The 57,671-nt window shown below is 66.1% G+C and carries 52 protein-coding genes (1 of these 52 running past the window's edge); 38 read left to right on the top strand and 14 right to left on the bottom strand.

The window, feature by feature from the left end; genetic code table 11:
- The 9 genes from gcvP to KF785_11595 all read left to right on the top strand — a co-directional run.
- Positions 1-1,595 carry the 3' portion of an aminomethyl-transferring glycine dehydrogenase gene (gcvP, locus tag KF785_11635; GenBank protein ID MBX3147407.1) on the top strand. Its footprint begins 1,261 nt before the window's first position, so 1,595 of the gene's 2,856 nt are visible here — the last part of the coding sequence; its start codon lies off the left edge, out of view; its stop codon occupies positions 1,593-1,595.
- Entirely contained in the window at positions 1,565-2,395 is an 831-nt protein-coding gene (locus tag KF785_11630; GenBank protein ID MBX3147406.1) for a hypothetical protein, read from the top strand. The genes gcvP and KF785_11630 overlap by 31 nt, the downstream gene beginning before the upstream one ends.
- 24 nt (positions 2,396-2,419) lie before the next feature.
- A complete protein-coding gene (locus KF785_11625) occupies positions 2,420-4,054 on the top strand; it encodes a peptide ABC transporter substrate-binding protein (protein MBX3147405.1) in 1,635 nt (544 codons plus the stop codon).
- A gap of 5 nt (positions 4,055-4,059) precedes the next feature.
- On the top strand, positions 4,060-5,034 hold the full coding sequence (locus KF785_11620; protein MBX3147404.1) for an ABC transporter permease: 975 nt from the start codon (positions 4,060-4,062) through the stop codon (positions 5,032-5,034).
- Positions 5,031-5,873: an ABC transporter permease gene (locus KF785_11615; protein ID MBX3147403.1), complete on the top strand. Its 843-nt coding sequence runs from the start codon at positions 5,031-5,033 to the stop codon at positions 5,871-5,873. Before KF785_11620 ends, KF785_11615 begins: the two co-directional genes overlap by 4 nt.
- Positions 5,870-6,847, top strand: coding sequence for an ABC transporter ATP-binding protein (locus KF785_11610; GenBank protein ID MBX3147402.1), 978 nt, complete (start codon positions 5,870-5,872; stop codon positions 6,845-6,847). Before KF785_11615 ends, KF785_11610 begins: the two co-directional genes overlap by 4 nt.
- Complete coding sequence (locus KF785_11605; protein ID MBX3147401.1) at positions 6,817-7,821, top strand: ATP-binding cassette domain-containing protein; 1,005 nt, start codon at positions 6,817-6,819, stop codon at positions 7,819-7,821. The genes KF785_11610 and KF785_11605 overlap by 31 nt, the downstream gene beginning before the upstream one ends.
- Before the next feature lie 69 nt (positions 7,822-7,890).
- Positions 7,891-8,745, top strand: a complete 855-nt coding sequence (locus KF785_11600) for a PhzF family phenazine biosynthesis protein (GenBank protein ID MBX3147400.1) — start codon at positions 7,891-7,893, stop codon at positions 8,743-8,745.
- A 43-nt stretch (positions 8,746-8,788) separates the two neighbouring features.
- Positions 8,789-9,202, top strand: a complete 414-nt coding sequence (locus KF785_11595; GenBank protein ID MBX3147399.1) for a hypothetical protein — start codon at positions 8,789-8,791, stop codon at positions 9,200-9,202.
- Between the two features lie 72 nt (positions 9,203-9,274).
- On the opposite strand, the gene KF785_11590 is transcribed toward KF785_11595, so the two are convergent.
- Positions 9,275-10,828: a peptide MFS transporter gene (locus KF785_11590; protein ID MBX3147398.1), complete on the bottom strand. Its 1,554-nt coding sequence runs from the start codon at positions 10,826-10,828 to the stop codon at positions 9,275-9,277.
- Positions 10,825-11,403, bottom strand: coding sequence for a hypothetical protein (locus KF785_11585; GenBank protein MBX3147397.1), 579 nt, complete (start codon positions 11,401-11,403; stop codon positions 10,825-10,827). The genes KF785_11590 and KF785_11585 overlap by 4 nt, the downstream gene beginning before the upstream one ends.
- Before the next feature lie 42 nt (positions 11,404-11,445).
- On the opposite strand from KF785_11585, the gene KF785_11580 reads away from it, so the two are divergent.
- From KF785_11580 to KF785_11565, 4 genes are read left to right on the top strand one after another with little or no spacing between them, the layout of a single operon-like run.
- The gene (locus KF785_11580; GenBank protein MBX3147396.1) at positions 11,446-11,931 is read left to right on the top strand and encodes a hypothetical protein; all 486 of its coding nucleotides are present in this window, start codon (positions 11,446-11,448) and stop codon (positions 11,929-11,931) included.
- Positions 11,928-13,007, top strand: a complete 1,080-nt coding sequence (locus KF785_11575) for a glycosyltransferase (GenBank protein ID MBX3147395.1) — start codon at positions 11,928-11,930, stop codon at positions 13,005-13,007. Before KF785_11580 ends, KF785_11575 begins: the two co-directional genes overlap by 4 nt.
- 6 nt (positions 13,008-13,013) lie before the next feature.
- A complete protein-coding gene (locus KF785_11570; protein ID MBX3147394.1) occupies positions 13,014-13,799 on the top strand; it encodes a glycosyltransferase family 2 protein in 786 nt (261 codons plus the stop codon).
- Entirely contained in the window at positions 13,796-14,536 is a 741-nt protein-coding gene (locus tag KF785_11565) for a DUF3108 domain-containing protein (protein MBX3147393.1), read from the top strand. The genes KF785_11570 and KF785_11565 overlap by 4 nt, the downstream gene beginning before the upstream one ends.
- Before the next feature lie 85 nt (positions 14,537-14,621).
- On the opposite strand, the gene KF785_11560 is transcribed toward KF785_11565, so the two are convergent.
- The gene (locus tag KF785_11560; GenBank protein ID MBX3147392.1) at positions 14,622-14,846 is read right to left on the bottom strand and encodes a hypothetical protein; all 225 of its coding nucleotides are present in this window, start codon (positions 14,844-14,846) and stop codon (positions 14,622-14,624) included.
- Between the two features lie 80 nt (positions 14,847-14,926).
- On the opposite strand from KF785_11560, the gene thiO reads away from it, so the two are divergent.
- Both thiO and KF785_11550 read left to right on the top strand, forming a co-directional pair.
- Complete coding sequence (gene thiO / locus KF785_11555; GenBank protein MBX3147391.1) at positions 14,927-16,033, top strand: glycine oxidase ThiO; 1,107 nt, start codon at positions 14,927-14,929, stop codon at positions 16,031-16,033.
- A 5-nt stretch (positions 16,034-16,038) separates the two neighbouring features.
- Positions 16,039-16,875 carry a DUF1684 domain-containing protein gene (locus KF785_11550; protein ID MBX3147390.1) on the top strand — a complete coding sequence of 279 codons (837 nt, stop codon included), beginning with the start codon at positions 16,039-16,041 and terminating at the stop codon, positions 16,873-16,875.
- An 18-nt stretch (positions 16,876-16,893) separates the two neighbouring features.
- On the opposite strand, the gene KF785_11545 is transcribed toward KF785_11550, so the two are convergent.
- From KF785_11545 to KF785_11535, 3 genes are all read right to left on the bottom strand, one after another.
- Positions 16,894-17,577: a hypothetical protein gene (locus KF785_11545; GenBank protein MBX3147389.1), complete on the bottom strand. Its 684-nt coding sequence runs from the start codon at positions 17,575-17,577 to the stop codon at positions 16,894-16,896.
- 64 nt (positions 17,578-17,641) lie between these two features.
- Positions 17,642-19,219 (bottom strand): hypothetical protein, encoded by a 1,578-nt coding sequence (locus tag KF785_11540; GenBank protein ID MBX3147388.1) that lies wholly within the window; start codon positions 19,217-19,219, stop codon positions 17,642-17,644.
- A 7-nt stretch (positions 19,220-19,226) separates the two neighbouring features.
- Complete coding sequence (locus KF785_11535; GenBank protein ID MBX3147387.1) at positions 19,227-19,784, bottom strand: hypothetical protein; 558 nt, start codon at positions 19,782-19,784, stop codon at positions 19,227-19,229.
- 126 nt (positions 19,785-19,910) lie between these two features.
- On the opposite strand from KF785_11535, the gene lipA reads away from it, so the two are divergent.
- From lipA to KF785_11495, 8 genes are all read left to right on the top strand, one after another.
- Positions 19,911-20,906 (top strand): lipoyl synthase, encoded by a 996-nt coding sequence (gene lipA, locus KF785_11530; protein MBX3147386.1) that lies wholly within the window; start codon positions 19,911-19,913, stop codon positions 20,904-20,906.
- Positions 20,903-21,949 carry a pyruvate dehydrogenase (acetyl-transferring) E1 component subunit alpha gene (gene pdhA, locus KF785_11525; GenBank protein MBX3147385.1) on the top strand — a complete coding sequence of 349 codons (1,047 nt, stop codon included), beginning with the start codon at positions 20,903-20,905 and terminating at the stop codon, positions 21,947-21,949. Before lipA ends, pdhA begins: the two co-directional genes overlap by 4 nt.
- Positions 21,949-22,926: a pyruvate dehydrogenase complex E1 component subunit beta gene (locus KF785_11520; protein MBX3147384.1), complete on the top strand. Its 978-nt coding sequence runs from the start codon at positions 21,949-21,951 to the stop codon at positions 22,924-22,926. The genes pdhA and KF785_11520 overlap by 1 nt, the downstream gene beginning before the upstream one ends.
- Entirely contained in the window at positions 22,926-24,248 is a 1,323-nt protein-coding gene (locus KF785_11515; GenBank protein ID MBX3147383.1) for a pyruvate dehydrogenase complex dihydrolipoamide acetyltransferase, read from the top strand. Before KF785_11520 ends, KF785_11515 begins: the two co-directional genes overlap by 1 nt.
- Before the next feature lie 58 nt (positions 24,249-24,306).
- Positions 24,307-25,701, top strand: a complete 1,395-nt coding sequence (gene lpdA / locus KF785_11510; protein MBX3147382.1) for a dihydrolipoyl dehydrogenase — start codon at positions 24,307-24,309, stop codon at positions 25,699-25,701.
- A 3-nt stretch (positions 25,702-25,704) separates the two neighbouring features.
- Positions 25,705-26,211, top strand: a complete 507-nt coding sequence (locus KF785_11505; GenBank protein ID MBX3147381.1) for a hypothetical protein — start codon at positions 25,705-25,707, stop codon at positions 26,209-26,211.
- Positions 26,208-26,912, top strand: a complete 705-nt coding sequence (gene lipB, locus KF785_11500; protein ID MBX3147380.1) for a lipoyl(octanoyl) transferase LipB — start codon at positions 26,208-26,210, stop codon at positions 26,910-26,912. Before KF785_11505 ends, lipB begins: the two co-directional genes overlap by 4 nt.
- Before the next feature lie 105 nt (positions 26,913-27,017).
- Positions 27,018-27,554: a hypothetical protein gene (locus KF785_11495; protein ID MBX3147379.1), complete on the top strand. Its 537-nt coding sequence runs from the start codon at positions 27,018-27,020 to the stop codon at positions 27,552-27,554.
- 43 nt (positions 27,555-27,597) lie between these two features.
- Here the strand turns inward: KF785_11495 and KF785_11490 are convergent, their stop codons facing one another.
- On the bottom strand, positions 27,598-29,007 hold the full coding sequence (locus tag KF785_11490) for a dipeptidase (GenBank protein ID MBX3147378.1): 1,410 nt from the start codon (positions 29,005-29,007) through the stop codon (positions 27,598-27,600).
- 137 nt (positions 29,008-29,144) lie between these two features.
- On the opposite strand from KF785_11490, the gene KF785_11485 reads away from it, so the two are divergent.
- The 3 genes from KF785_11485 to KF785_11475 are packed head-to-tail and all read left to right on the top strand — an operon-like array spanning position 29,145 to position 34,806.
- Positions 29,145-29,654: a MaoC family dehydratase gene (locus KF785_11485; GenBank protein ID MBX3147377.1), complete on the top strand. Its 510-nt coding sequence runs from the start codon at positions 29,145-29,147 to the stop codon at positions 29,652-29,654.
- A gap of 1 nt (position 29,655) precedes the next feature.
- Positions 29,656-31,260: an acyl--CoA ligase gene (locus tag KF785_11480; protein ID MBX3147376.1), complete on the top strand. Its 1,605-nt coding sequence runs from the start codon at positions 29,656-29,658 to the stop codon at positions 31,258-31,260.
- 9 nt (positions 31,261-31,269) lie between these two features.
- Positions 31,270-34,806 (top strand): indolepyruvate ferredoxin oxidoreductase family protein, encoded by a 3,537-nt coding sequence (locus KF785_11475; GenBank protein MBX3147375.1) that lies wholly within the window; start codon positions 31,270-31,272, stop codon positions 34,804-34,806.
- Here KF785_11475 and KF785_11470 read toward each other — a convergent pair.
- The 3 genes from KF785_11470 to KF785_11460 form a co-directional block, all read right to left on the bottom strand.
- Entirely contained in the window at positions 34,754-35,884 is a 1,131-nt protein-coding gene (locus KF785_11470) for an aminopeptidase (GenBank protein MBX3147374.1), read from the bottom strand. The genes KF785_11475 and KF785_11470 overlap by 53 nt on opposite strands.
- A 17-nt stretch (positions 35,885-35,901) precedes the next feature.
- Positions 35,902-36,780 carry a hypothetical protein gene (locus tag KF785_11465; GenBank protein ID MBX3147373.1) on the bottom strand — a complete coding sequence of 293 codons (879 nt, stop codon included), beginning with the start codon at positions 36,778-36,780 and terminating at the stop codon, positions 35,902-35,904.
- Positions 36,781-36,846: 66 nt separating this feature from the next.
- Complete coding sequence (locus tag KF785_11460; protein ID MBX3147372.1) at positions 36,847-38,586, bottom strand: hypothetical protein; 1,740 nt, start codon at positions 38,584-38,586, stop codon at positions 36,847-36,849.
- 236 nt (positions 38,587-38,822) lie between these two features.
- Between KF785_11460 and dnaE the strand changes: the two genes are divergently transcribed.
- From dnaE to KF785_11435, 5 genes are all read left to right on the top strand, one after another.
- Positions 38,823-42,305 (top strand): DNA polymerase III subunit alpha, encoded by a 3,483-nt coding sequence (dnaE, locus tag KF785_11455; protein MBX3147371.1) that lies wholly within the window; start codon positions 38,823-38,825, stop codon positions 42,303-42,305.
- A gap of 2 nt (positions 42,306-42,307) precedes the next feature.
- Positions 42,308-43,267: an acetyl-CoA carboxylase carboxyltransferase subunit alpha gene (locus KF785_11450; GenBank protein MBX3147370.1), complete on the top strand. Its 960-nt coding sequence runs from the start codon at positions 42,308-42,310 to the stop codon at positions 43,265-43,267.
- The gene (locus KF785_11445; protein MBX3147369.1) at positions 43,267-44,337 is read left to right on the top strand and encodes a hypothetical protein; all 1,071 of its coding nucleotides are present in this window, start codon (positions 43,267-43,269) and stop codon (positions 44,335-44,337) included. Before KF785_11450 ends, KF785_11445 begins: the two co-directional genes overlap by 1 nt.
- On the top strand, positions 44,338-45,861 hold the full coding sequence (gene metG / locus KF785_11440; GenBank protein MBX3147368.1) for a methionine--tRNA ligase: 1,524 nt from the start codon (positions 44,338-44,340) through the stop codon (positions 45,859-45,861).
- A gap of 387 nt (positions 45,862-46,248) precedes the next feature.
- A complete protein-coding gene (locus tag KF785_11435) occupies positions 46,249-47,004 on the top strand; it encodes a M23 family metallopeptidase (protein MBX3147367.1) in 756 nt (251 codons plus the stop codon).
- A 7-nt stretch (positions 47,005-47,011) separates the two neighbouring features.
- Here KF785_11435 and KF785_11430 read toward each other — a convergent pair whose 3' ends face one another.
- The 3 genes from KF785_11430 to KF785_11420 are packed head-to-tail and all read right to left on the bottom strand — an operon-like array spanning position 47,012 to position 49,214.
- Positions 47,012-47,578 carry a LemA family protein gene (locus KF785_11430; GenBank protein MBX3147366.1) on the bottom strand — a complete coding sequence of 189 codons (567 nt, stop codon included), beginning with the start codon at positions 47,576-47,578 and terminating at the stop codon, positions 47,012-47,014.
- Complete coding sequence (locus KF785_11425; protein MBX3147365.1) at positions 47,578-48,300, bottom strand: hypothetical protein; 723 nt, start codon at positions 48,298-48,300, stop codon at positions 47,578-47,580. Before KF785_11425 ends, KF785_11430 begins: the two co-directional genes overlap by 1 nt.
- Positions 48,300-49,214, bottom strand: coding sequence for a TPM domain-containing protein (locus KF785_11420; GenBank protein MBX3147364.1), 915 nt, complete (start codon positions 49,212-49,214; stop codon positions 48,300-48,302). The genes KF785_11425 and KF785_11420 overlap by 1 nt, the downstream gene beginning before the upstream one ends.
- Before the next feature lie 38 nt (positions 49,215-49,252).
- Here KF785_11420 and KF785_11415 point away from each other — a divergent pair, with 38 nt between their 5' ends.
- Genes KF785_11415 through KF785_11405 form a run of 3 tightly spaced genes read left to right on the top strand, consistent with a single transcriptional unit; the run spans position 49,253 to position 51,416 of the window.
- Positions 49,253-49,897: a hypothetical protein gene (locus KF785_11415; GenBank protein ID MBX3147363.1), complete on the top strand. Its 645-nt coding sequence runs from the start codon at positions 49,253-49,255 to the stop codon at positions 49,895-49,897.
- A gap of 2 nt (positions 49,898-49,899) precedes the next feature.
- On the top strand, positions 49,900-50,514 hold the full coding sequence (locus KF785_11410; protein ID MBX3147362.1) for a DsbA family protein: 615 nt from the start codon (positions 49,900-49,902) through the stop codon (positions 50,512-50,514).
- Entirely contained in the window at positions 50,511-51,416 is a 906-nt protein-coding gene (locus KF785_11405) for a LysR family transcriptional regulator (GenBank protein MBX3147361.1), read from the top strand. Before KF785_11410 ends, KF785_11405 begins: the two co-directional genes overlap by 4 nt.
- Before the next feature lie 4 nt (positions 51,417-51,420).
- Here the strand turns inward: KF785_11405 and fdhD are convergent, their stop codons facing one another.
- Positions 51,421-52,275, bottom strand: coding sequence for a formate dehydrogenase accessory sulfurtransferase FdhD (gene fdhD / locus KF785_11400; GenBank protein MBX3147360.1), 855 nt, complete (start codon positions 52,273-52,275; stop codon positions 51,421-51,423).
- A gap of 146 nt (positions 52,276-52,421) precedes the next feature.
- Between fdhD and KF785_11395 the strand changes: the two genes are divergently transcribed.
- The 4 genes from KF785_11395 to KF785_11380 are packed head-to-tail and all read left to right on the top strand — an operon-like array spanning position 52,422 to position 57,568.
- Positions 52,422-52,910, top strand: a complete 489-nt coding sequence (locus KF785_11395; GenBank protein ID MBX3147359.1) for a formate dehydrogenase subunit gamma — start codon at positions 52,422-52,424, stop codon at positions 52,908-52,910.
- A complete protein-coding gene (locus KF785_11390) occupies positions 52,907-54,466 on the top strand; it encodes an NADH-quinone oxidoreductase subunit NuoF (GenBank protein MBX3147358.1) in 1,560 nt (519 codons plus the stop codon). Before KF785_11395 ends, KF785_11390 begins: the two co-directional genes overlap by 4 nt.
- Positions 54,467-54,479: 13 nt before the next feature.
- Complete coding sequence (gene fdhF, locus KF785_11385) at positions 54,480-57,323, top strand: formate dehydrogenase subunit alpha (GenBank protein ID MBX3147357.1); 2,844 nt, start codon at positions 54,480-54,482, stop codon at positions 57,321-57,323.
- Positions 57,320-57,568, top strand: a complete 249-nt coding sequence (locus tag KF785_11380; GenBank protein MBX3147356.1) for a formate dehydrogenase subunit delta — start codon at positions 57,320-57,322, stop codon at positions 57,566-57,568. Before fdhF ends, KF785_11380 begins: the two co-directional genes overlap by 4 nt.
- Positions 57,569-57,671 lie beyond the last annotated feature (103 nt).

Raw genomic sequence — 57,671 nt, 5'->3', positions numbered from 1 at the left:
ACGAGACCACCACGGTCGCCGATCTGAACGACATCCTTGCCTGCTTCGCAGCGGACGCGGCACCGATCACAGAGACCGCCGAAGCGATCGACGATGCGATTCCCTCGGCGCTGGTGCGGACCTCAGCGTTCCTGACCCATCCGATTTTCCATCGCTACCGGTCGGAAACCGACATGCTCCGGTACATCCGGAAGCTCGAAGCCCGCGACCTCTCGCTCACGGCCGCGATGATTCCGCTCGGCTCCTGCACCATGAAGCTCAACGCGACGGCCGAGATGGTCGGGGTATCGTGGCCGGCATTCGGGGGCATCCACCCCTTTGCGCCGCGGGAGCAGGCCGCCGGCTACCAGCAGCTCTTCAGCGAGCTCGAAGCATGGCTCTCGTCCATCACCGGATTCGCCCGGGTGTCGCTGCAGCCGAACGCCGGCTCGCAGGGCGAGTTTGCCGGACTCATGGTGATCCGCGCCTACCACAAGGCCCGCGGCGACAAGCACCGGACGGTCTGCCTGATTCCGCAGTCGGCCCACGGCACCAATCCGGCCAGCGCCGTGATGGCCGGGTTCGATGTCGTGGTCACCAAGACCGATGCGCAGGGCAACATCGACATCGAGGACCTGCGCAAGCAGGCCTTGGCCCACGCCGACCGGCTCGGCGCGCTGATGGTGACCTATCCGTCGACGCACGGCGTCTTCGAGAGCGGCATTCGTGAGATCTGTCAGATCATTCATGATCATGGCGGCCAGGTCTACATGGACGGCGCCAACATGAACGCCCAGGTCGGCCTGACCTCGCCAGGGGTCATCGGCGCCGACGTCTGCCATCTGAACCTCCACAAGACGTTCTGCATTCCGCACGGCGGCGGCGGCCCGGGCATGGGACCGATCGGTGTGGCAGCGCACCTGGCGCCGTACCTGCCGACCCACCCGGTCATTCCGGTCGGCGGCCCCGAAAGCTGCGGAACCATCTCGGCGGCTCCCTGGGGCAGCCCGTCGATCCTGCCGATCAGCTGGGTCTACATCCGGATGATGGGCCCCGACGGCCTGACCCAGGCGACGAAGTACGCTATCCTCAACGCCAATTACCTGGCCAAGCGCCTGGCCGAGCACTACAAGGTGCTCTACACCGGCCGCGACGGGTTGGTGGCGCACGAGTGCATCGTCGACTTCCGCCCCTTCAAGGGGTCGGCCGGTCTCGAGGTCGAAGATGTCGCCAAGCGGCTGATCGACTACGGGTTCCATCCGCCGACGGTGTCGTTCCCGGTGGCGGGCACTCTGATGATCGAGCCGACCGAGAGCGAGTCCAAGGAAGAGATCGATCGCTTCTGTGACGCGCTGGCATCGATCCGCGAAGAGATTCGCGAAATCGAGTCCGGAGCAGCCGAGCGGGGCAACAACCTGCTCTTCCACGCACCGCACACCCTGCAGCTGGTGGCGGGCGACGAGTGGAACCGTCCCTACTCGCGCGAGCGCGCCGGCTTCCCGTCGGCAGCTGTGCGTGGTCACAAAATCTGGCCGACGGTGTCGCGTATCGATGGCGCCTACGGCGATCGGAACCTGGTCTGCGCTTGCCCGCCGATCGAGGAGTACATATCGTAAGCCACGCATCACCCTCGCCCGAGGCCACGATCGGCTCGGGCGAGTTCTGGATCGACACCCAGCCCAGACCGGGCTGGCAGAACATGGCCGTCGACCACGCCATGTTCGACTGGGCCGAGACCACGGGCCGCCAGCTCTGGCGGCTCTACCGCTGGGAACCCCACTGCCTCTCGTTCGGCCGCCACGAACCCGCTGCCCGCCGCTATGACCGCGCCCGGATCGACGCGCTGGGCCTCGATTGCGTCCGCCGACCGACCGGTGGTCGGGGCGTCTGGCACGCGCGGGAGCTGACCTACGCGGTAGCGGCCCCGGTCGCGACGTATGGCTCGCTGCAAACGGCCTATCGCGCCATCCATGCGGTGCTGGCGCGCGCCGTGGCCACGCTAGGTGCAGCTGCCGACCTGGCGGACGATCGGAGCGTCCCCGGGCTCGGCAGCGGCCCTTGCTTTGCCGCCCCCGTCGGGGGCGAGATCGTCATCGGTGGCAAGAAGGTCCTGGGCAGTGCCCAGCGGCGGGGCGACACCGCGCTGCTCCAGCACGGCTCCCTCCTCCTGGCAGACGATCAATCGCTGGTTCGGTCGGTCCACCACGCGGCACCGCCGACCGAACCGCCCGAGGCGCCCCTCAGCGCCGTGCTGGGCCACACCGTGACGTTCGACACGGCCGCCGCCGCCGTCACGGCTGCCCTGGCTGGAGCGGGCCTCCAGCCGGTCGCGCCCGACCGGCCCGACGAGGTTCTGCAACGCGCGGCGCTACATTACGATAGGTATCGATCCGATACTTGGACTTGGGAGCGGTAGCCACCTGGTCTCGAGGGATACGTAATGCCTGCTCGTTCAACACTGGCAGGGCTGCTGGTCATGCTGGTGGCTGCCCCGGCGGCCGCCCAGCGCGACGGGCAGTCCGGCACCATTTCGATCGTCATCGGCGCCGAACCAACGCTGCCGGTGCCGACCCTCTCGCTGGCCAAGGCCAACACGGACGTAGCCAGCCTGCTCTTCCTGCCCCTGGCTCGGCTGGGGCGGCGGATGGTCACAACCGACGAGAAGAGTTACGAGCCCGCCCTGGCGCGCTCCTGGCGACGGACCGACTCGGTCACCCTCGTCTTTGAACTCGACGAGCGGGCGCGGTGGCACGACGGCACCCCGGTCACGCCGCGGGATGTGGTCTGGAGCGTGAATCGGGCGCGAGATTCGACGGTCTCGCCCACCTACGCGCTGCTGCTGCGGAACATCGCATCGGTCACGGCGACGGGACCCCGGCAGGTCACCTTCCGGTTCCGTCACGCCTATGGTGACCAGATGTTCGACGCCGTCTCGAACGCGGTGCCGCTTCCTGCGCACCTCCTCGACACCATCCCGGCGGCCCGGCTGGCCTCATCGGCCTACGTGTCCCGACCGGTCGGCAACGGGCCCTTTCGCTGGGGCAGACTCGAACCGGGTCGCCAGCTCGAGCTCGCCGCCGTGCCCGACTTCTTCCTGGGCGCCCCCAAGCTTCATCGGGTCGTCTTCCTGGTGGTGCGCGCCGCCGAAGCCCAGCTCAACCTGGTGCTCGACGGCACCGCAGACGCGTACGAAGCGTCGCTGCTGCCGCGCCAGATCACGCCGATCATGGAGCAGCCGCACCTCGATATCAAAACGCAGTCGTCGTTCAGCGTGGGGTATCTGCTGTTCAACCAGCGGGCCGCCGGCAATCGCAGCCAGCCCCATCCGATCCTGGCCGATCGCGAGGTTCGCCACGCGATCTCCCTCGCAATCGATCGCCAGCGCCTGGTCCGGTCGGTCTTCGGACCCTACGCATCGATCGTCGACGGCCCGATGGGACAGGCCACCTGGATTCGTCGTCACACCGCCAAAGGCCCGGCGTTCGACCCGGCGGAGGCCCGCCGGATCCTGGCGTCGCGCGGCTGGCGCGACAGCGACGGTGACGGTTATCTCGACAAAGACGGCGCACGGCTGACCCTGCGCCTGATCTACCCTGGCACCAGCACGCCGCGGGTCAGCATGGCCGAGCCGATTCAGGCCATGCTTCGCCAGGTCGGCATCCAGGTCGAGCTGCAGCGGCTCGACGGACCGGTCTGGGCCGAGCGTCGGGGCAAAGGTGAGTTCGACATCGACTTCTCGCAGGCAACCCTGGTGCCGACCCCGGCCGGGCTGGTGCAGAGCTGGTCGTGCGCCGGCGTGGGCGGAAGTAACGTCGGATCAGCCTGCAACCCGAGCTTCGATGAAGCCTACGCTGCGGCCGTTCGGGCCACCGGCTCGGCGGCGGCAGAGCGGTGGCATGATGCCATCGCCATCCTGCAGCGCGATTACCCCGCAGTCTTCCTCTACTCCCCGGCCCAGGCGCTCGTGGTGCACCGCCGCTACCGCGACGTCAGCATCCGCCCGGACGGCACCTGGACCGATCTCTGGCGCTGGTCGGTCGATCCGGCTCGCCGGATCGCACGGGATCAGCGTTAGGCGGCGTGACCCGCTGGCTGATCCGCCGTCTGCTCCAGGCCGCCGCCACCTTTGCCGTGGTGGCGGTCCTCCTCTTCATCCTGATGCGGCTCGCCCCAGGCGATCCGCTGGCCCGCCTGACCGATGACCGCCCCGTCGCCCCGGCCGAACGGGCCCGCCTCGAAGCCATCTTCGGGCTCGATCAGCCGATCGCTACGCAGCTGACTGGGTTCTTGTCCGCAGCGGTACGCGGCGATTTCGGTGTCTCGATCGAGTATTATCCCGTCCGCGTCGGCGACCTGGTCCAGAGCCGGCTCGGCCCGTCACTCCTGCTCGGTGTGACGGTCCTGCTCGTCAATCTGACGCTCGGCGTCTGGCTCGGCGTGCTGCAGGCCAGGCGGCGCGGCTCTCGGCTCGATCGATGGTTGACCCGGATCTCGCTGGCCGGCTATGCGGCGCCGAGTTTCTGGCTCGCCCTGGTGCTGGTGTCGCTCTTTGCCATCAAGTGGCGCCTGCTGCCAGCTGCGCAAATGACCGACCCGCTGCTCCCGGCCGACGCGGGCTGGCTGGTCCGCACCGGCGACCTCCTGGCCCACCTGGTGCTGCCCACCGTTACCCTGTCCGTCGTCACCCTCGCCGCGACGATGCGCTACCAGCGGAGCGCCATGCTCGAGGTTCTCCGCCTCGACTTCGTCCGCGCGGCCTACGCGCGCGGCCTGACCGAGCGAACCGTGATCTGGCGGCATGCCTGGCGCAACGCGCTCTTCCCGGTCCTGACGCTGCTCGGACTCTGGCTCCCGGTCCTCGTATCAGGTGCGGTCTTCGTCGAGTCGGTCTTCAACTGGCCCGGACTCGGCTCCCTCGCAGCTGGCGCCATTGCAACTCGCGACTATCCGGTCCTGATGGCAACCTCGCTGCTCGTGTCCGGCGCCGTGCTGATGGGCGGCGTGCTGACCGATCTGGCGTATCAGGCCCTCGATCCGAGGACGCGAGCCGAATGACCGGCTCACTTTTCGCCACGCTGCTCGCGGCCTGGCGGGCGCCGTCGGGCAAGGCGGGGTTCCTGCTCCTCCTGGCGCTAGTCCTCTTTGCCCTGATCGGCCCGCTCGTGCTGCCGGACCCGACCGCAATGCCGGATCTGGGCGCCGCCGCCGAAGGACCGAGCCTGAGCCACCCCTTCGGCACCGATGGCATGAGCCGAGATGTCCTGGCACGCGTGGCAACCGGAGCCCGGATCTCCCTCTCGATCGCGGTCATCGCCGTGCTCCTTTCGCTCACCATCGGCACCGCGGTGGGCCTCGCTGCCGGATTTCTGGGCGGCGTGGTCGATTCGGTCCTGATGCGTATCGTCGACGCGGCGCTCGCGGTGCCGCGCCTCTTCATCCTGCTACTCCTCCTGGTCGTCTGGGAACGCATGCCGATTCCGGTGCTGATCCTCGTCATCGGCGCCACCGGCTGGTTCGGCACCAGTCGCTTGGTCCGCGGCGAGGTGCTCCGGCTCCGGTCGGAAGGCTACCTCCAGGCGGCGCAGGCGCTCGGCGCCGGGCGATTCCGGACTATCTTTCGGCATCTCCTCCCCAACGTGACCGGGGTCATTCTGGTGAGTGCCACGCTGAGCATCGGCGACGTCATCCTGCTCGAAGCCGGACTTTCCTACCTGGGCGTCGGCGTGCAACCGCCCACCCCGTCGTGGGGTGTCATGGTATTCGACGCTCGCAACGCGATGACGACCGCGCCGTGGACCCTGTTCTTCCCGGGTATCGCGGTTGTCGTGACCGTGCTGGCCACGAGTCTCGTGAGCGACGCGCTCCGCGCCGCCTTCGACCCCCGCAGCGCATGACCGCCCTCCTCACGGTCGAGAACCTGCGGATCACCTTCCCGACCAGGGCCGGGCTGTCGGTACCGGTCGACGGCGTCAGCTTCAGCATCGATCCGGGGGAACGAGTGGCACTCGTGGGCGAGTCGGGATCGGGCAAGAGCCTGACCAGCCTCGCACTGCTGCGGCTCGTTCCGCATCCCGGCGTGATTGCGCCGGGCAGCAGCATCCGCCTCCGCGACCTCGACGTCATGAGCCTCAGGGGCGAGGCGCTCCGCGCGATCCGTGGCGGTCAGATCGGCCTGATCTTCCAGGATCCGTCGACCAGTCTCAACCCGGTGCTGACGATCGGCTATCAGGTTCGCGAAGCCGTGCTGGCGCACCGCAAGCTGAGCGGGAGTGAGGCACGCGACCGCGCCGTTGCCCTGCTCGAGGAAGTCGGCATTCCCGACCCCGCCGGACGCTACGGCGCCTACCCGCATGAACTTTCGGGCGGGCTCAAACAGCGAGTCATGATCGCGATTGCGCTGGCTGGCGAACCCGACCTCCTCGTGGCCGACGAGCCGACCACCGCGCTCGACGTCACGGTCCAGGCCCAGATTCTGGAGCTGCTCGATCGGCTGCGCGCCGAGCGTGGCATGGCGACGCTGCTGATTACCCACGACCTGGGCGTGGTAGCCGGGCAGAGCGACCGGGTCCTGGTCATGTACGCGGGACAGCTCGTCGAAAGCGCACCAACCGAGCGCCTCTTCCGGGCGCCGGCCCACCCCTACACTCGCGCCCTGCTCCGCTCGATGCCACGCCTGACCGGACCGATCGAGCGGCTGGCTCAGATTGCCGGCTCGGTACCGCTGCCGCACGACTGGCCTGCCGGGTGCCGCTTTCACCCGCGCTGTGGCGAACGGATCAGCCCCTGCAGCACCGAGATACCGCCCCGAAGGCTGGTTACGCCGGGACACGAGGCCAAGTGCTGGCTGGTCGAGGGGGTCTCTCCGTGAGCGCGCTGCTCGAGGTGGTCGGACTGGTCAAGCACTACCGGCGGCCAACCGGGTGGATCCGCGCCGATCGGGTGACCCACGCCCTCAATGGCGTGTCCTTCACGGTCGCGGAACGGGAAACCCTTGCCCTGGTCGGTGAGTCGGGCTCGGGCAAGACGACCGCCGGCCGCGCGCTGCTCCGCCTGGTCGAACCGGACGCGGGAACAGTCAGATTCGACGGCGTCGATGTGCGCCAAGCGGACCGAAACGCAATGCGACAGCTGCGGAAACGAATGCAGATCGTCTTTCAGGACCCGTACAGCTCGCTCGACCCGCGGATGACGATCGGGGCGTCCGTTGCCGAAGGCATCGAGATTCACCGTCTGGTACCGCCTCGCGCCATTCGCGGGCGGGTGACAGAGCTGCTCGGCGAAGTCGGCCTGGACGGGTCGGCGGCAGACAAGTATCCGCACGAGTTCTCCGGGGGGCAGCGCCAGCGGATCGGGATTGCCCGCGCTCTGGCGGTCGATCCCGCCTTCATCGTGCTCGACGAACCGGTCTCGGCCCTCGACGTCTCGGTCCAGGCCCAGGTCATCAACCTGCTGCTCGACCTGCAGCGCGACCGGGGCCTGGCCTACCTGTTCATTGCCCACGACCTGTCCGTGGTGCGACAATTGTCTCACCGGGTCGCAGTGATGTACTACGGTCTGATCGTGGAAATCGGACCGCGCGACGAGATCCTCGACCACCCGCGCCACCCGTACACCCGGGCGCTGATCTCGGCGGTGCCGTCACCAACCCCGGGGCAACAGGGCCAGCGCATCGTGCTCGCGGGCGACCCGCCAAGCCCGACGGCGCCGCCAGCCGGCTGCCCGTTCCTCGGCCGCTGCTTCCATCCGGCCCGAAACGCCCGCTGCGCTGCGGAGCGACCGATCCTGCGACCGATCGGGGCAAGCGAGGTCGCCTGCCACCACGCCGAGGTGCCGGGGCAGTAGATGACCGGCGCCGGCACCATTCTGAACCGAACGTCGTAGGGGAGAGAACCTCACCTCGAGGAGAATCCGATGCCCGCTCCACTCTGGCTGATCGATGCCTTCACCAGTCGCCCGTTTCGGGGCAACCCCGCCGGGGTCTGCTGGCTCGACCACCCGGTGCCCGACACCTGGATGCAGTCTCTTGCCAACGAACTCAACCAGGCGGAGACCGCCTTTGTCAGCCCGACGGCCGACGGCTTCAACCTCCGCTGGTTCACGCCGGAAATCGAAGTCGACCTCTGCGGCCACGCCACACTCGCCACGGGTCACTTCCTGTGGACCTCGGGTCGGCTCGATCCGCGCCAGCCTGCGCGCTTTCATACCCGGAGCGGCGTGCTGACCGCGCGACGGGAACATGACGACCGCATCGTGCTCGACTTCCCGAGCCTGGAGGTGGTTCCAGTTGCTCCGCCGGAGGGATTCTTTGCCGCGCTCAACTTGCCCGGCGGCCTCGTCTACTCGAACCGCGCGGCGCAACCCGACTACCTGGTCATGCTCGACCGCGAAGTCGACGTCCACATCGTGATGCCCAACTTTGCAGCCCTCAAGAGCATCAACGCGCGCGGCGTCATCGTCACCGCACCTGGCGACCGCAAGGAAACCGATTTCGTTTCTCGTTTCTTTGCGCCGGCCGTCGGCATCGATGAGGATCCCGTCACTGGCTCGGCGCACTGCACCCTGGCCCCGTTCTGGGCGCCCCGGCTCGGCAAGAGTACCATGGTTGGCTACCAGGCCTCCCGGCGCGGCGGCGTAGTCGAGACCCGGATCGTCGACGACCGGGTTCACCTCGCCGGCCATGCGGTGACCATGGTCCGTGGTGAAGTCGATGCCCCCGGCACCGGAAACCCGACAGGCGCGGCCAACAGCTACAGCCACGGCGCCTGACGCATCGGCGTCGGCGGGTTCAATCGGGGTACGACAGATGCCGATGCAACGGGACATCGTCCTGCGCTGGATCCAGCAGCTCGCTGCGCTGATAGCCCGCTTGCTGCGCGGCGACCGCAGCCTGACCTTGGTAATCGTGCGAGAGGAGCTGGCCCAGGCATACGCCACCCTGCTGGGGCCGATCGATCGCCTGGCCGCCCACCTCGACCCGACCCGTGTCGCCGAGCTGCTGATCGACCCGCACCGGATTCACGGCTATGCCCAGCTCCTGGCGCTGGAGAGCGCCCTGGAACGCTTCGAGGGGCGAGCCGAGGCCGCGCAGTCTCTGGCCGAACGAGCCCGCGCCGTGCTCGACGAAGCCATCCATCGCAGCCGTGAGCCGGTACCAGAGTGGGAGGCATGGGCGGAGGCGCTCGATCAGGACGGGGCAAGCCTTCCAGACCAGGCTCCTCAGTAACAACGCCAATCCCGACGAGAAAGGCCCGATTCGCCGCCGCGAATCGGGCCTTTGCCACCCTGCGCATCCCGGCTACGAACGCGCCGCCAGCATCCGCCGGATCGGCACCACCAAGAGCGCCATCAGCACCGCAAAGACCAGCACGAAGACCGCATTCGCACCGAAGATCGAGGGCACAGAGAACGACTCGTACAAGCCGCCCACCCGCCCCGCAACCTTGTTCCCCACCGCCGATGCCAGGAACCAAACCCCCATCATCAGCCCCTGGACCCGGTTCGGCGCCAGCTTGGACATGGCCGAGAGACCCACCGGGCTCAAGCAGAGCTCACCCACGGTTTGCAGAAAGAAGCAGCCGATCAGCCACATCGGGCTGACTCGCTCGCCGCTTGCTGCGGATAACGCGCCCAGCACCATCAGCGCATAGCTGGCCGCGAGAAAGAAGAGACCCAGCGAAAACTTCGCCGGCTGGGACGGATTCTTGGTGCCCAGCTTGAGCCAGATCAGACCGACGATCGGCGCAAACACGATGATGAAGAACGAGTTGACCGACTGGAGCCAGGAGGGCGGATACGACCAGCCGAAGAACGTGTTTGCGGTGTTGCGATCGGCAAACAGGTTGAGCGTGGAGGCCGCCTGCTCGAACCCGGCCCAGAATACCGCCGCCCCCAGGAAGAGCACCACGATGACGATCAGCCGCTTCCGCTCCTCCGGGGTCCACTTGGCAACGGTGAACAGCCAGGTAAAGAAGCCCACGGTGAGGAAGATCAGAAAGGCGTCGATGAAGCCGGCAAACCCAGCCGCTGTCACCGTGATCGCCTCCATCCGATGCAGCAACGCCGTCACGACCACCGCACCGAGCACCACCGTCGCTACGACCCGGAACCAGCGCCAGGCCGTCGGACCTTCGGCCGGATGCGCCAACCCCAGCGGACGCTCCGCTCGCTCCGGAAACCGCTTCCGGCCGAGCTGATACTGGATCAAACCGAAGAACATGCCGACCGCAGCGGCGGCAAAGCCGAAATGCCAGGCGCTCTCCGGCTGCATGCCCCACCCGGCCAGCGTGGACCGAAATCCTTCCGACTGCGCGAAGAAGCCGCACACCAGCGGCCCCAGAAAGCCGCCCAGATTGATGCCCATATAGTAGAGCGAGAAGCCAGCGTCGCGACGAGTATCGTCGGGCGAGTAGAGCTGACCGACCATGGCCGAGATGTTGCCCTTGAGCAACCCGGTGCCCAGCACGAGCAGGATCAGGCCGAGGTAGAACGGCCCGAGTCCGGGAAAGGCAAGACTGATATGACCCGCCATAATCAAAACGCCGCCCCAGAAGACGGAGCGGCGCAGTCCAATCAGTTTGTCGGCGAACCAACCGCCCGCCATGGTCATCATATAGACCATGGCGGTATAGGTTCCTTGAATCGCCCCGGCCTCCGATACCGGCAGGCCCAGACCGCCCTCGGTCACCGGCGCCACCATGAACAGGATCAGGATGGCCCGCATGCCGTAGAAGCTGAACCGCTCCCACATTTCGGTAAAGAAGAGGGTGGAGAGGCCCAACGGATGTCCAAAGAATCGGCGGTCGGCTGCCAGCGCGGCTTCGGTAGGTGCGGTCGAATCGGACCCGGTCATGAACCTTTCCCCATCTTGCGTTTGAGCATCTCCAACTGCGCATCCGCGACCGACTCGGCCCGCTGCCGATCGAGTCGGGCTTTGAGCAGGCTCGACTCCTCGGAATCGATGGTGGGGTCAGCCATGCCGGCAGGTCCGCCGGCAAGTTCGTCCTCGCTACCCGGACCGCGCGAGCCCGCGTCGCCGATGCCCCGACGGGCAACCCGGTAGCGGTCGGCCAGCGTGTCGTATTCCTGCTGCGCAAGCGCGAGCTCGTCCTGCTGCACTGCCTGCTTGCGCTCCAAGAGCCCGATTCGCTGCCGATGACGATCAGCGAACTCGCGCGCAATCGTGGCCGTTTCGCTGTCGTTGATGTCGTCGGCCAGCTGACCTCGGCGAAGCGCGGCAGCCAGATGCTCTTGCTCAGCAGCCAGTTCCCGGACCGTGCGGTCGAGCGCGTCGGTCATGTCTTTGAGACCGACCTTGAGATCGACCAGCGCGTCGTGGAGGATGCCCGTCTGACTGCGACCGAGGCGGCCGAGCCCCTGCTCGTTCAGCAGGCGGTCGAGTCGGGCCTTGAGTTCTTCGAATCCCATAGTGGCGTCAAATGTTACCGCCCGATGGTATCTTTGGGAACCATGCGCCTCCCTGCCCTCGCTGCACCGATCGCCCTCCTGCTGCTGGCAGGATGCAGCCTGTCGGAGCGGGCCACCCGGTGCGGCATTGCCGCACTGGCGGGGCCGACCATGCTGCTGGAGGAGTTCACCCACCCAGGTAAAACGATGGCGACGGTGACCGTCCCGATGCCGGAAGTGCTCCCGGTTCGCATTGCGGTTGGCGCCGCCCAACGGGGGCTGGTCGGCCAGACCGACAGCACCTGGATCGTCGGCGTCGATGGGCCCTTCCCGCCGCTCCCGGAAAAGGGCTTCGGCATCCTGCTGGTCGACCCGGTGGTCGGCCCGCGCGGGGTACTGCTCTACGAAGGCAATCCGATCCGCGGAGCACCGATCCTGGGTTCGGTCCACGTCTCGGATCGGGTGCTGCCGATGATCGGCCTGCGCACGACGGTCGCGGCCTTCGAGGACAGAAACTGTCCGCTGTTCCCGGACTCTCTCCGACAGTGACTTCAGCTTTCCCCCGCGTCATCCATGTCGCGGCGGGACGGCAGTGGCGCGGCGGCGAGCGACAGGTCCTACTCCTCGCCCACGGCCTGGCCCGCGTCGGCGTCCCCCAACTCGTCATCACTGCCTCGCAGGGCCGATTGGCAGCCGAGCTCGATGTGATCGGGGTTCCCTGTCACCGCGTGCGCTGGTCAGTCGCCCTGTCGCCCGGCGCCGTACTCGCCACAGTCCGAGCCGCCCGGGCCGCTCCATCGCTGCTCCATGCGCACGACCCCCATGCCCTGGTCGTTGCCGGCCTGGCCAGGCTGGCTGTCCGGGTGCCCCTCGTGGTCACCCGACGGGTGACGTTCCCGCTTCGACGTCCGGGCTTCTGGGTGCGCAGCGACCGCATCATCGCCATCTCCGAGGCGGTCCGGGAGGCGCTGCTCACGAGCGGCATCGACCCGGCCCGCACCACGGTGGTACACTCGGCCGTCGACCTCGAAGCCACCCGAGCCACCACGGCTGCACCGCTCCACAGCCGGTTCGGGATCCCGGCCGGAGCACCGGTGGCCGTTTCGGTAGCCGCGCTGACCGCCGAGAAGGACCACCGGACCCTGATCGAGGCCGCCCGATCATTACACAGCAAGCGACGGGACCTGCATTGGCTCCTGGTCGGAGACGGCCCGCTTCGCCCCGAACTCGAGGCCGCCATCACCGCCTCGGGCTCGACCGGATTCGTCCACCTGGCCGGCCAGGTCGAGGACCCCCGCCCCTTGATCGCGGCGAGTTCGGTGTTCGTATCGACCTCGACGGACGAGGGCCTCGGCACCTCCATCCTCGATGCCATGGCCCTCGGCGTTCCCGTCGTGGCCACCCGAGTGGGCGGCACCCCTGAGCTCCTCGAGGGCGGTGCCGGGATCCTGACGGCGCCCGGATCGCCGGCGGCCGTGGCCGAGGCGGTTGACCTCATGCTGAGCGATGCGGTGCGCCGAGCCTGGACCCTGGAACGGGCCCGGGAGGCAGTTGCCCGGTTCGACCTGCCCGGGATGGTCGAGGGGGTCCGGCGCGTTTATCGTTCTGTCGTCCTAGCACGTTGACGGAGAATGATTTACGTCTGCATCCCGAGCCACGACGAGGCGGAAACCGTCGGGCTCGTGCTCTGGAAGATCCGCAAGGTGTTCGAGTCGCTTGGCCGCGAGTACCATGTCATGGTCGGCAACGACGGCTCGACCGATCACACGGGTGAGGTGCTGGAGACCTATGCTCAGGTGCTCCCGCTGACCTACCACTCGGATCGGACCCGCCGCGGCTACGCCGCCACGGCGGAGAACCTTCTGCGCCAGGCCGTCGCCTCGTCCAATCGCCCCAAGCGCGATGCGGCCATCCTGATGCACGGTGACTTCTCCCATGGCCCGGAATTGCTGCAGGAGTTCATTCGCCGTTTCGACAGCGGGGCCGATATGGTCGTGGGCGAGGGCGCCATCGACCCGGCCTGGGACCGGGGCTACCGCTGGACCCGCCTCTGGAGCGGCTACCTGCTCGGCAAGAGCGCCGGCGTGCCGGGCGTCAAAGATCCGACCTCGGGCTTCCTCGGCTTCCGCCTGGCCACCCTTCGGTCTGTGTTCCAGTCGCCTGAGCCCGTGCTGGTTTCGGAGGGATGGGCCGTCAACGCCGAGTTGGTCGGACGCGCGGCCGTGCACGCCCGCAGGATCGAAACCGTCTCATTTACCGAGCGGCACGACCTGAAAACCCGGCCCCGCCGGATTGCTCCATGGTCGATGGCGCGATCGCTATGGTCGTCGAGCGGCGTGGTCCGACGGGTGGTCCAGGCCGAACGAGGGGCCGCCGCCCGCGCCGGCCGGCGACGAGAACAAGGAGGTGCTGCATGATGCCAACCGTCGTCTCACTTGCCGTTCTGCTCGCGGCGGCCCCGCCGCCGGACAGCTCGGCTGCGGCCCGGTATCCGTTCAAGGTCGGTGAGCGTTTCGTCTATGACGCCCGTATGGGCATGCTCAAGCTCGGCGAAGGCTCCATCCACGTTGCCGGCATGGACACGGTTCGCGGCGAGGAAACCTTCCGGTTTCGCTTTCAGCTCGAGGGCGGAAACTTTGTGTTCAGGCTGAAGTCCGTGCTGGAGTCGTGGACGACCGTGCGTGATTTCAAATCGCTCCGCTTCCGCAACGACAACACGGAAAACGATCGGAACCGGATCCGCGACTATGACATCTATCCGGATTCAGGCTTCTTCCGGCAGCGCGGCCGCGACAACAAAGAAGCAACGCCAAGTCATCCTCTGGACGATGCATCGTTCCTGTATTTCGTCCGGACCGCCGAATTCGAGGTGGGCAAGAGCTACCGGTTCGACAAGTACTTCATGAACGACAAGAACCCGCTATTGATTCGGGTGCTCAAGAAGGAAGAGATGACCCTGCCGGATGGACGCAAGGTCGTCTGCTGGGTCTTGAATCCGGTCATCGATGACCGCGGCATGTTTGCCGATCGCGCCGATGCCCGCCTCTGGATTACCGACGACGCCGACCGGATCCCGGTGCAGATCCGCTCCAAGATGGCGTTTGGTTCGGTCACGCTTCGGCTGTCCCGAATCGAAAGCGCCAACGCCGACTAGGTTACGACCGCCCCCAGGAGCGGATACAACCGAGCCCGGATCGTCAGATGAACGATCCGGGCTCGTTGCTGTCCTGCCGGTCGGGCTAGACTTCGCTCGAACTCGAGCGTCCGCGAATCGTCTCGCGAATATTCTGCGCCGTTGAGGGGCTCACCACCTTGATCACCAGGTAGATCAGCCAGCCCAGGAAGGCAAACCACAGCAGGTTGAGGATCAGCCCGATCGCGCCTCCAATCAGGAAGCCGATGACCTTCATCCCGACCAGGAACAGGACGAAAACCCCAGCGAAACCTACGAGACCTCGGACCATGGTACCTTTCCTCCAGCGAAGAATGACATCAGGAATCTACTGTACGCGGGACGTTTCAGAAAGTTTCGTCCGGATCCTAAGTGACTAATTCTCATGATGTTGTGATTGTGGGTGCCGGCCCGGTCGGCGCCGCAGCGGCTCGGGAGCTGTCCCGCGTCGGTCGTCGTGTCCTCCTGATCGACCCCGGCTCCAAGCCCGGCGAAGCCTGGCGCGCCTCGGCCGGCATGCTGGCACCCCAGATCGAGACCCGCGAAGACACCCCACTGTTCGAGCTGGGCGTGGCCGGGCGCGAGTACTATCGGGACCGTGCCGCCGAGCTGGCAGACGAGACTGGCATCAACATCGGCTTGGTCGAAAGCGGGATCCTTCGCCTGGCGGTGACGGAGGCCGATGACTCGCTGCTCCGTTCAGCGGTGGCCTGGCAGCGCCAGCACGGCCAGCGAGCCGACTGGCTCGACCCGGACGAAGTGCGCAGCGAGTTTCCCTGGGTTGGTCGCAACCGGGGCGCGCTCTGGGCACCCCAGGACGGCGCCGTCGATCCGGTCCGACTGGTCGAAGCACTCCGAGCCAGCGCCATCCGGTCGGGCACACGGTTCGTTACTGACACAATCACGTCATTAGTGCGGCAAGGCGGCCGGATTACCGGTGTCGAAAGCGAACACGCCAGCTACGCTGCCGGGGAGGTCGTTCTGGCCGCCGGCGCCTGGACCGGGCGCCTGAGCGGTCTGCCGCGGCCGGTGTCGGTCGAGCCGGTTCGGGGCCAGATGATCGCCAAGCCGTGGCCGAAGCACATTCCTCCTGCCATCGTCTACGGTGCGCACGGCTACGTACTCGAACGCGCCGGCGAGGCGCTCTGCGGAGCGACCGTGGAACACGCGGGGTTCACGGTCGAAACAACCGCGAGCGGCGAACAGGAGGTCGCGGGCATTGCCGACGAGTTGATCCCGGTCCTGGGGTCGGCGCCGGTAACCCGCCGGTGGGCCGGCCTGCGACCCGGCACCCCGGACGGCCTGCCGATTTTCGGCGCCGAACCCGAAGCGCCCAATCTGTGGTACGCCACCGGCTACGGCCGGAACGGCATTCTGTTCGCCGGAATCACTGGCATTGCGCTGACACACCTGATGGCGCGTGAGGCCACCTTCGACGGCGTCCGGGCGCTCAGCCCCGGGCGGTTCTGGAGCTGGTAGCAGGCATGCTGGCACGACACCGGCTGGCGCAGTCGCTGTTGCTCGGAATGATGACAAGTCCCGCCGTTGCCCAGACAACCGTCCCTGCCGACCTTGAGGCCGAGCGTCGCGCCTTTACGGCATGGCTGGCGGACGCCGCGACTTCACCGCGCCGCGCCGTCGCGCACCACCCGGTGGGCCGCCGGCTGACGCTGGGCCCGGCAGACGCCGACGTACCCTTGGCCGACACACCCCTCGGAGTGATGACGGAACGCAACGGCAGCGTTGTCCTGACTGTCGACGGTACCTCACATCCGCTGGTCCGAGACCGTGCCGCACCCCTGGGCAGCTACCAGGTCGTGGCGGCCGGCCCGCCAACCCGAACCACGGTGACGGTTTACCGAACCGAAGCACCTTCGGCTGCTCCGCCGACCTACTTCCCCTACAACTCCTCCTGGCGGCACGAGGTCAGCCTGGAACGGTCGGGACAAGGCGGCGTGATGCGAATGCTGGCGCTCGACGGCATCGAGATCGAGGCTCGCCGTGCCGGGTCGGTTACGATTCGCGCAGGAGGCTCGTCAGTAACACTCCTCGTGGTCGAAACCCCCGCCCGGAGGGCGGACCTGCCAGCGGAGCTGGTGATCTATTTCCGAGATGCCACAGCAGGTCAGGGCAGCTACCCGGCGGGGCGTTTCGTCACCCTGCAACCTCTGGCGAACGGTCGGTTCCTGCTCGACTTCAATCGAAGCCGCAATCCGTACTGCGCCTACAACCCCGTCCTGCCCTGCCCCGCACCGGTTCGCGGCAACACGGTACCGGCCCGCGTGTCTGCTGGAGAGCGCTACACCGAGCTCCCTGAATAGGGCTGAGCGTCAGTCCGGTCAGGGGATGACGTTGATCAGGACTTGCGACGCTCCCTTCCTTGGCGCCACGGGATTCGGGGCCGAGCTGGCACCGATCGTCAAAGCGGCAGTACCAACCGCGAGGCCGGTGATCTTGGAGTTCTCGAGCAGGAGAAACGCTTCACCCAGCTCCAACTTGGGGTAGAAAAAGACTCGCGGTAGCGGCTGCCCAGCAGCGTTCTGCGCCCGGATCGAAAGGAGCTGCCCCAAGTCGAGGGTTTCCCCAACCTTGATATCGATCACCTTGGGTGACACGAGCACCGTGTCGACCTCGAGCGCCGTTTCGTCGCGCGCGACATCCTTCGCGGACGGTCCCTCAGGCGCCTCAGGCTCCCAGGTGAAGGTGTACCGGAACGACATACCCCGGTCGGGGTCGCGTGGGCGCACCCGGTGAACCAGCGCGGTCGAGCCTGCCGACACCTTGGTCTTGAACCGACGCGACGCACAACTCCCCTGAACATTTTCGCAGTCCATCAGGCGGATGCTGGTGAGCAGGATGTTCTCGGAGGAGCGGTTCGAAACGTAGATCACCTGTTCGAGTGACCCGCCGTGGCTCTGTTCCAGGCGGGTGGTCACCGTCTGGTTGGACGCCCGAACGGATTGGCCACTGGCCGCCGAAGCCAGGCCAACCACCAGAACCGTTGCAACAGACAGGCTGCGCATGGGATCGTCGATCGGATTGTCAGGACCCTAATACGGTACCTCTGCTGCGCAGCTCTGTCCAGAGCTACTCCGCCGGGCGTTCGACCGGAACCACCGCCTGCCCCGGCGGGCCATTGCCAGCCGGATCGGCCTCCTGCTTGCCCATGAAGCCGGGCAGCTCGACCCCGCCGATGTCCCGCATCACCTGCATCATCGGCGGCAAGGTACGCACCATGCTCTGCAGAAAGTTGGCCGCGCCACCCGAACCGGCCCCGGCCCCGCCTTCCCACACCACCACCTTGTCGAACTTAATGTTGGAAATCGCCTTGGCCGAGGTTTCCGCCAGGGTGTCGAGGTGCTCGAGCATCATCAGCTGATACGCTTCCTTGGCACCCCCGCAGGCCGCGACGATTTCCTTGAGGGCCGCCGCCTTCTTGGCCAGGATCTCATACTGGCCACGCGCCTCGGCCTCGAGCTTCATGTAGATGGCCTGGGCTTCTGCGGCGGCCTCGAGCTTGCGCCGCTCAGCAGCCGCCTCCGCCTCGACGATGACTTGAGCCTTCTCGGCTTTGGCCGGCGCCTCCAGCGCCGCGCGTCGCTCGGCTTCGACTCGCTCTGCCTCAGCTATCGCGGCTTTGGCCAGCGCCCGGTTCTGCGCCTCGCGGACCAGCGCCTCGGCCTCGCGCTTCTTGATCTCGGTGAGCTGGTACGCCTCGGCCTGGCGCAGCTGCAACTGCGCCTGGCTGGCCACGATCATGGTCTGCGACTCGACCTCGCCCGCGATCGCTGTGGCCTCGGCTGCGGCAATGGCCACGCGCCGCTCTCGCTCCGCATCCTTGACCTGCGCATCCCGCGCGAACACCGCGCGTTGCTCAGCTACCGTCTGCTCCTTCGCGAGCTCGGCAACCCGCACTGCGGTGTCCCGCTCGGCCTCGCGGGTGCCGATTTCCTTGAGCTTGGAGGCACTGGCCACCTGAACGGTCCGCTCGCGCTCGGCATCGGCCACACGCACCTCGCCGAGCTTCTCCTGCTCGGCCACGTCGCCGCGGGCCTGCTGCACGGCTTGCGCTGCTGCCTTTTTGCCGATGGCCTCGATGTAGCCGGAATCATCCTTCAAGTCGGTGATGTTCACGTTGATCAGCACCAGGCCGATCTTCTTGAGCTCCGGCTCGAGCGACTTCTGAACCTTGTGCAGGAATCCGTCCCGATCGCGATTGATCTCTTCGATCCCCATCGACGCAATCACCTGCCGCATCTGCCCGAAGATGATGTCCTGGGCCTGGCGCTTGATTTGATCGTGAGGCAGGCCGAGCAACCGGATGGCGGCGTTCTGGCGCACCTCCGACTCCGTCCCGATGGCAACCGTGAAAACGCTGGGCACCGCCACTCGGATGTTCTCGAGCGACAGGGCATCGCGAAGCGGAATCTCGATCTGGATCGGCTCGAGACTCAGGTAGGCGTACTCCTGGATCACCGGCCAGATGAAGGCACCGCCGCCCGAGATGCACCGCGCCACGCCGTCACCGCCGACTCTCCCGGAAATGACCAGCACCCGATTGGCGGGGCAGCGCTTGTACCGTTTGACCACCATCGACACGAAACCGACGATCAGCGCCGAACCGAAGAGAACGGCCAGGATCGACCAGAGCGGAAGGTCTAACATCGGGGCCTCAGGGCAAACGGGAATGGCTGCCGGTATCGGCAACCGAGTCGGACGCGACCACGATCGTCTCGTCGTCTACGATATCCACTACGCGAACGGCTGAACCCGTGGCAAGCGTCGCTCCGTCGGTAACTGCGTTGAGCTCGGCCAGTCGACCGTTGAGCGTCACGTGCACTTTGCCGGCCGACGCGCGCTGGCCCGGCACAGTGAGGTAGACGAACCCGGCCTCACCGATGGCCATGGCGACGTGCGCGCTCCGGTCGCTGTCGAGCCGACGGAGCACCCGCGTGGCATGCGCTACGCCAAGCATCGATCCGAACCCGGCCACGACGCCGATCGGCAGCGAGAGAAGGCTGCCCAGGCCCAGCCACTGCCCGGCCAAGCCGCCGATCCCGAAGAACGCCGCGCCCGCCGCGAGGGTGCGGACGCTGAACAGGTCCAGGCCGCCGTCGCCGCCGAGATCGTGATGCCCGCCGTCATGGTTGTGCCCGAAAATGCTCAGCCCGGTCTGGAGCAGCAGGAGGGCGCCGCCGATACCCACGCAGACGAAGTAGAATGTGGTCACAGAAGGAAATGAATATCGCCCCTTGGCAGCCGGCACCAGGGGCAAGAATCCGGACCTGCAAACTGGCCTCAGGCAACAGGTTAGACCATACCCCGCCGCCGCTTCTCGCCGTGCCGTTTCGCGACTATTCTTCTGGGTTGGATTCCGCTCTCAGCATTGGAGATCACGTTGGCGCTGCCGCTGGTGCAACTGACCCGTTCCCCCGCCGCTCCGGAAGCCGGGCGCCCGCTCGCGGTCGCAGAGGCTCCCCTCGAGCGCAAGCCCTCCTGGCTCAAGGTCAAAGCCCCGGGGGGCGGTAACTATATCAAGATCAAGAAGTTGATGCGGGACCTGGGCCTGCATACCGTGTGCGAGGAGGCCCGCTGCCCCAACATCGGCGAATGCTGGGAACACAAAGCCGCCACCTTCATGATCCTGGGCGACGTCTGCACCCGCAACTGCGCCTATTGCGCGGTGGCCCACGGTACCCCGGCACCCTACGACCCGGTCGAGCCGATCCGGTTGGCCGACGCCGTGGCGCAGATGGAATTGCAGCATGTGGTGATTACCTCGGTCGACCGCGACGACCTCGAGAATGGGGGCGCCGAGGCGTTTGCCGGGTGTATTACCGAGATCAAAAAGCGCCTGCCGCAGACCTCGGTCGAAGTGCTGATTCCGGATTTCAAGGGATCGGAAAAGGCACTGGCCATCGTGATGGAGGCCCGGCCAGACATTCTCAACCACAATCTTGAAACGGTCGAGCGACTCTACCGCTTGGCCCGACCGGGCGGACGCTATCCGCGCGCCCTGCAAGTGCTCGCGAATGCCCGCAAGCTGGTGCCCGACGGACTCACCAAGTCCGGCATCATTTTGGGCCTCGGTGAAGAGTGGGACGAACTGCTGCACGCGATGCGGGATCTGCGGCGTTCGGACGTGAACATTCTTACCCTCGGCCAGTACCTTCGGCCCTCGGACGGCCACCTGCCGATTGCTCGGTACTACACCCCCGAGGAGTTTGCCGAACTCAAGGTCATCGGGATGGAGATGGGCTTCGATCACGTGGAAGCCAGCCCCCTCACCCGATCCAGCTATCACGCCTGGGAGCAAGTCGACCAGGCCAAGGCTTCCAAAGCGAACTCATGACGACAACGACCAAGAAGACGTCGAGTGCCAAGCCGCCGGTTCAAAAGCCGCCGGACGAGGCCACCCAAGCCCTCCATCGCTCCTTCCTGCGGCAAATGCTCCTGATCCGCCGGTTCGAGGAGCGCGCCGGCGAGGCCTACTCGATGGGCAAGATCGGCGGGTTCTGTCACCTCTACATCGGCCAGGAAGCGGTGGCCGTCGGCACCATGGCCGCCCTGCGCCCCGACGATCACATCATCAGCGCCTATCGTGAACACGGCCACGCCCTCGCTCGCGGCATGACGAGCCGGGCCGTGATGGCCGAGCTGTTCGGCAAGGCGACCGGATGTTCGTCGGGCAAGGGCGGCTCGATGCACCTGTTCGATGCCTCGCTCGGATTCCTGGGCGGCCACGGCATCGTGGGCAGCCACATTCCGCTCGCTGCGGGCGTCGCGTTCGCCCACAAGTACCGCGGCGGCGATCAGGTTTGTGTCTGCTTCTTCGGTGAGGCAGCAGTCAACATCGGCGCCTTCCACGAGACGCTCAACATGGCGTCACTCTGGGGGCTGCCCGCCATTTTCATCGTCGAGAATAATGGCTACGGCATGGGCACCGCCGTCTCGCGCGCCGCAGCGGTAACGAGCCTCTCGGACCGCGGCACCTCATACGACATGCCGGCGGAAACGGTCGATGGGCAGGACGTGCTTACGGTGCGTGCGGCGGTCGAGGCCGCCGTGAATCGGGCGCGGGCGGAGTCGAAGCCGACCCTGCTCGAAATCAAGACGTACCGCTACGTCGGCCACTCGATGTCCGACGCAGCGCACGGCACCTACCGCACCAAGGAAGAGGTCGACGAGTACCGGCGCCGCGATCCGATCCAGGTGCTGGCCGATGTGATGCGAGGCGCCGGGTACTGGAACGACGAGCAGCACCAGGCCCTCGAGGCCGATGTCGCCGCTGAAGTCGACGACGCCTACACCTTCGCGGAAGAATCGCCCGACCCGGATCCGTCGGAGCTCTTCACCGACGTGTACGCACCGACAGGCGAGGAGGGCAGCAACTGATGGCTACGGTCACGTATCGTGACGCGCTCAATCAGGCGCTCCGCGAAGAGATGACGCGCGACGACCGCGTCTTTCTGATGGGTGAAGAGGTGGCCGAGTACGACGGCGCCTACAAAGTCAGCCGCGGTCTGCTCAAGGAGTTCGGCCCCAAGCGGGTGGTCGACACCCCGATTGCCGAATTGGGCTTTACCGGCATCGGCGTCGGCGCCGCGATGGTCGGCCTCCGGCCGGTCATCGAAATGATGACCTGGAACTTTGCCTTGCTGGCGATCGACCAGATCGTCAATTCCGCCGCCAAGATGCGCTACATGTCGGGTGGACAGGTCGGGGTACCGATCGTGTTCCGCGGGCCCGGTGGCGCCGCGCTGCAGCTCGCTGCCCAGCATTCGCAGGCGTTCGAGAGCTGGTACGCCCATATCCCGGGGCTCAAGGTTATCGCGCCGGCCACGCCCGCCGACGCCAAGGGTCTGCTCAAGGCCGCCATTCGCGACGACGACCCGATCGTCTTCATCGAAGGCGAGATGCTCTACAACCTGAAGGACGAAGTGCCGGACGAGGATCATGTGGTCCCGATCGGCAAGGCAGACATCAAGCGCGCCGGCAACGACGTGACGATCATCTGCCATTCGAAGACGGTGGCCCCGTCGCTCAAGGCGGCGGAGGCGCTTGCTGCGGATGGAGTGGAAGCCGAAGTCATCGACCTGCGGACGATTCGGCCGCTCGATGTCGAAGCGATCCTGACCTCGGTTGCCAAGACCAATCGTTGCGTCGTCGCCGAGGAGGGCTGGTCCTTTGCAGGCGTTGGGGCGCAGGTGGTCGACACGATTCAGCGCGAGGCCTTCGATGCGCTCGACGCCCCGGTCCTGCGGGTTACCGGCGCTGACGTGCCCATGCCGTACAACAAGTTCCTGGAGCGGGCGGCCAAGGTCGATGCCGCCAAGATTCAGGACGCCGCCAAGAAAGTGCTGTATCGCTGATGGCCACCAAGATCGTGATGGAGGCGCTCTCGCCCACGATGGAGGAAGGGCGCCTCGTCGAGTGGAAGAAGAACGAGGGCGACCCTGTCGCCGTCGGCGACGTGCTGGCCGAAGTCGAAACCGACAAGGCCGTCATGGAACTGGTCGCCCGCGGTGCCGGGGTCCTGCTCAAGCAGGCCGTGGCGGCAGGCACCACCGTGCCGGTATCGGACCTCGTCGGCTGGATCGGTGAGCCGGGCGAGAATGTCGACGGAGGCAAGGCCGCGCCCGAAGCGCCCAAGGGCGACAAGAAGGCCAAGCCCGAGGCCGCCGCCGCCACGCCGGCAGATGCGCCTGCGGAGGAGCCGGCCAAGGACAACTCGCCCAAAGACGATTCCCCCAAAGATGAGTCTGCCAAGGCCGCGCCCGCCAAGACCGCTGCAGAGCCGGTGTCTGCCTCCTCCGCAGCAACCGGACGAGTCAAGGCGTCGCCGTTGGCCCGGAAGATCGCAGCCGAGAAGGGCGTCGACCTCGCGCGGGTCAGCGGGTCCGGCCCGGAAGGTCGGGTCATCAAGCGCGACCTCGACGGCGTTGCCGCGTCGTCGGCCGCTGCTGCACCCGCACGATCCCTTCGGCAGGCCGACAAGCCGGCCGGCCCGGCGTTCGTCGACGTTCCGCTGTCGCAGATCCGGAAGACCATCGCCAAGCGGCTGGTGCAGTCGATCGGGCCGATTCCGACGTTCTATCTCACGTCGGAAATCGACATGGAGCGCGCCGCCGATCTCCGCGACCAGCTCAAGGGTGCCTACGGCGACGCCGCCAAGGTCTCGTTCAACGACCTGGTGGTGCGCGCCACCGCGCTGGCGCTTCGTGCGCACCCGGCCGTCAACGCCTGGTGGCAGGACGACCATATCCGCCAGTGGAACGAAATCCATGTCGGTATGGCGGTGGCAATTCCAGACGGCTTGATTACGCCGATCATCCGCAACGCCGACGGAAAGTCACTGCTCGAAATCGGCGCCGAGGCCAAGGAGCTCGCCGGCCGGGCGCGGGCCCGCAAGCTGCAGCCCGACGAGTACACCGGCGCCACGTTCTCGATTTCGAATCTCGGCATGTTCGACATCGAGCACTTCACTGCCGTGATCAATCCGCCCGAGGCCGGGATTCTCGCGATCGGATCGATCGCCACCATTCCGGCAGTGGTCAACGGCACCATCGTGCCGCGCAAGCGGATGCGAATCACCATGTCGTGCGATCATCGCGTCATCGATGGCGCCACCGGCGCCGAGTTCCTGAAGACGCTCAAGCAGCTGTTGGAGAATCCCGTCGCCCTGGTGTGGTGACTCTTGTGACTCGGGCGACGCGCGGCGCCGCCTTTCAACCCTGACCCTCGAGGTTGCTGTGTCCACCTTTGATGTCATCGTGCTCGGCGGCGGTCCCGCCGGTTACGTCGCGGCCATTCGCGCTGCGCAGCTCGGTCTCTCGACGGCGGTCGTCGAAAAGGAAAAGCTGGGCGGCGTCTGCGTCAACATCGGCTGCATTCCGACCAAGGCGCTGCTGCACAGTGCCTACGCACTCAATCTGATCAGCCATGATGCCAAGGCGCTCGGCATCGAGGTCGGTGAGGTCAAAGGCAACTACGGCGTGGCCATGAAGCGCTCGCGCCAGGTGTCGGAGCAGAACTCGAAGGGTGTCGAGTTCCTGATGAAGAAGAACAAAATCACCGTTATCAAAGGGACCGGAACGCTGCTGCCCGGCAAGAAGGTCAAGGTCGGCAGCGATACGCACAGCGCCAACAAGGCCGTCATCATTGCGACGGGCTCTCGCGTCAAAGGCATTCCCGCCATTGGACTCGAGATCAACAAGACCACGGTCATCAGCTCCGATGAGGCCCTGTTCCTCGAGAAGGTGCCGGCCTCGATTGCGATCGTCGGCGCGGGCGCGGTCGGTTCCGAGTTTGCCGACATCTTCAACGCGTTCGGATCCAAGGTCACCCTGATCGAAGCCCTGCCGCGGATCATCCCGATCGAAGACGCCGACGCGTCCGACGTGCTGACCAAGAGCTACAAGAAGCGCGGCATTGCCGTGCTCGCCGGCGCCAAGGTCAAGAAGGCCACGGTCGGTGCGAACGACGTGACGCTGGAAGTCGAAGCAGGCGGTAAGACCGAAACGATTACCGTCGAGAAGGTTCTGATGGCGGCGGGGCGCGCGGTCAACACCGAAGACATCGGCCTCGACAAGGTCGGGATCAAGCTGACCGATCGCGGCTTCATTCAGGTCAACCTCGCAACACTGGAAACCACCGCCGCCGGCTACTACGCCATCGGCGACGTGGCCGGTCCGCCGATGCTGGCGCACAAGGGCAGTCGCGAAGGCACCTATGTCGCCGAGGTCATTGCCGGACACAAGCCGCATCCGATCAAGTACGACAACGTGCCGAGCGTGACGTACTGCCATCCAGAAGTCGCCAGCATCGGTTTGACGGAAGATCAGTGCAAGGAGAAGAAGCTCGACTATCAGGTCGGCAAGTTCCCCTTCAGCGCCAACGGGCGGGCACGGGCCTCGAACGACACCGAAGGCTTCGTCAAGATCATTCGCGACAAGAAGTACGGCGAAATCCTGGGCGCCACGATCGTCGGAGGCCATGCGTCCGAGATGATCCACGAACTCGCCGTGGCGCGCGAAAACGAGTACACGGTGGAAGAAGTCGATCTCGCCATCCATGCCCACCCGACGCTCTCCGAAGCGATTGCCGAGGCGGCGCTCGACTCGATGGGCCGCGTCATCCATACCTGAGGCATGACGACCGGTACGCCCACTCCGAATCAGACCGAGCCGACGGCAACGCCCGTCGGCTTGGTGTTTGGATCCCTGACCATTGCCGTGCTGACGGGGATCGGCATTACCGCGATCGTCAGCTTCGCGGTTCGCACCCTGCAGATGGGAGCTCCTCCGCCGGCGGCGCCCGACGCCCGGGCCGCGCTGTCGAACGCCCTGGCAAGCGGCCCGATTCAGCTGCTGTTCGCGGGCGCCATCCTCTCCTGCCTCGCGGCCGGCATCATCGCCTGGCGGCTCTCAGCGCCGACGCGCGATCCCTTCCGCCGCGGTGTCGTCGGTATCATGGCGGCACTCGGCACCTTCGTGGCCGGTTTTGCCACGACCGTTCTTGCAGACCAGGCGGCGCTGGCGTTAGTGTCGCCGAATCCGGACGGCCTGCCGAGCCGAGTCGGCTTCGCTGCCCTCGCGGTTCTGGCATTTGGAGCCGCGGCACTATTGCGATCCCGGCGTCGTCCTGAGGCGTCGTGACAGCGGCAATTCGGGTCGTTGACCTGGGCCGCCGTCCGTACGGCGAAGTGCTCGAGTTGCAGCGGCGCCTCTGCCGGGAGCGGGTCGAGGGCAGCCGGACCGAGGACCTCCTGCTACTCGTCGAACACGACCCCGTCGTGACGCTCGGCCGCGGCACCCGGGCAACCAGCCTGCCCTTCGACCGCCTAACGCTCGAGGCCCGGGGCCTCGAGGTGTTCGAGATCGAGCGGGGGGGAGATGTCACCCTGCACGCCCCCGGGCAGCTCGTCGGATACCCGATCTTCCACCTCGAGTCGCATCGACCCGATCTTCACTGGTACCTCCGGCAGCTCGAGCAGGCGCTGATCGATGCGCTTGCTCAGCTCGGGGTGCCCTCCGATCGCAATCCAGGGCTCACCGGCGTCTGGACCGGCGGTCGCAAGATTGCCAGCATCGGCATCCACGTGAAGCGCTGGGTCACCTTTCATGGCTTTGCCCTCAACGTCACCACCGCACTCGATCTGTTTCAGTGGATCGTTCCCTGCGGCATTCACGGCGTTACCATGACCAGCATCGCGACCGAACTCGGCTCGAGCGGGCACAGTGGCGAGTTGGACGCGCGGGTACGTCAGGCCGTGACGGAGGCGTTCGGGCGGATCTTCGATCGCGCCACGATTATCGGCAGCCCCGCCGATCTGGCACCGATCGCGACCGCATCGTAGTCCAGAGCAACAGGCCCGCCGAACGCACCACTCTTCGTAGCCGAGTCCTGCAATTGGCCACTGGCCGCCCCAATCGGTTATCTTTCCCGCGTTATGGCTCAACCGATGGATCGCGCGAAGATCGACGCCGCCGCAGGCGACAAGGTCAGGGATATCCTCCAGGCTGCCTCTCGATGGGCGCAGGAGGTTCCACCGGCGCTCATGCCGAGTATTCGGGCTGTCTGCGTCCGTCTGGCGGAAATGGTGGCCGATCAGCGCCACTACCTCGCGCCGCTGCCGGAGCCGCAGGAGTCTGAGCGGGCCGCCCTTCTCACGGCCATCGCCGAGCAGTTGCGATCGGCTGCAGTCACGGAGGGCATCGACGGCCTGCTATCGGAGTTGTCCGAAATGGAACTGCGGGCCACGGCCTCATGGTCCCTGGTCGAAGGCGCTCAGAGCGAATGGATTGCCACTGCGATTCGCTTCCTCGAAGCGAAATCGGCTGCGCTGCCAAAGGCAGAGCAGCCGGATGCCTACTGGGCCGATGATGTCGTCGCCGGCATCATTGCCTCGGTTCGCGCGCTGATTGGCGTCGATGAACTCCAGGCGCGAACGGAAGCGCGCTACTCGGGCACCTTCAAGCGACCGCCCGAGCCGGAATAGCATCGAGGCGTGCGGCGTATGGCCGCACGCCTCCTGCAAGGGCTCACGCCTCCGGAGCCGTTGCCGCCTGACCCGTCGACGCGGTTCCCTTCTCCGCCAGCTTCTCGAAGAACCTGCCGAACACCACCACGCCGTCCCAGAGCTGCTGAAGATCCAGCTTCTCGTTAGGCGAGTGCAGACCGTCATCGGGAAGCCCGATTCCGCTCAGCACCACGGGCGCACCCAACTTCGCAAAGTCAGCTACCACGGGAATCGACCCGCCAGCACGCACCGGCACGGTACCGCGTCCGACGACCTCGCGGAATGCTTCGTCGAGTTTGCCGAACGCGGGGTGACTGACATCCATCTGAATCGGATCGCCACCGTGGAGGATGGTTACGGTGACATCAGCGTAGTCGGGCGCCAGCCTCGCTGCTGCTTTGGCAAGCCACTTCGACACCTTCTCGTACGTCAGCCCAGGCACCAGGCGGAGGCTTACCTTCGCGGTGGCGACCGCGGGAATCACGGTCTTGGCCCCCTCACCGACAAACCCACCCTTGATGCCGTGGATCTCGAAGGTTGGCAGCGCCCAGATCCGCTCCAGCACGGTGGCTTCTTCGACCCCGGTCAACGCACGGCCGGTCACTTCCTCCTTGAGGAATCGGGCCTCGTCGAATGGGAGGCTGTTCCAGCCGTCCCGCTCGGCGCGTGAGGGCTTCTCGACCGACTTGTAGAGCTTGGGAATGTTGATCTTGCCCGAGCGCTTCTTGAGGTCGGTCAGCAGCCGGACCAGGGTCTCGAGGGCATTGGGCGCGGCCCCGCCGTAAGAACCCGAGTGGAGATCCCGCTGCAAGGTGCGCACCTGGATCTCGGCGTAGCACATGCCGCGAAGGGCGGTGTACACGCCGGGCCAGCCAGCATCGAAGTAGCACATGTCGCAGACCAGGACGGCATCCGCCCGAGCCCGTTCGGGCTCGCGCGCCAGCAGGTCCTGGATCACGTGACCGCCCGATTCCTCCTCGCCTTCGATCATGAAACGAATGTTGATCGGCGGCTTGCCCTCGGCATCGAGCACCGCGCCATAGGCCTCGAGAAGACAAAAGACCTGACCTTTGTCGTCGGCGGCGCCGCGCGCGTAGAGACGGCCATCACGCACCGTTGGCGTGAAGGGCGGCGAGACCCATTCGTCGAGCGGATCGACCGGCTGCACGTCGTAGTGCCCGTAGATGAGCAGGGTTGGCGCCCCGGGGACCGCCGGGCTCTCCGCATAGACCACCGGGTGGCCGTTGCCTTCGATGACCTCCACCTTGGGGCATCCAAGCCGCTGCAACCGGCGCACCAGCCAGTCAGCTGCCCGGCGGCAATCGGTGGCGTGCTGCGGCAGGGCGCTGATGCTCGGAATCGAGAGAAACTCGACCAGCTCCGCGAGCATGCGGTCGCGCTGCTGGTCAATGGCGTTTGAATTGAGGGCCACGGCATTCACATAGGATGAGGGAGCCCCATATCTAGCCGATGCGGGGAGCGGATTCCAGTCGCAGGCCGCTTCCCCCGCCACCCCTCTTACACAACAAGTGTTATATTCCGCTCCGAACCCAGATCGGAGGGTCGTTTGTGACTCAGCCCGCACGCCTGCATCAGATCGGACAGGAGATCGGTGTCTCCTCGTGGCTCCTGATCGACCAGGATCGCGTCGATGCCTTTGCCAAGGTCACCAGCGACGCCGATCCCATGCACGTCGACCCCGCCTGGTGCGCCGAGCACAGCCCGTTTCGGGGAACCGTGTCGTTCGGCTTTCTGACCATGTCGCTCCTGACGCACCTGAGCCACGAGGTGCTGGGCTGGAGCGGCTCCGACAGCGTCGACCGCGACGGCTACGGCCTCAACTACGGCTTCGACCGCGTCCGCCTGATCGAACCTGTCCCGGTGGGCAGCCGTATTCGGGCGCGCTTCACACTGCTCGATCGAACCGAGCCGCGCCCTGGCGAAGCGCGCTTCAAGTACGGGGTCACGGTCGAGATCGAGGGTAAAACCCGCCCCGCCCTCGTCGCAGAGTGGTTGGCGCTCTGGGTCAACGGCTCCGCCGGCCACGCCCGGATTGCCAGCAAGCACGAGAACGCCTGAGATGACCCGGACGGTCCGGCCGGCTCGCCCGCTTCCCGAAGCGAAGCGGCCTCCTCGGCTGGATTTGATCAGTGACTACCCGAGGTACTGGGCCGGCATCGATCCTGACCGAGACGCCGTCATCTTCCGGCCGCTGCGGTGGTCATACCGGGAGCTGGCCGATCAGGTCGACAACTACGCACGAGCATTGCTCGCGGCCGGCGTGCGTCCCGGGCATCGAGTGGCAACCTTGTCCACGCCCCACCCGGATTTCTACGTCACGTTTCTGGCCGCGGCATCGATCGGCGCCATCTGGGTCGGCCTGAATCCCCGCTATCAGCGCCGCGAGCTCGACTACGTCCTGGGCGACGCGACCCCATCGCTCGTCTTTGCACGACAGACGGTGGGCGACCGCGACTACCGCGCCGACCTCGCGGCTCTGGCCGCTGCGCACCCCGGGGTGCGACAGTGGGTGGCCCTCGACGGCCCCGACGAGGCCCCCGACTCACGCAAGCGCTTCCTCGAGGCCGGGGCTGCCCTGTCAGATACGCAGCTTACCGAGGTGCGGGCATCCGTCTCCACGACGGACCCCTGCCTGATCGTCTACACCAGCGGCACGACCGGCCAGCCGAAAGGTGCCCTGATCAGTCACCACGGCTTGATTCGGGTGGCTCGCGTCCAGCACGGTGTCTGGCCCGTTCAGCCGCTTCGCATGGTCAACAATCTGCCGATCAATCATATCGGCTGCGCCGGCGACATCACCTGCGACACCCTGGTACCCGGCGGCGCCCTCATCTTCCAGGAGCAGTTCGAGCCGGGCGGCATGCTCGAGCTGTTGGAGCAGGAAGGCGCCACCGTCCTGGGCCACGTGCCGACTGCGCTGGAGTACCTGGCCCGCCACCCGCGCTTCGAAGCTACTGATTTCTCGCGGGTGCAGCTGATCATCTGGGCCGGCGCGGCAGCCCCGGTCACCCTGATCGAGCGACTGCGCACCAAATGTCCCGACCTGGCAAGCGCCTACGGCCTGACCGAAACCGTCGGCTCGGTCACCTTTACCTTCGACAGCGACAGCATCGAAGTCCTCGCCGGATCGATCGGCTGGCCGGTCGACGAGTACGAGATGCGTATCGCAGCCAGCGACGGCACCGCCCTGCCCCCCGGCGAGACCGGCGAGGTCCAGGTCCGCGGCGACTTCCTCACCCTCGGCTACTGGAACCGCCCCGAGGCCACTGCGGCGCTCTTTACCGCCGACGGCTGGATGCACACCGGCGACCTCGGCACGGTCAACCCCGATGGCAGCTACCGGCTGATCGGCCGGCTCAAGGAGATGTTCAAGTCGGGCGGCTACAATGTCTACCCGCGCGAGATCGAGATAGTTTTGGAAAGCCATCCCGATGTCGCCATGGCGGCGGTGATCGGCGTCGCAGACCCGACCTTCCAGGAAGTCGGTCACGCCTTCGTGCTGGTCCATCCGGGCCGGTCGCCGACGCCCGACGATCTGGAACAGCACTGCCGAGCCGCCCTCGCAAACTACAAAGTTCCCAAACGATTCGTCGTCGCAACGGATATGCCGATGCTGCCGATCGGTAAGATCGACAAACAGGCGCTTCGAGCCTCGCAAGCATAGATTCCGAGAATGACCGACCGCGCCCGTTCGTCGCTCGACGACAAGTATTTGCTGGAAGATGGCACCATCGCGCTGTCCGGCGTGCAGGCCCTGGTCCGGTTGCCGCTCGATCAGCACCGTGCCGATCGACGCGCCGGTCTCAATACCGCCACCCTGATTTCCGGCTATCGCGGCTCTCCCCTCGGCGGCTACGACTCGGCACTGGCGGCAGTCGGCAAGATCCTGACCGCACACCAGGTCACCTTTCTTCCCGGCGTGAACGAGGACCTCGGCGCCACCGCGGTCTTTGGCGCGCAGTTGGCAAACCTGCTGCCTCAGCCGCGCTACGACGGTGTGCTCGGGATCTGGTACGGCAAAGGCCCAGGCGTCGATCGCACCGGCGATGCCTTCCGCCATGCCAACCTGACGGGCGTGGGCAAGCACGGCGGCGTCCTCGCGGTTGCCGGCGACGATCCGGCCTCGAAATCCTCGACCGTTCCGTCCGCCTCCGAAGTCGCGCTGTTCGATGCGCAGATGCCGGTGCTCTACCCCGGCGATGTCCAGGGCGTCATCGATCTGGGACTCAAGGGTTTCGCGCTCTCGCGCTATTCGGGCCTCTGGGTCGGCGTCAAAATCACGACCAACGTGGCCGACGAGTTCTCGACGGCTCGCGTTTCTCCGCAGCAATCAGACTGGATCCGCCCGGAGTTCGAGTTCGGCGGCAAGCCATGGGCGCCAACCCAGAGCCATACCCTGTTCGCGCCGTACAACCTCCAGCTCGAGCAGGAGCTCTGGGAAGGACGGCTCGAGGCCGCCCGCCACTTTGCCGTGGCCAACGGCCTCAATCGCGTCGTGGTCGATCCGGCCAACGCCTGGCTCGGCATCGTCGCCGCGGGTAAGACGTACCTCGACCTGCGCGAGGCCCTGTCACGGCTCGACCTGACGGAGGCCGATCTGCACCGCGCCGGGATTCGTCTCCTGCGCATCGATATGCTCTATCCGCTCGACGGGCCCAGCCTGCGGCGCTTCGCGACTGGCCTGGAAGAGGTCCTGGTCCTCGAGGAAAAGCGATCCTTCCTCGAACTGCTGGTCCGCGACGCGCTCTACAGCATGCCCGATCGGCCACGAGTCGTCGGCAAGCGGGATGAGCAGGAGCGGATTCTGATTCCCGGCCATGGCGAGCTCGACGCAGACACGCTGCTCCCGCTGATCGCCGGACGCCTCGAGGCGCGACTTCCCGACATCGGCGCCCGACTCGCCAGGGTAACTGGAGGCCGCGCAGCACCGGCAGCTCCGCTCGGACTGGCGGCGCAGCGACTGGCGTACTTCTGTTCGGGCTGCCCGCACAACCGGTCGACCGTGGTGCCCGAGGGCTCGATTGCAGCCGCTGGCATCGGGTGCCACGGCATGGCGGTGACGATGGAGCGGGTCGGCGCGGGCTTTACCCAGATGGGCGGCGAAGGCGCCCAGTGGGTCGGGGCGGCGCCGTTCTCGGGTACCTCTCACATCTTCCAGAACATCGGCGACGGTACCCTGTTCCACTCCGGCTCGCTGGCCATCCGCCAGGCGGTTGCCGCCGGGACCAATATCACCTACAAGATTCTCTACAACGGCGCGGTCGCGATGACAGGCGGCCAGCATGCCGACGGCAGCATCGCGATTCCGGATCTGACCCGCGAGCTCGCCGCCGAGGGGGTCAAGCGCACCGTCGTGCTCACCGACGAGCTCGATCGCTATCGCGGCGTCACGCTCGCGAAGGGCGTCGAGGTCCGGTCTCGCGATACCCTCGACGCGACGCAGCGCGAGCTCCGCGAAACGCCGGGTGTCACCGCCCTGATCTACGATCAGCACTGCGCCGCCGACCTGCGCCGTCGCCGGAAGCGCGGCCTCGCGCCGGAACGCCAGCTCCGAGTGGTGATCAACGAGCGGGTCTGCGAAGGCTGCGGTGACTGCGGCGTCAAGTCGAACTGCCTCAGCGTGATGCCGGTCGACACCGAGTTCGGTCGCAAGACCCGGATCCATCAGTCGTCCTGCAACACCGACTACTCCTGCCTCGACGGCGATTGTCCCGCGTTCGTGACCGCGGTGCCCAGCCAGCAGGGCGCCTCGTCCCGGCACGCTGCCAAGCCGCCAGCTCCGATGTTCGAGATTCCGGCGGCTGCGCTGGCGGAACCGGCTCGGAGGGTCACTGCCGGCGCGAATCTGTACTTCATGGGTATCGGCGGCACCGGGGTCGTCACCGTCAATCAGGTCCTGGGCACGGCCGCGCTGCTCGACGGGCGCTCGGTGCGCTGCCTCGACCAGACCGGGCTGAGTCAGAAGGGTGGCGCGGTCGTGTCCCACCTGAAGATCGCGGCCACCGCCGAGGAGATGTCGAACAAGGTGGGCATCGGCGAGGCCGACGCATACATCGGCTTCGACGTCCTGACCGCCGCCGACGCGCGACATCTCGTGCGAGCACGGCCCGATCGCACCGTCGCCATTGTCTCGTCGAGCCGCATTCCAACCGGCCTGATGGTGCGGAATGCCGCGGTGGGCTTTCCCTCCGGCGACATGCTGCACCGCCGCATCGATGCCGCCACGCGCGCTGACGCCAACGTGTACCTCGACGCCGAGAGTTTGGCCGACCGCTATTTCGGTTCACACCTGGCGGCCAATTTCATTGTGGTTGGCGCTGCCTATCAGGCGGGCGTGGTTCCGATTGCCGCAAGCAAGATCGAGGCAGCCATTGCCCTGAACGGCGCTGCGGCGGCAATGAATACCCAGGCGTTCCGACTGGGGCGCCAGCTCGTGATCGACCCGGCATGGCAACCCGAAACGCCGATTTCCACCGGTGCGAGCAGCGCCCCGGTGTCACAACCCGCGCCGGTCCTGCCCGACGGGTTGCGTGGTCAGATCGAGGCTGCCGCAACGAGCCCGGAGCTCGAACGGCTGCTCACGAACCGCGCGGCCGACCTGATCGCGTACCAGAACACCAGCTACGCAGAGCGCTACCTCGGCTTTGTCGCCCAGGTCGCTCAGCGCGAGCAGTCGCTCGGGCTCGGCTCGGAGCTGGCGGAGGCAACGGCCCGGTACTTCTACAAGCTGATGGCCTACAAGGATGAGTACGAGGTTGCCCGCCTGATGCTCGACCCGGCGTTCCAGACCGCCCTCGACGATGCGGTTGGAGCCGGCGCCGCAATCCAGTACCGGCTGCATCCGCCGGCCCTCCGCGCCATGGGACTCAAACGGAAGCTCGCCTTGGGAAGCTGGTTCCGCCCCATGTTTCGGCTGCTCCGCTCGGCACGCGGTCTTCGCGGATCCTGGCTCGACCCGTTTGGCCGGGACGGCATCCGTCGGCTCGAACGGGCCCTGATCGACGAATACCGGGAGATGATCGAAGCGGAACTGGCTGCACTGTCGGGCGCAACGCATGCCCGGGCAGTCGCCCTGGCCCGCCTGCCCGACATGATTCGCGGCTACGAAGGTGTCAAGAAGGCCAACATCGAACGTTACCGCAACGCGATTCGGGAGCTCAAGGCGCCGCCCGCTCCGGCAGAACCGAGTCCGGCCCTGGCAGGCCGCTGAGTTCCGACGCGGCAGCGGCAGGGTCGACCCCGATCGCTGCCGCCAGTCGCTCGAACGCAGCACTGCCCTCGGCGCCTTCCATCAGCTTGATCAGTTCGGCCACACTCCGGGCCACCTCGCCCCCGTGCTGCTGGTACCAGCGCTCGAACCAATCGAGATGGGTTCGGTAGATCAGTACCCCGACCAGCTGAGCATTGTTGATCGGCCGCTCGGCCAGTCTTGCAACCTGATAGGTACGTAGCCGCGCACCGATCGGTCCCTCCAACCGGTCCTTCGACCAGCGACCGATGGCCGCCCTCCCTTCATCGAGCGCAGCGCCTTCGGGCTTGCTGTCGTAAAACGTCGTCAGCGTATCGATCAGCTCGCGATAGTACTCGGCCAGGACGATCTCATCGAGCCAGCGATCGCGGGCCCGGTCGGCTCGGATCGAGTCGCCCCGCCCGCGGAAAAACTCCTCGGCTGCACGATACCCGATCATCTGCGCCGCGCTCTCGTTGAAGGGCGTGGCGCTTTTGACGTACAGGGTATTGTGGGCAATCTCATGAAAGACCAGCGCAGCCAGTTCGACGGAATCTCGCACCAGGGCAGTCGAGAGGAGCGGATCGTTGAACCAGCCGAGGGTCGAGTATGCGGCCGCAGGCCTAAGCGAGATGTCATAACCGCGCTCGGCCCATTTTGTCGCCTCCCGCTCTGCCATCCCGACGTCGAAGAATCCCTTGTACGGCACCCGGCCAACGATGGGATACTTCCAGGTGACCGGACAAATGCAGTCCTTGCGTGAGCCGGTCAGCGACAGAAGCAGGGTGTCGCGCCCGACATCGGTATAGGCCGTGTACGTGTTCTTGGCCTCCAGGCCGATGGCCGCCGCATGCTCACGCACGTCGAGAACCAGCTGCAGAAACGCCCGGTCGCGGGCGGGAATCGTCGTGTCGCGGAGCATTTGCTCGAGCGGCTTCCGCTTCTGCAGGATGCGAGTCTGTTCCAGGCCTGCTCGGCTCAGGTAGCGCACGTCGTCGCTCGCGAGGTACGCGGCGCCGTAGCCGACGAAGAGCGCGACGGCTGCAATCAGGATTCCCATGCCGATCCGCTTCTTTCTCACGGGGTCCAGCGGACGCCGAACAGATGGACGCCTTTGCCCAGGGGACTCTCCGGCTGATAGGCGTAGTCGAACCGCGCGCTGCCCGCGACGAGGCTGCCGCCGTAGGTCGTCTTCGACAGGGTTCCGGAGACGCCATCCGGCTGTCCGCCGTGCCCGATCCGTCCGATCAGCCCGAGCCCGTAAAACACCGCACCGGCCTCGAGGCCGAAAACGGTGCGACGGCTCTGTCGCTCGGTCCAGGCCGTCTCGATCGTGGCCAACAGGCGTCCATTGGAGTAGGTATCGAGCAGATTCATGCTGAAGCCAAGGCGCCAGGTGCGCGGCAGCTCGAGCCCGCCGGACGAGACCGTCCACTCACCCACGTTGTGAACCGAAAGCGCCAGCGCCGCGATGTCGAAGAACGCGACCGTGGCACCGATGTCCGAGGTCACCGCGCGGGCCACTGTTCCGGCCGAGTCTTCGACCGAGACGTACTTGGCGCTGGTGCCCAAGGCCAGACCACTTCGACGGTAGACGGCGGTAGCCACCCAACTGAGGTTGTCGTAGATCGGGCTGGCCCGCGGCAACCGGAGGTACTGGTAACCGCCCCCGAGATTGAAATCGGCGATCCGAAAGGCCGCGCTACCCATCGTGTAGGTCGACCGATCGGGCAGACGAGCCAAGGTGCCCTCGAGACTCAGCGCCCGGATCGGGGCGAGCCCCGAGGGATTGCTGAAGACTGAGCCGGCATACCCGGGCATTGCCGCACCGGCGCCGGCCAGACCGGCAGCGCGCACGTTGGCCGGAAACGACACGATGGCGGGCGTTGGCCGAGTCGTTTGCGCAGCTAGCGGAAACGCCGCGGCCACGCCGAGCAGCAGGAGGAGAGCCTTCATTGGTATGGCGGAATCTGCCTCCACCCGGCGGCGGGCTCAAGCCACGCCGCCAGGCAGCAGGCTCGCCTAACGGATCCTGACGATGCCAAATCGGGCCCCGAGGGCGGGGTCGATGGCGTCGCCGGCCGCATTCCGGGCCAGCCGCACGTCGAGGGCTGCACCGTTGGCGCTCTGGACCAGGCGGAGGTGTCGTGCGCTGCCCCCCCGCAGCGTGCCCGTCCGGGTGTAGTTGCCGCTAACCTGTTCCGGAGTGAGTGGGAATCCAGTGAACGGCCCGGGCGGAGTGGCGGTCGACTGATTGACCGGATTGGTCCAGACGCCCCGCAGTCCCCAACTCTTGAGACGCAGACGCGAACTGGTCGCGACGAACCCGGGCATGTCGTCGAGATAATTCGCCATATGCCATTCGGTGACCAGGTCGGCAAACGACACGCCGGTGCGCGCCGCAAACGACGCCGCTCCGCCTGCCGCACTCACCAGGCTCGGGGTGAAATCGCCGCCCAGGATCGAATCGGTGGCAAAGTGATCGACCACCCAGCGGAGAAACAACCAGCTCGCACCCCGCTCCTCGAGACTGCCGTTCGACGAGGTTGGATAGACCAGGAAATGGCTTTCCGGATCGGCCAGATAGTCGTACGAGTTGATGATGTTCGACGAGATGTACTGGCTCCGGCACGAGGAGTACCCCGGGCACTCTGCATCGGGAATGAGACGCCCGGCCAGCTCCTCGGCGAAATGACTCAAGGCCTCGTTGACCCAGGTCTCTTCGGCACTGAGCCCGCGCCGGATGACGCGCTGATTCCAATTGATCATGTGCTGCAGCTCGTGAATCAGAGTCGGCTTGATGATCCGTACCGCAGCGGTTCGACTCACGGCAGAACACGTGGCCGTCGCCGGACTCGGAACCAGGGTGTAAAAGATCTCTCCCTGATTCGAGTTGGGGCCGGTCAGCAGGTCGGCGCCATAGAAGTAGCCCAGCACCCGGCCGTTGGTGCAGTCGGGTGTCAGGTTGTTGACTGACTTGGTGAGCAGAATCACGACCCGCTCGTTGTTGTCCAGGTCGGACTCCGCCCCGAACGCCGCGAGATTGATCGGATAGTGGTAGACGTCAAAGGTCCGTCCCAGGTCCTGAAAGTCGACTTCGAGAAGGGTGTCGACCTTGGGGACGTCGATTTCCATGTAGATCGCGGCCTTGGTGCCGACGTAGCGCGCCACCGCGACGACGTCGTCGAACTGCGCACACGTCACGGTCCGACAGGTCTTGAAGGTGCGCTGGTGTCCCACCACGGGCGGAGCAGCGGCGATACCCGGAGCCGGTGCTACGGGCGTACGCGCCGCGCCGCTCGCCACCAGTTCGGCCTCTTTCCGCCGCAGCATGTCGTGAAAGTCGTCTGCGGCGGTTCGGCGGCCGATCCGGAACGGCTCGTCGTCCCGTATGGCGGCCGCCGCGGCAGAGACCGCCAGTGCTGGGTTCCCGACGGCAAGATGGTAGGGGCCTGCAATGCCGGAGGCTGACCTGGCGCCCGTCCCGGACGCCACGACCAAGAGGTACTCGGCACCCTCGGCGCCGGCGACCGGGACCCGAACACAGCCGTTCCGGGTCGCCGGGTCGATCAGAGCATGCTGGCCCACCGCCAGCTGGGTAACCGGCTGGCTGGCACAGGCCGCTACACCGGCCGACGGGGGCGGAGGCGGTGGAACCGGATCGGTCGGTTCCGAGCTGCAGGATGCCAGGGCGGAAACCGCCACAGCAGCGATCAGGAATCGGCCCCGGGTACCGCGCGCATTTGAATCGGCCAGCTGCATGGTAACTCGTTGAAAATCAAGGTGTTTTGACAACGTCAGCTATCGTGGATAGCTTCCGAAACGCTGTCGGATGCGCGCTTTGGTACCCTGCAAAAAATAGCCCGCGCGAAGGCCTCCGACCAGCGACAAGGCTTACACTGTGCCCCCCTGACCGGAGCCGCGTCCGGAGCCGGATCGGGAGGCACGCTTCATTGGGGTGGCCCGCTGGCCGCCGCAGAGTCTAAGGTCTTCCGACGATGGGTTTCGTCCATCTCCACACCCACAGCGAGTACTCCCTGCTGGACGGGGCCAACCAGATCCCGGTCCTGGTCGACTACGTTCGCAGCTTGGGTATGGACAGCCTGGCCGTGACGGACCACGGCAACATGCACGGCGCCTGGGAGTTCTATGAGGCCGCCAGAGCCCGCAAGATCCGCCCGATTCTCGGCTTCGAAGCGTATCTCGCCTTCGGCGACCGGCGCTCCAACCAGAAGCCGGCCGACGCACCGGCCCACTACAGCCATCTCGTGCTGCTGGCCAAGAACCGGGTCGGCTACAAGAACCTGATCAAGCTGAGTTCGATCGGCTACGTGGAGGGTTTTTACCGCCGCCCCCGGATCGACAAAGAGGTGCTCGCCGAGCACGCCGAAGGCGTCATCTGCCTGGCAGCCTGCCTGTCTGGCGAGGTGGCCCTAAGCCTGCGCGCCGACCGGTATGACGAGGCCAAACGCTCCGCGCAGTGGTTCTCGCAGACCTTCGGCCCCGAGGGGTTCTGGCTCGAAATTCAGGATCACGGCATTCCCGACGAGAAGAAGGTGCTCGACGGAATGCTCGAGCTCTCGCGCGACCTGGGCCTGCCCGTGGTAGCCACCAACGACGCCCACTACCTCCGCAGAGAAGACGCCGAGGCCCACGACGTACTGCTCGCCATCGGCACCGGCGCCGACCTCGACGACCCGAAGCGTTTCCGCTTTACTGGCTCGGAAACGTACGTCAAGAGCGAAGAGGAGATGCGCAAGCTCTTCTCGCAGGTGCCGGAGTCGCTCGACAACACGGTCAAGGTCGCCGACCTCTGCGAGTTCGACTTCGAGAAGCGCTACTACGTTCCCGGCTTTCCCCGCCCCAAGGGATACGCCGACGACAACGCACTGCTGACCGACCTCGCTACGCAGGGAGCGGAGCGGCGCTATGGCACGCCGCTGCCGGACGCCGTGACCGAGCGGCTCCGCTATGAGCTCGGCGTCATCATCACCGCGGGGTACTCGGGCTACTTCCTGATCGTGCAGGACTTCATCGCGGCCGCGCGAGAGCGCGGTATCCCGGTCGGACCCGGCCGTGGCTCGGCCGCCGGTTCGCTGGTGGCCTACAGTCTCGGCATTACCGACGTCTGCCCACTCCAGTTCGACCTGCTCTTCGAGCGCTTCCTCAACCCGGAACGCGTCTCGATGCCCGACATCGACGTCGACTTCTGCTTCGAGCGCCGCGGCGAAGTGATCGAGTATGTCCGGAACCGGTATGGGCGCGACAGCGTCGGCCAGATCGTCACGTTCGGCACGATGAAGGCCCGCGCCGCCGTCAAGGACGTCGCGCGGGTCATGAAGATTCCGCCCGGCGAGGCGGACAAGATCACCAAGCTGATTCCGTCAGGACCGGCCTACAGTTTGACGATTCCAGAGGCGGTCAAGAAGGTTCCGGAGCTGTCGGAACTGGTCCGCCTCTCGCCGCAGTACGCCCGGATGGCAGAGCTGGCGTCGCGAATCGAAGGAATTTCACGCCACCTGTCGGTCCACGCAGCTGGCGTAGTCATCGCCCCGGGGCCGCTGCCGGAGTATGTCCCGGTTTGCACCGCACCGACCAAAGGCGCCGGCGCCTCGCAGGACGGTGAGGCCCCCATCATTACGCAGTACGACATGGTGGCGCTGGAGAAAGTCGGCATGCTCAAGATGGATCTCTTGGGCCTCAAGACACTGACCGTGATCCATGATGCCGTCAACATGGTCAAGGATCGGCATGGCGTCGACCTCGACATGAGCGGTCTGTCTCTCGACGACCCGGCCGTCTACGAACTGCTCCGCCGCGGCCGAACCGCCGGCGTCTTCCAGTTTGAATCGTCGCTGGCCACCGAAACGCTCCGCCAGATGCGCTGCGACCGTTTCGACGATCTGGTCGCCTCGAACGCACTGCTCCGCCCAGGACCGCTCGACACCGGCATGCATCTGGTGTTCATCAAGCGGAAGCTGGGCCAGGAACCGGTGTCGTACCCGCACCCGTCGCTCGTCGACGTGCTGGAGCCGACCTACGGCGTCATCACCTACCAGGAACAGGTGATGCGGATTGCCAACGTGCTCGCGGGCTTCTCGCTCGCCGAAGCCGACGTGCTCCGCAAGGCGGTCGGTAAGAAGGACGCCGAGCTGATCAAGAAAGAACTCGGCAAGTTCGTCGAGCGGGGCAAAGCTCTGGGGCACGATGCCGACCTGATGGAAGAATTGTCGGGCCAGATCGAAACCTTCGGTCGCTACGGTTTCAACAAGTCACATTCCGTCGCCTATTCCATCCTGTCGTACCAGACCGCCTGGCTCAAGGCCCACTACCCGGCCGAGTTCATGGCGGCGCTGTTGTCATCGGAGATCGGCGACACCGACAAGGTCGTGCAGTACATCAACGAGGCTCGCGAACTCGGGCTCGAGGTGCTGCCGCCAGACGTCAACGAATCGGGTTTCAAGTTCACCGTGGTCGAGGATACCCGGATTCGCTTCGGACTCGGCGCCGTACGCAATGTCGGCCGCGGCGCCATCGAGTCGATCGTGGGCACCCGCACCGAGGGGCCGATCACGAGTCTGACCGACCTCGTCACCCGGATCGACCTGCGGCTCTGCAACAAGCGGGTCATCGAATCGCTGATTGCGGCCGGGGCCTGCGACTCGCTCCCGGGGCACCGGGCCCAGCTCATGGCGGCCCTCGACAACGCCCTCGGCGAGGCGCAACTTCTCCACCAGGAACGGGAGGCTGGCCAGGGATCGCTCTTCGGGGACGCCCCGGCGCCAGCACGTCCGCAGTCGTCGGACTTGCCCGACCTGCCGGAATGGACCGAGGCAGAGAGGCTGGCCCGGGAAAAAGAGCTGCTGGGCTTCTTCATCTCGGGTCATCCGCTCGAGCCGTACCGGAGCGAGGTCGAGCTGTTCGGCACCCGAACCACGGCGACCCTGGCAACCTGGAGTGAACAGCAGGTCACCATCGGCGCCGTCGTGACGGCCGTCAAACGCCAGATCTCGAAGAAGACCGGCAAAGAGTACGCTCGGCTCGTGCTGGAGGACTTTCACGGCACGGCAGAGGCCTTGGTCTTTCCCGACGCCTGGGCCCAGCTCAACGGAACCATCGTGGTCGACGGCTGCATGCTGCTGACGGGGGGGTACAGCCAGCGGGACCGGGGCGAGGACCGCGCCCCGTTCGTGGTCGAGTCGGCCCGGATGCTGTCAGACTTCCGGAAGATCGGCGCGGTGGCCCTGTCGATCCGGTGGTCGGCTCCTAACCCGCCTTCGGCCAACGACATGCGGGCCGTGGCCGCGCTGTGCGCCAGCCACGATGGGCCGGCGCCGGTCTATATTGAGTGGAACGATGGCAACGGGGAGTCGGCCCGGATGCAGTCCCGCCGGCTTCGCGTCACCCCTGAAGAAGATCTGGTCCACTCGCTTCGGACCCTGCTCGGGCCCGATGCCGTGAGGCTGGTGAAAGCCGGATAGATATGGCCGTACATACCCTGGACTTCGAAAAGCCCCTGCTCGAGCTGGAACGCCAGATCGAGGAGCTTCGCCGTGTTGGCGAGGAGCGGCAAATCGATGTCGACGAGGAAATTGCGACCCTCGAAAACAAGCTGACCAGTCTGCGCCAGGACATTTACCGGAACCTGACCCCGATGCAGCGGGTCAGTGTGGCACGGCACCCCAAGCGTCCCTACACCCTCGACTACCTCGGCTCCATCTTCACCGATTTCGTCGAGCTGCACGGCGACCGCCTGTTCCGCGACGACCTCGCGATCGTCGGCGGCTGGGCCCGCCTGGCCGGCCAGACAGTCATGGTGATCGGGCACCAGAAGGGGCGGGACACCCGGGAAAACATCCGGCGCAACTTCGGGATGCCGCACCCCGAAGGCTATCGCAAGGCGCTCCGGCTGATGAAGCTGGCGGCCCGGTTCCATGCGCCCGTCGTCACCCTGATCGACACCCCGGGCGCCTACCCCGGCATCGGCGCCGAGGAGCGGGGACAGTCCGAAGCGCTGGCCACCAACATTCTCGAAATGGCGGCGCTGCCCACCCCGATCGTCAGCTGCGTCATTGGCGAAGGCGGCTCGGGCGGTGCGCTGGCACTTGGTGTAGCCGATCGGGTGCTGATGTTCGAGAACTCGGTCTACTCGGTGATTTCGCCCGAAGGCTGCGCAGCGATTCTCTGGAAGGACGCCAGTCAGCGCGAGCGCGCCGCGGAGGCCCTCAAGATTACCGCAACCGATTTGCTGCGCTTCAAGATCATCGACGAGATCATCGCGGAACCGGTCGGCGGTGCGCACCAGGACCCGGACGCCGCCGGTGAGTCGCTCCGAGCCACGCTGGTCAAACACGTCAGCGAGCTTCGCAAGATCCGCCCCGAGAAGCTGGTCCGCCGCCGCGCCGACAAGTACTCGTCGATGGGGGTCTTCGCGGAGGTCTGATGCCGACCACCGTCGAAGTACGCTTCAAGGGCAACCGGAAAGACTACTTTCTCTGGGGTGAGCCCGACTCCCTGCACCTCCACCAACCGGTCATCGTGGAGGTGGAGCGGGGTCTCGATTTCGGTCGCGTCGGCGTTACCGGCGACACGGCCGCCAAGAAGTGTGCGGCCGGCTGCAGCGGCTGCGCCTCCGGAAGCACTCCGCCCGCTCCGACCCGACCGGTCCTCCGCGTCGCGACCCAGGAAGAAATCCGGGTGGCCAACGACCTCCGGCGCTCGGAGGACACGACCCGAATCCGCGCCGCAGAGCGGGTCCGGCACTACGGCCTCGAAATGAAGATGTCGGACGCCGAGTGGCAATGGGATCGCAAGAAGCTGACCTTCTACTTCACGGCGGAAAAACGGGTCGACTTCCGCGACCTGGTGCGTGACCTGGCCACGACGTTCAAGACCAGGATCGAGCTGCGCCAGATCGGGGTCCGGGACGAAGCCGCGCGCCTGGGCGGCGTGGGGCGCTGCGGTAAGGAGTACTGCTGTTCGACCTGGCTCAAGTCGCTCGACCCGGTCAGCCTGGCGCTCGCCAAGGATCAGCATCTCTCGCTCAATCCGGCCCAGATCTCCGGCGGGTGCGGCCGCTTGCTCTGCTGCCTCAAGTACGAGCACGAGTTCTATGTCACATCGCGCAAGCGCTTTCCCAAGGAGGGGAAGGCGGTGCGCACGGGGCGGGGCTCCGAAAAGGTCATCGCGGTCGACATCTTTCGCGAGCGGGTCTTCCTCCGCAGCGACGAGCACGGGCATCGGACGGTCCTGCTGGCCGATCTGCGCGAGGAAATGGCCGGCGTCGACCAGGCCCCCGCGGCCCCCCAGAGCCCCGCTCCCTCGGAGCGCGCGCGGACCGAGCGCCCGCGCCAGCCCCAAGCGCAGCAAGCCACACATCAAGCGGCGCCGACACCGAGCGAGCCGGAGCAGCCGACCCCGGCCGAACGTCCGGGCGGGCGCAGCAAGCGACGACGCCGCCGTCGGGGACGTGGCGGCAGCGGACCTTCGAATCCTTCGACACCGGACGTGTAAGTGGCCAAGTTCTACCTCACCACCGCCATCGACTACTCCAACGGCGACCCGCACCTCGGGCACGCGCTCGAGAAGGTCGGCGCCGACGTCATTGCGCGCTACCGACGACTGCGGGGTGACGACGTGCATTTCCTGATGGGAATGGACGAGAACTCGCAGAGCGTGATCCAGATGTCCGAACGCCACGGCGTCACGCCCCAGGCCTGGGTCGACGGCATGGCGGAGAGGTTTGCCCGCTTCTGGCAGCGGCTCGACTGCAGCAACGACGATTGGATCCGCACCACCGAAGCACGGCACGTGCGCGCCGTCGAGGAGCTGCTCCGCCGGATCCAGGAGCGGAGCCCCGCCGACGTCTACCTCGCCGACTACGAAGGCCTCTACTGCACCGGATGCGAGGAATTCAAGACCGAGAGCCAGGTCACCGACGGCCGGTGCGCCGAGCACCCGACGCTCGCGCTGGTCCCAACCCGGGAGCAGAACCACTTCTTCCGCCTCTCCGCCTATGGCGATCGCTTGCTCGGCATGATCAACTCAGGCGAGCTGAGCGTCGAACCCGCGATCCGGCGGAACGAGATGTTGCGGCTGCTCGAAAGCGGCCTGCAGGACATCTCGATTTCACGGTCACGATTGCCGTGGGGCATTCCGTTTCCCGAGAGCAGCCAGCATACCATTTATGTCTGGTTCGACGCCGTCATCAACTACCTCTCGGCCACCGGATTTCCGGACGAGGGCTATCAGCGCCTCTGGCCAGCCGATCTTCATATCATTGGCAAAGGCATTTCCCGATTCCATTGCGTGCTCTGGCCAGCCATGTGCCTGGCTGCCGGGATTGCCCCGCCTCGGGCCGTCTGGGCGCACGGATACGTCCAATGGCTCGGCGCCAAGATGTCCAAAACAGCGGGCACGGCGGTCAATCTCGACGACGCCATCAACCGCCACGGTTCCGACGCGCTCCGCTACTTCCTGATGCGGGAAGTCGGCTTCGAGAGCGACGGCGACTTTACCTGGGACCGGTTCGATGCGCGCTATGGCTCGGACCTGGCCGACGGAATCGGCAACCTGACTGCCCGATCCCTCGCCATGATCGAGCGGTACCGGGGCGGCCTGGTACCGGCCGGTCCGGACACCGTGCTCGACAGAACGGCGCGGGAGGAACTCATCCCCGCCTATGTGTCGGCCCTGGATGGCTACGATCTCAAAGGGGCGCTGGAAGCAGCCTGGGGACTCGTCACCGCGGCCGACCTGTACATCACCCGGTCTGCCCCGTGGAGTCTGGCCAAAGCACGGGCCGACCAGGAGCTCGATACCGTGCTCGCCGCACTCCACCGAGTGCTGACCCGGCTGGCCGTGCTCGTCTCGCCGTACCTGCCGGACCGATCCGCGAAAATTTGGACTGCCCTGGGATACTCCACCCCGATCGACCGGGAAGCCTGGGCCCTGCTGCAGAACGCGTCGGGCACCGGACTGACTGTTGCACGTCCCGACATCCTGTTCCCAAAACCCCCGACTCAGACCGTCGCGTAACTCGTTGCGGGGCAACACGATAACTCGTCGATCGCAGCCGCTTGACAGGGCTGCGATCGAGACGCATAATTGGTCGGCTCCGTCAGGCGGGAAACTTGCGGACGGACGCCGCCGGGGGCCTGGTTCTGCCAGGTATCGCAGGGCGCACAGCCCGTCACATCGTATCGCGCCGGACGTCAGCCGTCAGCACCAACGGCAGGCCGAAGTCCGTGCCAGGTGGGCATGAAGAAGAGCCGCTGGACTGTCATCGTTGTTCCGCAGGGTTCGAGTACCTCTCGCGTCATCGAGATTACCGAAACTGCCGTGAAGCTCGGCGCCATTCTCGCGCTGGGTGCGGTGATCGTCGCGCTCTTCCTGGGCTACGGAACGGTGGCCCGCTCGATCAACATGTATCAGGCCCAGGCCATCGCCGAAGAGAATACGCGGCTGGCGGCAGACCTCCAGACCATTCAGGGCCGGCTGGCTCGGCTGACCGACTCGATTTCCGCGCTCGAAATCCACGACAACCGGATCCGGCTGCTCGCCAACCTGCAGCCGATCGACCCGCAGGTGCACGCCGCCGGTATCGGTGGCCCGGCCCCGCTGGACAATCGGACGGAAGCACCCGGCGAGCTCGAGTTGCGCGCCAGCGCGGTCCGAGTCGATGTCGACGCCCTGATCCGACGGGCCAACTTGCTGACGCGTTCATTCCGTGAGGCGGCCGACAGCCTGGCTTCGCACACCGACCGACTGGCCGCCACACCGTCGATCATGCCGACGACGGGCTGGCTGAGCAGCGCCTTTGCCGCCATGCGCGAGCACCCGATTCTCCACGTCGCACGGCCGCACGAGGGCGTCGACATCACCGCACCGATGGGAACGCCGATCGAAGCGCCGGCACGCGGGCGTGTCACGTTTTCGGGATGGGAAACGGGCTACGGCAACATGGTGGTGATCGATCACGGCTACGGTATCGTCACCAAGTTTGCCCACGCCTCACGGCTGCTCGTGAGGGCGGGCGATCGGGTCGAACGGGGCCAGCGGATTGCCCTGGTCGGCAATAGCGGTCTCTCCACCAGCCCCCATCTGCACTACGAAGTCCACGTCAACGGCCGTCCGGTCAATCCGCTGCGCTACCTGCTCCCGGACGTCGTCACCGACTGACCTCCCGCTAGAACTTGACCTGCGGCGCCGCTTCAGCGCCCGGGCTCGCCTCGAAGTACGGTTTTGCCGTTCCCGCGCCAAAAATTTTGGCCGTCAGGTTGTACGGAAACGTCCGGATGTAAGTATTGAAGTCGCGGACCGCACCGTTATAGTCCTGCCTGGCTACCGAGATGCGATTCTCGGTGCCTTCGAGCTGGCTCTGGAGGTCGAGGTAGTTCTGGTTCGACTTGAGCTCGGGGTAGTTCTCCACCAGCGCCAGCAACCGCCCGAGCGGCTGGCGAAGCGCTTCGTCGGCCTGGGCCATCTCGGCCACGCTGCCCGACTGCACCGCACCCGCCAGCCGCGAACGCGCCTCGGCGACCGAGATGAAAATGGTCGATTCCTGCCTGGCAACGCCGCGGACGACTTCGACGAGGTTGGGAATCAGGTCGGCCCGCCGCTGCAGCTGCGCCTGGACGTCGCCGAGCGCCTTGTTGACGCCCTCGTCCTTGGCCTGGATCTGATTGTACCCGCACCCGGTTCCGGCGGCGATCACGAGCGCAGCCAACGCAATGGGGCGAATCACGGCAAGCATTACGGGGTCCCTCCGAGATGAAATTGATCGATGAACTGCACGGCGCGATCGACCGCCATAAGGTACTGTTCGGTCGTGCTGCGCCCAACCGCGGGCCGATTGATCCCGCGCTCCTGATAGATCGACAGCACCGGTTCGGCGTCGAAACCGATCACGGTCGCCGCCCGCTCGATCGTCTCCGGCGTTGCGATGGGAGCTCCGCCATCGGCAAGCACGAGGGTGGCACGAAAGAGCACCCCCAGCACGGAGAGGCTGCGCACCACCGTTTCCGCCAGAAGAGCCGGCTGATCGTCCAGCAAGGCATACGCCTGGCGCAATCGCAGCAGCTTACCACGAAACTCGCGTTCGAGCGCCCGCCGGAGATCGGCAGGGGCGACCACCATCCGCTCCAGCGGATCAGCCCCGGCCAGGATGCGACGAGCCACCTGCATGTCGACGATCTCGATCGGGAAGACGTCGGCCGAACGGCGCCATTCGTCGAACGTAAAAATCAACGGCGGAACCCGGGAATGGGCCCGGAGCGGTTCGATTGCCGCTCGCAGGCGCTGGAGCACCAACGGCTCGAGCGACTGCGTTACCAGCAACACATTGATATCCGAATAGTCGTCGAGATGCTCACCACGGGCGGCGGAGCCGTACAGCACGGCCGAGGCGGTCGCGCCTAACGACTCGCTTACGCTGACGCCGACTTTGTCGATGATCACGCTGACATCTGGCCGCATCAGAAATTCCCTCCCGCGCCACCACCGCTGAACCCGCCGCCGCCACCGAAGCCGCCAAACCCGCCGCCACCGCCACCCCAGCTGCCTCCGCCCCAACCGCCGCCGGACCGGCGCCCCATCTGGCTGCCCAGCACCGCACCAAGCCAATAGGCCAGGTCATCGTTGCGGCCCCGCCTCGGACCGTAACGCCCCCCGCGCCCCGAGCCTGGACCGCCACCGCCCCCGCGCGAAATCGCAATCGCCATCACGATCAGGATGATCACACCGGCGATGATGATCCCGACGGCCTCGCCGGGAATGATCCGGTCGTCTCGCTGAAAGATCGAACGATCTGCGCCCACGAGACTCGTGTCGTTCACCCCAAAGCCGCTCGCGATGACCGCGGCCAGATCCGTCACCCCACGCTCGATCCCGGCCCCGTACTCGCCCGCCGACAGCAGCGGCCGCATCCGATCGCGAATCCGGCCGGCAACCGCATCCGTCACAAAGCCCTCGACACCGCGACCCGTCGCGATGAAGATCCGGCCGGCGGTGGAATCGGTCCTCGGCACGATCAGCATCACGACGCCGGCGTTGCGGCGGGCGTCGCCGATTTCAGCCGCCGCGCCGACCTTCCAGGTGCGGCCGATGGCCACGGCAACATCGACTGGCTCGTAACTCCCGAGGGTCGGCAGCGTTACGACCGCGATCTCGGCGCCGGTCCGCTGACGTAAGAGATCGATCCGGGCCGCGATGCTCGCCGAGCGATCGGTGGGAATGATCCGGGCCTCGTCGACGACATAGCCTGATGGCGACGGCGGAAACAGCGACTCGATCGAGGCACGCTGCGCCACCGCTCCACCTGCAACGGATTGGAGCAGGCCCAGTATCAGGCTAACTTTCCCGCGTGTCCCGAGCCGCATTCGTCGCGTCATGCCTCTTCGTTGCCGCGTGTGGCCGGCCTGACACCACCGTGCGCGTGTCCGTTCCCGACCTCGATGGTGTCGACACCCCAGCTGCCGGGGTCGTCGTTACCTTCCTGCCATACGACCGCGACCGGATCCTCGCTGATTTGGAGGAGCAGGCCGAGCCGCGTCCTCATACGGAGGAACTCGACAGTCTGTTTCGGCTGTTTCGGACGCCGTACGCGGCCTATGTCCGCGCCAGTGAACGAGCGCGGACCACGCAACGGCTACGGGACAGTCTGCTCGCGGTCCGCGGCGCAGACGATGCGGAGGTTCGGGCACTGGCTGACTCGGCCACCCGAATCGATCACGAACTTGCCACAACACGAGCGGCGCTGGACGCCGTACGCGACAGCGTCGGACCCGTCATTGCCCGCTTGAGGGATGACAGCCGACAGTGGGAAGATACCACCTATCGCGAGTTCCGGCGATTAGCGCGCAACGCCGGCCGCGGTTTTTTCGCCCGCCCCTTTGCCGACACCACGAACGCGGGAGGCTGGTCGTCGATTCGGCTGGTCGGCCGGACCTGGTGGGTCACGGCGCGGGCCCTCGACCCGATCGACCCGAACAGCGAGTGGTACTGGAATGTCCCGCTCGGCCGCGATACCCTCTATCTCGACTCCCGAACCGGCCGGCACCGGCCGAGGTACTGATCATGCTGCGTGCACTCCTCCTCGTTTTCTCGTTAGGCACGGCGTTCGCTGCGCTGGCGGACGCCCAGGACATTCCGCTCTCGGCCCGCTCCAAAGGGTCGCCCAACGCGCCGATCGTCGTCTACGAGATGTCGGATTTCCAGTGCCCCTACTGCCGCCGGCACGCCATCGAGACCTTCCCGGCCCTCGACCGCGAGTACATCCAGACCGGCAAGGTGCGCTGGGTCTTCGTCAACCTGCCACTGACCTCGATTCACCCGAATGCGGTGCCAGCGGCGTCGGTCGCCATGTGCGCAGCAAAGCACGGGAAGTTCTGGCCCGCGCATGATCTGATCTTCCGGCATCAGGAAACCTGGGGACCGCTCCGGAACCCCGCCCCCTTCTTCATGACCCTGGTCGACTCGCTCCGGCTGCCCAAGTCGGCGATGAGCGCCTGTCTCGAGAAGGAAGAAACGGTGCCGCAGATTCGATCGGATGCGGAAGGTGCCGTCAAGAGCGGCGCCCAGAGCACGCCCACGTTCTACGTCGAGGGCGGACTGATCGTCGGCTCCCAGCCGCTGCCGCTCTTCCGCGCCGTGCTCGACTCGCTCTACGCGGCCAAGACCCGGAAGCCGTGATCCTCAAGAATCTCCAGTACCTGGTCGCGCTCGCACGAGAAAAACACTTCGCGCGCGCGGCCGCGGCTTCTGGAGTAACCCAGCCCACCCTGTCGGCCGGGATCAAGCAGCTGGAGGAAGAACTGGGTCTGCTGCTGGTTCGGCGGGCCCAGCGGTTCGAAGGATTGACGCCGGAAGGCGACCGGGTGCTCGAATGGGCTTTCCGCGTCCTGGGCGACTACGACAGCCTGCTGCAGGAAGCGAGCGAACTCCGAGGCGGCCTGTCGGGGCGCCTCAGCATCGGGGTGATACCCACGGCGCTGCCGATGGTGGCGCTGCTAACCGGCCCGTTCGTGGCCACCCACCCGAAGGTGGCTGTCCAGGTAATTTCGCTGTCGTCACAGGAAATCCAGCGCGGCCTCGACGACTTCAGCCTCGACGCGGGCATCACCTACCTCGACAATGAGCCGCTCGCCAACGTGCGCGGCATTCCGCTCTATCGGGAACGGTATTTCCTGTTTGCTTCGAAGCAGAGCGAAGTCGCCAGCCGCGCTGCTGTCAGCTGGGCAGAGGCGGCCGGCCAAGGGCTCTGCCTGCTGACCCCGAACATGCAGAACCGGCGCATCATCGACAGCCATTTTGCGTCCGCCGGCGTGGCGGCCACCCCGGTCGTGGAAACCAACTCGGTCCTGGCCCTCTGGGCCCACCTGCAGACCGGTCGCTGGGCCAGCGTGCTGCCCCAAACCTTCCTGCACCTGTTCGGCACCCCTGCGGACCTTGCAGTGATCCCAATCGACGCGCCAGACCAAGGCTACACGATCGGGGTCGCAGTGCCGGACCGCGAGCCGCTGACACCCTCGGCCCGCGAGCTGGCCCGCCTAGCCGGCAGCCTCGATCTCGACGCAGCGCTGGCAACGCGGTGATTCGTCACGCCGTGATGCGCTCGAACCCGGTGTAGACCGTCCGGCGGTTGCCGCGCGCAAAGCCCACCAGCGTCATCCCCGCCTGCTCCGCAACACGGATGGCGAGCCCCGTCGGCGCCGAGATTGCCGCAAGCAGCGGAGCGCCGAACCGCGCCGCCTTCTGAGCCATCTCGAAGCTGGCCCGACTGGTAACGACGACGAACCCCTTACCCGGAACGACGCCGCTCCGCAGCGCCGCCCCAATCAGCTTGTCGAGCGCGTTGTGCCGACCCACATCTTCCCGCACGAGAGCAAGGGCACCATCGGGATCGGCCCAGCCAGCCGCATGAACCGCTCCCGCCGCAGCGTTGAGGGGTTGGGCCCGGTCCAGCGCAGCAAAGGCCGCCTCGAGCGCTGCCCCCGCAATCGCACAGCCTGGCGCGACCGGCCGAACCTCGCGCACCACGTCGCGAAACGCCTCCGCTCCGCAGATGCCACAGCCGGTCCGCCCAGCCAGGCGACGACCCCGCGCCTGAATCACGGCCATCCGGTCCTCGGCGACGTCGATCTGGAGCTCGATGCCCTGGCTGAAACGGACGACGGTGACACCACGAATCTCGGCCGCCGATTCGATCAGACCCTCGGTGTAGCTGAAGCCCAGCGCAAAATCCTCCAGGCTCTCCGGCGTCGCCATCATGACAAGATGGGGTACGCCGTTGTACGCCAGGGCCACCGGCACCTCTTCCGCAACCGGTTCGACCGTGTCGACGGCCTGGCCGCCGGTCCACTGTCGCGCCGAACGCCGCTCGATCGGCTCGGCGTACCCCAGGCGATTGAGCCCCAGCCCCACGTCTGCACCTGCCGGATCGCGCTCAGTCATCGTTATGCACCTCGTTCCGTCGAGCCCGATCCAATATATCGTTCAGGCCCCGCCGAATATGCTCCAGCCAGAGCAATAGTCGCCCTCTATCAGAGTATCGAGCACCTCAATTTGCGGATCAGGGCCAACCCGCGAACCTTAGAAGGATGTCTGACGATGTCTCAATTCCGACCCCTGATGTCGGCGAAGCAGTCGACGCCGCCGTCCGGCAGCATCGCCACTTGGCCGGGCCGCTGCTCCCCATCCTGCATCAGGTCCAGGAAACGCTTGGCTGCGTGCCTGCCGAGGCCGTCGCCGACATTGCGCAGCAACTGAATCTGTCGCGCGCCGAGGTGCACGGCGTGGTCTCATTCTACCACGACTTTCGTGAGACGCCGGCGGGACGAACGGTGCTCCGCATCTGCCGGGCCGAGTCCTGCCAGGCGGTAGGTGCGGAGGGGTTGATTGCGCGAGCGCGTGAGGTGCTGGGGGTCGATTGGCACGGAACCACGCCGGACGGCGCGGTTACCCTCGAACCAGTCTACTGTCTCGGCAACTGCGCCCTCTCGCCGGCGCTGACGCTGGGCGGGCGGATTCACGGGCGGGTCACGCCGGAAGCATTCGAGACCCTGCTGACCGAGGCGCGCGAGTCATGACCCGGATCTTCGTGCCCGGCGACTCCGGCGCCCTTTCGGTCGGTGCGGAGGAAGTGGCCTGGACCGTGGCCCGCGAGGCCGCGATCCGTGACATTCCGATCACCCTGATTCGAAACGGCTCGCGCGGGCTCTACTGGCTCGAACCGATGGTCGAGGTCGAGACGCCCTCCGGTCGTGTGGCGTATGGCCCTGTGGCAGCCGAGGATGTTCCCGGGCTGTTCGAAGCCGGATTTCATCGCGGCCAACCGCACCGTCTTTCGCTCGGCCGTCCGGAGGCGATTCCCTATCTCGAACGGCAGGAACGGCTGACCACGGCGCTGGTGGGCGTCGTCGACCCGCGATCGATTGCCGACTATGTCGCCCACGGCGGCTACCAGGGGCTCGCCCGCGCTGCGCAGTTACCGCCCGCCGAGATTGTCGAAACCGTGACCCGATCGGGGCTCCGCGGTCGCGGCGGCGCCGCATTCCCCACCGGCATCAAGTGGAAGACAGCTGCGCAGGCCGAGTCGGCTCAGAAGTACATCGTCTGCAACGCCGACGAGGGCGACTCGGGCACCTTCTCCGATCGAATGATCATGGAGGGCGACCCCTTCGTCCTGATCGAGGGCATGACCATCGCAGGGCTCGCCGTCGGGGCCACCAAGGGCTTCATCTACCTGCGCTCGGAGTATCCCCATGCGCGGGTGGCGCTCGAAGCCGCGATTCGCGCGGCGCATGAGTACGGCTACCTGGGCGCCGACGTAGCGGGCTCGGCCCGGCGCTTCGATATCGAAGTTCGAATGGGGGCGGGCGCTTACATCTGCGGCGAAGAGACCGCCCTGCTCGAAAGCCTCGAAGGCAAGCGCGGCATGGTCCGTTTCAAGCCGCCGCTGCCGGCCATCGAAGGCCTCTTCGGCAAGCCAACCATCATCAACAACGTGATCACGCTGGCCTCGGTGCCGATCATTCTCGACCGCGGGGCGGAGTTCTATCGCGACTACGGCCAGGGCCGCTCCCACGGCACCCTGCCGATCCAGCTCGCCGGCAACATCAAGCACGGCGGCCTGGTCGAGAAGGCGTTCGGCATCACGCTCCGCGAGCTACTCTATGATTTCGGCGGCGGTAGCCGCTCCGGGCGCCCGATCCGTGCGGTGCAGGTCGGTGGGCCACTCGGTCCCTTCATGCCCGAATCGCAGTTCGACACGCCAGTCGACTACGAGGCGTTTGCGGCGGTTGGCGCCATGGTGGGACACGGCGGCATCGTGGTCTTCGACGACACGGTCGACATGGCGGCAATGGCCCGGTACGCACTCGAGTTCTGCGCCATCGAGTCGTGCGGCAAGTGCACGCCCTGCCGGATCGGTTCGACCCGCGGCGTCGAGGTGATCGACCGGATCGTGCGGAACGAGCGGCGCGAGGAGAATACGGAGCTGCTGCGCGATCTCTGCAGCACCATGGTGAGCGGTTCGCTGTGCGCCCTGGGCGGAATGGCCCCGTTCCCGGTGCAAAGCGCCCTGCAGCATTTCCCCGAAGATTTCGGCCTCGAGGCCCCGGCAGTCGCGGGCCGAAGCGTTTGACGAGGGAGGCATTATGACGGCAATCCACGAAGTCGACTATGGCACGCCCGCGCGTGAGGGCGCCCAGGCAGTCACTCTGACGGTCGACGGCGTACCCGTCACGGTTCCAGCAGGCACCTCGGTCATGCGCGCTGCCATCACAGCGGGCGTGAGCATCCCGAAGCTCTGCGCCACCGACAGCCTCGAGGCGTTCGGATCGTGCCGGCTCTGCCTGGTGCAGATCGACGGACGGCGCGGCTTCCCGGCCTCGTGCACCACGCCGGTCGAGCCCGGCATGAAGGTGACGACGCAGAATCAGGAGATCGGCAAGCTGCGACGCGGCGTGATGGAGCTCTACATCTCCGATCACCCGCTCGACTGCCTCACCTGCTCTGCCAACGGCGACTGCGAGCTCCAGGATGTCGCCGGTGAGGTGGGTCTCCGGGAGGTGCGCTACGGCTACGAAGGTGCCAATCACCTGAAGGCGGAAAAGGACACCTCCAATCCGTACTTCACCTTCGATCCGAGCAAGTGCATCGTCTGCTCACGCTGCGTCCGCGCCTGCGAAGAGATCCAGGGCACCTTTGCGCTGACGATTTCGGGGCGCGGCTTCGATTCCGTGGTTTCTCCGGGCCAGCTCGAAAGCTTCATGGATTCGGAGTGCGTCTCGTGCGGCGCCTGCGTCCAGGCCTGCCCCACAGCCACGCTGATGGACAACACGGTCATCGAATCGGGCACGCCGAGCCACTCCGTCGTGACGACGTGCGGCTACTGTGGCGTCGGCTGCGCGTTCGAGGCAGAGATGAAGGGCAACGTGGTCGTTCGGATGACCCCGTACAAGAACGGCCAGGCCAATCACGGTCATTCGTGCGTCAAAGGTCGGTTTGCCTGGGGCTACGCAACGCATCCGGATCGAATCACCAAGCCGATGATCCGCGAAAAGATCACGGACCCGTGGCGTGAGGTCTCCTGGGAAGAGGCCATTGGCCACGCGGCGTCCGAGTTCAAGCGGATCCAGGCCAAGTATGGCCGAGACGCGGTCGGTGCGATTTCATCGTCGCGTTGCAGCAATGAAGAAACGTACCTGATGCAGAAGCTGGTGCGGACGGCGTTCGGCAACAACAACATCGACACCTGCGCACGGGTCTGCCATTCTCCGACCGGCTACGGCCTCAAGCAGACGCTGGGCGAGTCGGCCGGAACCCAGAACTTCGACTCGGTGCGCAAGGCAGACGTCATCTTCGTGATCGGCGCCAACCCGACCGACGGCCATCCGGTCTTTGCGTCGCACATGAAGCGGCGGATCCGCGAGGGCGCCCGTCTCATCGTGGCGGATCCGCGTCAGATCGACCTGGTGCGGTCGGCGCACGTCGAGGCGGACTATCACCTCAAGCTCCGCCCCGGCACCAACGTGGCGCTGCTCAACTCGATGGCGCATGTCGTGGTTACCGAAGGTCTGGCGCAGGACAGCTTCGTGGCCGAGCGGTGCGACCCGGTCAGCTTCGATGCCTGGCGCGCCTTCGTGGCCCGACCTGAGCATTCACCCGAGGCACTCGAGGACGTGACCGGCATTCCGGCCGAGACCGTCCGTGGCGCGGCGCGTCTCTTTGCGACCGGTGGAAATGCGGCGATCTACTACGGGCTCGGCGTGACAGAGCACAGCCAGGGCTCGACGGCCGTGATGGGCATTGCGAACCTTGCCATGGTCACCGGCAACGTTGGCCGCGAAGGCGTCGGGGTCAACCCGCTCCGGGGTCAGAACAACGTCCAGGGCTCCTGCGACATGGGCTCCTTCCCGCACGAGCTGCCCGGCTACCGGCATGTGCTCGACGCCACGGTTCGGGCGAGCTTCGAATCCGCCTGGGGCGTCAGCCTCGAGTCCGAGCCTGGCCTCCGAATCCCGAACATGTTCTCAGCCTCGATCGACGGCTCCTTCAAGGGTCTTTACCTCGAGGGCGAGGACATTGCCCAGTCGGATCCGAATACCCAGCATGTCACCGCCGCACTGACGGCAATGGAATGCATCGTGGTGCAGGACCTCTTCCTGAACGAAACGGCCAAGTTCGCGCATGTTTTCCTGCCGGGCTCGTCGTTCCTGGAAAAGAACGGCACCTTCACCAACGCGGAGCGGCGCATTTCGCGAGTTCGGAAGGTCACTGAGCCTGTCGCGGGCAAGGAAGACTGGGAAATCACGGTCATGCTCGCCAACGCGCTCGGCTATCCGATGCACTACAATCATCCGTCTGAAATCATGGACGAGATTGCGCGCCTGACGCCGACCTTTGCCGGGGTCAGTTACGAGAGGATCGACGAGCTGGGCAGCATCCAGTGGCCTTGCAACGATGCCAGCCCGGAAGGCACCCCGACCATGCATATCGACCAGTTCGTGCGCGGTAAGGGGCGGTTCCTGATCACCGAGTACATCCCGACAGCGGAGAAGGTCAATCGGAAGTTCCCGCTGATTCTGACGACCGGGCGGATCCTCTCTCAGTACAACGTCGGTGCGCAGACTCGGCGGACCCACAATGTCGACTGGCACGAGGAAGACCGGGTCGAGATCCATCCTCACGACGCCGAGGAGCGCGGCATCCACGAGGGTGACTGGGTCGGCATCGTAAGCCGCGCCGGCGAGACGACGCTGCGTGCCACCATCACGGAGCGCGTTCAGCCAGGCGTGGTCTACACCACGTTCCACCACCCGGAGTCGGGTGCCAACGTGATCACGACGGAAAACTCGGACTGGGCCACCAACTGTCCAGAGTACAAGGTCACGGCGGTGCAGGTCATGCCGGTGTTCCGGTCGTCGGAATGGCAGAACCGATTCAAGCAGTTTACCGACGAGCAGTTGGCGCTGCTCGATCAGCGAATTACCTCATGAAGGGCATCGAGGAGCTGATCCGGATGGCCAATCAGATCGGGGAGTTCCACCGGAGCTTTCCCGATCGGGCCGAGGGGCTGAGTGGTACGGCAACTCACATCCGCCGCTTCTGGGATCCTCGGATGCGGCGGGCGCTGCTCGAGCATGTCGACCGAACTGGGGGGGGGGGACTCGATGAGATTGTGCTCGAGGCCCTCCGGGTACACCGACGGGAGCTACTTCCGCGCGAGGAAGGTGCTATCTGACCTTTGCAGGCCACATTCAACCAGGCAATCAACGAACAAGCTTACGCTCCCCAAAGTGTCTCGTCGAATGGGATACTACTAAGCCCCCCGGGGCAGCTCACCC

The organism is Gemmatimonadales bacterium (assembly GCA_019637315.1).
Taxonomy (GTDB): domain Bacteria; phylum Gemmatimonadota; class Gemmatimonadetes; order Gemmatimonadales; family GWC2-71-9; genus SHZU01.
The sequence above is the reverse complement of the archived record's forward strand: the minus strand, read 5'-3'. Positions and strand labels throughout refer to the sequence as shown.

What these genes read in the sequence shown, in the direction of transcription:
- KF785_11625 (MBX3147405.1), top strand. Translation starts at nt 2,420, where the DNA reads ATGCCTGCTCGTTCAACACTGGCAGGGCTGCTGGTCATGCTGGTGGCT.
- KF785_11615 (MBX3147403.1), top strand. Translation starts at nt 5,031, where the DNA reads ATGACCGGCTCACTTTTCGCCACGCTGCTCGCGGCCTGGCGGGCGCCG.
- KF785_11610 (MBX3147402.1), top strand. Translation starts at nt 5,870, where the DNA reads ATGACCGCCCTCCTCACGGTCGAGAACCTGCGGATCACCTTCCCGACC.
- KF785_11600 (MBX3147400.1), top strand. Translation starts at nt 7,891, where the DNA reads ATGCCCGCTCCACTCTGGCTGATCGATGCCTTCACCAGTCGCCCGTTT.
- KF785_11595 (MBX3147399.1), top strand. Translation starts at nt 8,789, where the DNA reads ATGCAACGGGACATCGTCCTGCGCTGGATCCAGCAGCTCGCTGCGCTG.
- KF785_11590 (MBX3147398.1), bottom strand. Translation starts at nt 10,828, where the DNA reads ATGACCGGGTCCGATTCGACCGCACCTACCGAAGCCGCGCTGGCAGCC.
- KF785_11585 (MBX3147397.1), bottom strand. Translation starts at nt 11,403, where the DNA reads ATGGGATTCGAAGAACTCAAGGCCCGACTCGACCGCCTGCTGAACGAG.
- KF785_11580 (MBX3147396.1), top strand. Translation starts at nt 11,446, where the DNA reads ATGCGCCTCCCTGCCCTCGCTGCACCGATCGCCCTCCTGCTGCTGGCA.
- KF785_11570 (MBX3147394.1), top strand. Translation starts at nt 13,014, where the DNA reads ATGATTTACGTCTGCATCCCGAGCCACGACGAGGCGGAAACCGTCGGG.
- KF785_11565 (MBX3147393.1), top strand. Translation starts at nt 13,796, where the DNA reads ATGATGCCAACCGTCGTCTCACTTGCCGTTCTGCTCGCGGCGGCCCCG.
- KF785_11560 (MBX3147392.1), bottom strand. Translation starts at nt 14,846, where the DNA reads ATGGTCCGAGGTCTCGTAGGTTTCGCTGGGGTTTTCGTCCTGTTCCTG.
- KF785_11550 (MBX3147390.1), top strand. Translation starts at nt 16,039, where the DNA reads ATGCTGGCACGACACCGGCTGGCGCAGTCGCTGTTGCTCGGAATGATG.
- KF785_11545 (MBX3147389.1), bottom strand. Translation starts at nt 17,577, where the DNA reads ATGCGCAGCCTGTCTGTTGCAACGGTTCTGGTGGTTGGCCTGGCTTCG.
- KF785_11540 (MBX3147388.1), bottom strand. Translation starts at nt 19,219, where the DNA reads ATGTTAGACCTTCCGCTCTGGTCGATCCTGGCCGTTCTCTTCGGTTCG.
- pdhA (MBX3147385.1), top strand. Translation starts at nt 20,903, where the DNA reads ATGACGACAACGACCAAGAAGACGTCGAGTGCCAAGCCGCCGGTTCAA.
- KF785_11520 (MBX3147384.1), top strand. Translation starts at nt 21,949, where the DNA reads ATGGCTACGGTCACGTATCGTGACGCGCTCAATCAGGCGCTCCGCGAA.
- KF785_11515 (MBX3147383.1), top strand. Translation starts at nt 22,926, where the DNA reads ATGGCCACCAAGATCGTGATGGAGGCGCTCTCGCCCACGATGGAGGAA.
- KF785_11505 (MBX3147381.1), top strand. Translation starts at nt 25,705, where the DNA reads ATGACGACCGGTACGCCCACTCCGAATCAGACCGAGCCGACGGCAACG.
- KF785_11495 (MBX3147379.1), top strand. Translation starts at nt 27,018, where the DNA reads ATGGATCGCGCGAAGATCGACGCCGCCGCAGGCGACAAGGTCAGGGAT.
- KF785_11480 (MBX3147376.1), top strand. Translation starts at nt 29,656, where the DNA reads ATGACCCGGACGGTCCGGCCGGCTCGCCCGCTTCCCGAAGCGAAGCGG.
- KF785_11475 (MBX3147375.1), top strand. Translation starts at nt 31,270, where the DNA reads ATGACCGACCGCGCCCGTTCGTCGCTCGACGACAAGTATTTGCTGGAA.
- KF785_11470 (MBX3147374.1), bottom strand. Translation starts at nt 35,884, where the DNA reads ATGGGAATCCTGATTGCAGCCGTCGCGCTCTTCGTCGGCTACGGCGCC.
- KF785_11465 (MBX3147373.1), bottom strand. Translation starts at nt 36,780, where the DNA reads ATGAAGGCTCTCCTCCTGCTGCTCGGCGTGGCCGCGGCGTTTCCGCTA.
- KF785_11460 (MBX3147372.1), bottom strand. Translation starts at nt 38,586, where the DNA reads ATGCAGCTGGCCGATTCAAATGCGCGCGGTACCCGGGGCCGATTCCTG.
- dnaE (MBX3147371.1), top strand. Translation starts at nt 38,823, where the DNA reads ATGGGTTTCGTCCATCTCCACACCCACAGCGAGTACTCCCTGCTGGAC.
- KF785_11450 (MBX3147370.1), top strand. Translation starts at nt 42,308, where the DNA reads ATGGCCGTACATACCCTGGACTTCGAAAAGCCCCTGCTCGAGCTGGAA.
- KF785_11445 (MBX3147369.1), top strand. Translation starts at nt 43,267, where the DNA reads ATGCCGACCACCGTCGAAGTACGCTTCAAGGGCAACCGGAAAGACTAC.
- KF785_11435 (MBX3147367.1), top strand. Translation starts at nt 46,249, where the DNA reads ATGTATCAGGCCCAGGCCATCGCCGAAGAGAATACGCGGCTGGCGGCA.
- KF785_11430 (MBX3147366.1), bottom strand. Translation starts at nt 47,578, where the DNA reads ATGCTTGCCGTGATTCGCCCCATTGCGTTGGCTGCGCTCGTGATCGCC.
- KF785_11425 (MBX3147365.1), bottom strand. Translation starts at nt 48,300, where the DNA reads ATGCGGCCAGATGTCAGCGTGATCATCGACAAAGTCGGCGTCAGCGTA.
- KF785_11420 (MBX3147364.1), bottom strand. Translation starts at nt 49,214, where the DNA reads ATGACGCGACGAATGCGGCTCGGGACACGCGGGAAAGTTAGCCTGATA.
- KF785_11410 (MBX3147362.1), top strand. Translation starts at nt 49,900, where the DNA reads ATGCTGCGTGCACTCCTCCTCGTTTTCTCGTTAGGCACGGCGTTCGCT.
- fdhD (MBX3147360.1), bottom strand. Translation starts at nt 52,275, where the DNA reads ATGACTGAGCGCGATCCGGCAGGTGCAGACGTGGGGCTGGGGCTCAAT.
- KF785_11395 (MBX3147359.1), top strand. Translation starts at nt 52,422, where the DNA reads ATGTCTGACGATGTCTCAATTCCGACCCCTGATGTCGGCGAAGCAGTC.
- KF785_11390 (MBX3147358.1), top strand. Translation starts at nt 52,907, where the DNA reads ATGACCCGGATCTTCGTGCCCGGCGACTCCGGCGCCCTTTCGGTCGGT.
- fdhF (MBX3147357.1), top strand. Translation starts at nt 54,480, where the DNA reads ATGACGGCAATCCACGAAGTCGACTATGGCACGCCCGCGCGTGAGGGC.
- KF785_11380 (MBX3147356.1), top strand. Translation starts at nt 57,320, where the DNA reads ATGAAGGGCATCGAGGAGCTGATCCGGATGGCCAATCAGATCGGGGAG.